The organism is Microbacterium sp. SORGH_AS_0454 (genome assembly GCF_031453395.1).
Lineage (GTDB): Bacteria > Actinomycetota > Actinomycetes > Actinomycetales > Microbacteriaceae > Microbacterium.
Window position 1 is genome coordinate 1,880,918 of sequence record NZ_JAVIYS010000001.1, and the last position, 57,671, is coordinate 1,938,588.

The 57,671-nt window shown below is 68.5% G+C and carries 44 protein-coding genes, 1 tRNA gene, 1 other RNA gene and 2 pseudogenes (2 of these 48 running past the window's edge); 34 read left to right on the forward strand and 14 right to left on the reverse strand.

Annotated features, from left to right (window positions below; all coding sequences use genetic code 11):
• Both QE454_RS08745 and QE454_RS08750 read left to right on the forward strand, forming a co-directional pair.
• Positions 1-32: the 3' portion of a carbohydrate ABC transporter permease gene (locus tag QE454_RS08745; RefSeq protein WP_267787752.1), read on the forward strand. The gene continues 880 nt to the left of window position 1, outside the view; 32 of the gene's 912 nt are visible here — the last part of the coding sequence; its start codon lies off the left edge, out of view; its stop codon occupies positions 30-32.
• 30 nt (positions 33-62) lie between these two features.
• Positions 63-3,089: a glycoside hydrolase family 38 C-terminal domain-containing protein gene (locus tag QE454_RS08750; RefSeq protein WP_307456081.1), complete on the forward strand. Its 3,027-nt coding sequence runs from the start codon at positions 63-65 to the stop codon at positions 3,087-3,089.
• Positions 3,090-3,336: 247 nt separating this feature from the next.
• Here QE454_RS08750 and QE454_RS08755 read toward each other — a convergent pair whose 3' ends face one another.
• The 3 genes from QE454_RS08755 to QE454_RS08765 all read right to left on the reverse strand — a co-directional run bounded on the left by QE454_RS08755 (position 3,337) and on the right by QE454_RS08765 (position 7,391).
• Entirely contained in the window at positions 3,337-3,831 is a 495-nt protein-coding gene (locus QE454_RS08755; protein WP_210073552.1) for a hypothetical protein, read from the reverse strand.
• A 4-nt stretch (positions 3,832-3,835) separates the two neighbouring features.
• Positions 3,836-5,842, reverse strand: a complete 2,007-nt coding sequence (locus tag QE454_RS08760; protein ID WP_307456079.1) for a primary-amine oxidase — start codon at positions 5,840-5,842, stop codon at positions 3,836-3,838.
• Between the two features lie 73 nt (positions 5,843-5,915).
• Entirely contained in the window at positions 5,916-7,391 is a 1,476-nt protein-coding gene (locus tag QE454_RS08765) for an APC family permease (RefSeq protein ID WP_307456077.1), read from the reverse strand.
• Positions 7,392-7,607: 216 nt separating this feature from the next.
• Between QE454_RS08765 and QE454_RS08770 the strand changes: the two genes are divergently transcribed.
• From QE454_RS08770 to ffs, 3 genes are all read left to right on the forward strand, one after another.
• On the forward strand, positions 7,608-9,107 hold the full coding sequence (locus QE454_RS08770) for an APC family permease (protein ID WP_307456076.1): 1,500 nt from the start codon (positions 7,608-7,610) through the stop codon (positions 9,105-9,107).
• Entirely contained in the window at positions 9,100-9,798 is a 699-nt protein-coding gene (locus QE454_RS08775; protein WP_307456074.1) for a helix-turn-helix domain-containing protein, read from the forward strand. Before QE454_RS08770 ends, QE454_RS08775 begins: the two co-directional genes overlap by 8 nt.
• Before the next feature lie 20 nt (positions 9,799-9,818).
• Positions 9,819-9,915: signal recognition particle sRNA small type (ffs, locus tag QE454_RS08780), an RNA gene on the forward strand.
• Between the two features lie 68 nt (positions 9,916-9,983).
• Here ffs and QE454_RS08785 read toward each other — a convergent pair.
• Positions 9,984-10,652 (reverse strand): NUDIX domain-containing protein, encoded by a 669-nt coding sequence (locus tag QE454_RS08785; protein WP_307456073.1) that lies wholly within the window; start codon positions 10,650-10,652, stop codon positions 9,984-9,986.
• Positions 10,653-10,695: 43 nt separating this feature from the next.
• Here QE454_RS08785 and QE454_RS08790 point away from each other — a divergent pair, with 43 nt between their 5' ends.
• The 7 genes from QE454_RS08790 (at position 10,696) to recR (ending at position 21,982) form a co-directional block, all read left to right on the forward strand.
• Positions 10,696-11,454: a DeoR/GlpR family DNA-binding transcription regulator gene (locus QE454_RS08790; RefSeq protein ID WP_307461116.1), complete on the forward strand. Its 759-nt coding sequence runs from the start codon at positions 10,696-10,698 to the stop codon at positions 11,452-11,454.
• Positions 11,455-11,512: 58 nt separating this feature from the next.
• Entirely contained in the window at positions 11,513-13,657 is a 2,145-nt protein-coding gene (gene pta, locus QE454_RS08795; protein ID WP_307456071.1) for a phosphate acetyltransferase, read from the forward strand.
• Positions 13,654-14,886, forward strand: a complete 1,233-nt coding sequence (locus tag QE454_RS08800) for an acetate/propionate family kinase (protein WP_267787739.1) — start codon at positions 13,654-13,656, stop codon at positions 14,884-14,886. Before pta ends, QE454_RS08800 begins: the two co-directional genes overlap by 4 nt.
• Positions 14,887-15,011: 125 nt before the next feature.
• The gene (locus QE454_RS08805; RefSeq protein WP_307456069.1) at positions 15,012-15,746 is read left to right on the forward strand and encodes an HAD family phosphatase; all 735 of its coding nucleotides are present in this window, start codon (positions 15,012-15,014) and stop codon (positions 15,744-15,746) included.
• A gap of 122 nt (positions 15,747-15,868) precedes the next feature.
• Complete coding sequence (locus tag QE454_RS08810; RefSeq protein ID WP_307456067.1) at positions 15,869-18,406, forward strand: glycoside hydrolase family 65 protein; 2,538 nt, start codon at positions 15,869-15,871, stop codon at positions 18,404-18,406.
• A gap of 154 nt (positions 18,407-18,560) precedes the next feature.
• Positions 18,561-21,389: a DNA polymerase III subunit gamma and tau gene (locus QE454_RS08815; protein WP_309668592.1), complete on the forward strand. Its 2,829-nt coding sequence runs from the start codon at positions 18,561-18,563 to the stop codon at positions 21,387-21,389.
• Positions 21,389-21,982, forward strand: coding sequence for a recombination mediator RecR (gene recR / locus QE454_RS08820; RefSeq protein WP_056229546.1), 594 nt, complete (start codon positions 21,389-21,391; stop codon positions 21,980-21,982). The genes QE454_RS08815 and recR overlap by 1 nt, the downstream gene beginning before the upstream one ends.
• Positions 21,983-22,088: 106 nt before the next feature.
• On the opposite strand, the gene QE454_RS08825 is transcribed toward recR, so the two are convergent.
• Positions 22,089-23,486, reverse strand: coding sequence for a threonine/serine exporter ThrE family protein (locus tag QE454_RS08825; RefSeq protein ID WP_307456065.1), 1,398 nt, complete (start codon positions 23,484-23,486; stop codon positions 22,089-22,091).
• A 182-nt stretch (positions 23,487-23,668) separates the two neighbouring features.
• Here QE454_RS08825 and QE454_RS08830 point away from each other — a divergent pair, with 182 nt between their 5' ends.
• Entirely contained in the window at positions 23,669-24,955 is a 1,287-nt protein-coding gene (locus QE454_RS08830) for an aspartate kinase (protein WP_210073576.1), read from the forward strand.
• A gap of 102 nt (positions 24,956-25,057) precedes the next feature.
• On the opposite strand, the gene QE454_RS08835 is transcribed toward QE454_RS08830, so the two are convergent.
• A complete protein-coding gene (locus QE454_RS08835) occupies positions 25,058-26,332 on the reverse strand; it encodes a tetratricopeptide repeat protein (protein ID WP_307456063.1) in 1,275 nt (424 codons plus the stop codon).
• On the reverse strand, positions 26,329-27,558 hold the full coding sequence (locus tag QE454_RS08840; protein ID WP_307456062.1) for an AAA family ATPase: 1,230 nt from the start codon (positions 27,556-27,558) through the stop codon (positions 26,329-26,331). Before QE454_RS08840 ends, QE454_RS08835 begins: the two co-directional genes overlap by 4 nt.
• A 232-nt stretch (positions 27,559-27,790) precedes the next feature.
• On the opposite strand from QE454_RS08840, the gene QE454_RS08845 reads away from it, so the two are divergent.
• From QE454_RS08845 to QE454_RS08870, 6 genes are all read left to right on the forward strand, one after another.
• On the forward strand, positions 27,791-28,861 hold the full coding sequence (locus QE454_RS08845; protein ID WP_307456061.1) for an aspartate-semialdehyde dehydrogenase: 1,071 nt from the start codon (positions 27,791-27,793) through the stop codon (positions 28,859-28,861).
• 98 nt (positions 28,862-28,959) lie between these two features.
• On the forward strand, positions 28,960-30,432 hold the full coding sequence (locus tag QE454_RS08850) for a malate:quinone oxidoreductase (RefSeq protein WP_307456060.1): 1,473 nt from the start codon (positions 28,960-28,962) through the stop codon (positions 30,430-30,432).
• Positions 30,433-30,439: 7 nt separating this feature from the next.
• Positions 30,440-31,045, forward strand: a complete 606-nt coding sequence (locus QE454_RS08855; RefSeq protein ID WP_210073593.1) for a thymidine kinase — start codon at positions 30,440-30,442, stop codon at positions 31,043-31,045.
• 50 nt (positions 31,046-31,095) lie between these two features.
• Entirely contained in the window at positions 31,096-32,124 is a 1,029-nt protein-coding gene (galE, locus tag QE454_RS08860) for a UDP-glucose 4-epimerase GalE (RefSeq protein ID WP_307456058.1), read from the forward strand.
• A gap of 62 nt (positions 32,125-32,186) precedes the next feature.
• The gene (locus QE454_RS08865; RefSeq protein WP_307456056.1) at positions 32,187-32,960 is read left to right on the forward strand and encodes a FadR/GntR family transcriptional regulator; all 774 of its coding nucleotides are present in this window, start codon (positions 32,187-32,189) and stop codon (positions 32,958-32,960) included.
• 10 nt (positions 32,961-32,970) lie between these two features.
• A complete protein-coding gene (locus tag QE454_RS08870; protein WP_307456053.1) occupies positions 32,971-33,792 on the forward strand; it encodes a siderophore-interacting protein in 822 nt (273 codons plus the stop codon).
• Between the two features lie 19 nt (positions 33,793-33,811).
• Here the strand turns inward: QE454_RS08870 and QE454_RS08875 are convergent, their stop codons facing one another.
• A complete protein-coding gene (locus QE454_RS08875) occupies positions 33,812-34,591 on the reverse strand; it encodes an HAD-IIB family hydrolase (RefSeq protein ID WP_307456051.1) in 780 nt (259 codons plus the stop codon).
• 1,100 nt (positions 34,592-35,691) lie between these two features.
• Here QE454_RS08875 and QE454_RS17270 point away from each other — a divergent pair.
• The 4 genes from QE454_RS17270 to QE454_RS08890 all read left to right on the forward strand — a co-directional run bounded on the left by QE454_RS17270 (position 35,692) and on the right by QE454_RS08890 (position 40,631).
• A complete protein-coding gene (locus QE454_RS17270) occupies positions 35,692-36,087 on the forward strand; it encodes a peptidoglycan-binding domain-containing protein (RefSeq protein ID WP_179284801.1) in 396 nt (131 codons plus the stop codon).
• A 520-nt stretch (positions 36,088-36,607) separates the two neighbouring features.
• On the forward strand, positions 36,608-37,591 hold the full coding sequence (locus QE454_RS08880; RefSeq protein WP_210073603.1) for a hypothetical protein: 984 nt from the start codon (positions 36,608-36,610) through the stop codon (positions 37,589-37,591).
• 2 nt (positions 37,592-37,593) lie between these two features.
• On the forward strand, positions 37,594-40,053 hold the full coding sequence (locus QE454_RS08885) for a glycoside hydrolase domain-containing protein (RefSeq protein WP_210073605.1): 2,460 nt from the start codon (positions 37,594-37,596) through the stop codon (positions 40,051-40,053).
• A 5-nt stretch (positions 40,054-40,058) separates the two neighbouring features.
• Positions 40,059-40,631, forward strand: coding sequence for a hypothetical protein (locus tag QE454_RS08890; RefSeq protein WP_307456048.1), 573 nt, complete (start codon positions 40,059-40,061; stop codon positions 40,629-40,631).
• A gap of 196 nt (positions 40,632-40,827) precedes the next feature.
• Here the strand turns inward: QE454_RS08890 and QE454_RS08895 are convergent.
• The 5 genes and pseudogenes from QE454_RS08895 to QE454_RS08915 all read right to left on the reverse strand — a co-directional run.
• Positions 40,828-41,113, reverse strand: a pseudogene (locus QE454_RS08895) (transposase); the annotation flags it as partial.
• Between the two features lie 129 nt (positions 41,114-41,242).
• A tRNA-Pro gene (locus QE454_RS08900) sits at positions 41,243-41,319 on the reverse strand.
• Positions 41,320-41,452: 133 nt separating this feature from the next.
• The gene (locus tag QE454_RS08905; RefSeq protein WP_210073609.1) at positions 41,453-42,964 is read right to left on the reverse strand and encodes a hypothetical protein; all 1,512 of its coding nucleotides are present in this window, start codon (positions 42,962-42,964) and stop codon (positions 41,453-41,455) included.
• A gap of 114 nt (positions 42,965-43,078) precedes the next feature.
• Positions 43,079-44,002 (reverse strand): metallophosphoesterase, encoded by a 924-nt coding sequence (locus QE454_RS08910; protein WP_307456046.1) that lies wholly within the window; start codon positions 44,000-44,002, stop codon positions 43,079-43,081.
• Positions 44,002-46,695: a transglycosylase domain-containing protein gene (locus QE454_RS08915; protein ID WP_307456044.1), complete on the reverse strand. Its 2,694-nt coding sequence runs from the start codon at positions 46,693-46,695 to the stop codon at positions 44,002-44,004. Before QE454_RS08915 ends, QE454_RS08910 begins: the two co-directional genes overlap by 1 nt.
• 119 nt (positions 46,696-46,814) lie before the next feature.
• On the opposite strand from QE454_RS08915, the gene QE454_RS08920 reads away from it, so the two are divergent.
• The 3 genes from QE454_RS08920 (at position 46,815) to QE454_RS08930 (ending at position 48,341) form a co-directional block, all read left to right on the forward strand.
• Positions 46,815-47,033 (forward strand): hypothetical protein, encoded by a 219-nt coding sequence (locus QE454_RS08920; protein WP_056229468.1) that lies wholly within the window; start codon positions 46,815-46,817, stop codon positions 47,031-47,033.
• Positions 47,030-47,497 carry a RidA family protein gene (locus tag QE454_RS08925; protein ID WP_307456043.1) on the forward strand — a complete coding sequence of 156 codons (468 nt, stop codon included), beginning with the start codon at positions 47,030-47,032 and terminating at the stop codon, positions 47,495-47,497. Before QE454_RS08920 ends, QE454_RS08925 begins: the two co-directional genes overlap by 4 nt.
• Before the next feature lie 127 nt (positions 47,498-47,624).
• Entirely contained in the window at positions 47,625-48,341 is a 717-nt protein-coding gene (locus QE454_RS08930) for a phosphatase PAP2 family protein (RefSeq protein ID WP_307456041.1), read from the forward strand.
• A 180-nt stretch (positions 48,342-48,521) separates the two neighbouring features.
• On the opposite strand, the pseudogene acs reads toward QE454_RS08930, so the two are convergent.
• A pseudogene (gene acs, locus QE454_RS08935) lies at positions 48,522-50,490 on the reverse strand (acetate--CoA ligase).
• Positions 50,491-50,931: 441 nt separating this feature from the next.
• Here acs and QE454_RS08940 point away from each other — a divergent pair.
• From QE454_RS08940 to QE454_RS08975, 8 genes are all read left to right on the forward strand, one after another.
• The gene (locus QE454_RS08940) at positions 50,932-51,912 is read left to right on the forward strand and encodes a TadA family conjugal transfer-associated ATPase (protein WP_307456039.1); all 981 of its coding nucleotides are present in this window, start codon (positions 50,932-50,934) and stop codon (positions 51,910-51,912) included.
• Positions 51,909-52,817: a type II secretion system F family protein gene (locus QE454_RS08945; protein ID WP_307456037.1), complete on the forward strand. Its 909-nt coding sequence runs from the start codon at positions 51,909-51,911 to the stop codon at positions 52,815-52,817. Before QE454_RS08940 ends, QE454_RS08945 begins: the two co-directional genes overlap by 4 nt.
• 37 nt (positions 52,818-52,854) lie before the next feature.
• Entirely contained in the window at positions 52,855-53,091 is a 237-nt protein-coding gene (locus QE454_RS08950) for a DUF4244 domain-containing protein (protein WP_210073659.1), read from the forward strand.
• A complete protein-coding gene (locus tag QE454_RS08955) occupies positions 53,088-53,417 on the forward strand; it encodes a TadE family type IV pilus minor pilin (protein WP_210073661.1) in 330 nt (109 codons plus the stop codon). Before QE454_RS08950 ends, QE454_RS08955 begins: the two co-directional genes overlap by 4 nt.
• Positions 53,417-53,746 carry an Rv3654c family TadE-like protein gene (locus QE454_RS08960; protein ID WP_210073663.1) on the forward strand — a complete coding sequence of 110 codons (330 nt, stop codon included), beginning with the start codon at positions 53,417-53,419 and terminating at the stop codon, positions 53,744-53,746. The genes QE454_RS08955 and QE454_RS08960 overlap by 1 nt, the downstream gene beginning before the upstream one ends.
• Positions 53,747-53,806: 60 nt before the next feature.
• Positions 53,807-56,626, forward strand: a complete 2,820-nt coding sequence (topA, locus tag QE454_RS08965) for a type I DNA topoisomerase (protein ID WP_307456033.1) — start codon at positions 53,807-53,809, stop codon at positions 56,624-56,626.
• Positions 56,623-57,297, forward strand: a complete 675-nt coding sequence (gene tmk, locus QE454_RS08970) for a dTMP kinase (protein ID WP_210073666.1) — start codon at positions 56,623-56,625, stop codon at positions 57,295-57,297. The genes topA and tmk overlap by 4 nt, the downstream gene beginning before the upstream one ends.
• 68 nt (positions 57,298-57,365) lie before the next feature.
• Positions 57,366-57,671, forward strand: the 5' end (the start) of a protein-coding gene (locus QE454_RS08975) for a DNA polymerase III subunit delta' (RefSeq protein ID WP_307456030.1). The gene runs 873 nt beyond the window's last position; the window shows 306 of its 1,179 coding nt (coding positions 1-306); it begins with the start codon at positions 57,366-57,368; the stop codon falls past the right edge of the window.

Below are 57,671 nucleotides of genomic sequence, written 5' to 3' on the forward strand. Positions count from 1 at the left end.
CGTCGGCCCTCGCCGGCGCGGTCAAGGGCTGACCCGTCCCCCCAGACAAGGAATCCACCTTCATGCACGACCGCACCGCGCTCACCGAGATGCGCATCGAACGCTTCGTCCGCGAGCGTCTCGCCCCCGCCGTCTACCGCGCCCGCCAGCCCCTCGACATCCAGGCATGGGAGGCCCCCGGCGAGCCCGTGACCTTCGCCGAGGCTCGGGATGCCGAGTACCGCCCCTTCGCCGTCGGAACGCCGTGGGGTCGGGCGTGGGGCACCACCTGGTTCGCCGTGTCGGGAGAGATCCCCGCCGCCTGGCGTGACGGCTCGGGCGCCTTGCCCGCCGGGACGGTGGCCGAGTTCGTCGTCGACCTCGGGTTCACCGCCGGGCAGAGCGGCTTCCAGTGCGAGGCGTTGATCTGGAACCGCGACGGGGCGCCCATCAAGGGCGTTTCGCCCTTCAACAACGCCACCGCGGCGGCGATCGGCGCCGACGGCCGGATCGACGTGCTCGTCGAGGCCGCCTCCAACCCCGACGTGGGCAGCCTCTTCACGTTCGAGCCGACGCACCTCGGCGACCCCGCGACGGCGGGAGACGCTCCTCTCTATACGCTGCGCGAGATGTCGATCGGCCTGCGCGACCTCGCGGTGTGGGAGCTGCTGCAGGACTTCCGGCTCCTGCACGGCCTCATCGCCGAGCTCGACGCCACCTCCGCGCGCCGGGCGACCCTCCTCGAGGGAATGGATGCCGCGATCGACGCGGTCGATCCCGATGACGTCGCGGCGACGGCGCAGGCCGGTCGCGACGCGCTCGCTCCTCTGCTCGCCGCCCCCGCGGCATCCAGCGCTCATGTCCTGCACGCGGTCGGTCATGCGCACATCGACTCGGCGTGGCTCTGGCCGGTGCGGGAGACCGCCCGCAAGGTGTCGCGCACCTTCAGCAACGTGCTCTCGCTCATGGACGAAGATCCCGAGTTCGTCTTCGCCAGCTCGTCCGCGCAGCAGTTCGCGTGGATGAAGGAGCACTACCCGGCCCTCTGGGAGCGGCTCAAGGCGCGCGTCGCCGAGGGGCGCTTCGTGCCGGTGGGCGGCATGTGGGTCGAGTCCGACACCAACATGGTGGGCGGCGAGGCCATGGCCCGGCAGTTCGTCGAGGGCAAGTCGTTCTTCCTCGAGGAGTTCGGCATCGACACCGAGGAGGTGTGGCTGCCCGACTCGTTCGGCTACAGCGCAGCGCTGCCTCAGATCATGAAGGCCGCGGGCGCCCGCTGGTTCCTCACGCAGAAGATCTCGTGGAACGAGACCAACCGCATCCCGCACCACACCTTCCGCTGGGAGGGGATCGACGGTTCGCGCATCTTCACGCACTTCCCGCCGGTCGACAAGTACAACTCCGAGGTCACCGCGGCCGACCTCGCGCACGCCGAGCGCAACTTCGCCGACAAGGGCCGCGCGCGCACCTCGCTCCTTCCCTACGGCTTTGGCGACGGCGGCGGCGGACCCACCCGCGAGATGACCGCGACGATCGCTCGCACGCACTCGCTCGAGGGTGCGCCGGTGGTGAAGCACTCCACCCCGCGTGCCTTCTTCGAAACGGCCGAGGCCGAGTACGCCGATCCGGCCGTGTGGGCGGGGGAGCTGTACCTGGAGTTCCACCGCGGCACGTACACCAGCCAGCTGCGCACCAAGCAGGGCAACCGCCGCAGCGAGCACCTGCTGCGCGAGGCCGAGCTGTGGGCTTCGACCGCGACCGTGCGCACCGGTGCCGCCTACCCGGCCGAGGCGTTGCGTCGCCTGTGGCGCCTGGTGCTGCTGCAGCAGTTCCACGACATCCTGCCCGGCACCTCGATCGCGTGGGTGCACCGCGATGCCGAGCGCAACTACGCGGCGATCGCGACGGAGCTCGAGCAGATCATCGCCGACAGCCTCCGCGCTCTCGTCGGCACCGGGGAGCACGCGGTCGTGGCGAACGCCGCGCCTCACCGTCGCGCCGGGACCCCGGCGCTCGCGATCGCCCCCGCGGTCCCGGCCGGCGACGTCGCCCCCCGGCCCGCGGGCGAGGGCTTCGTGCTCGACAACGGCCTCGTGCGCGTGGTCGTCGACGGCCGCGGTCTGATCACCTCGATGATCGAGGTCGCCTCGGGTCGCGAGGCCGTTCCCGCCGGAGAGTCGGCGGGTCTGTTCGAGGTGTTCCGCGACACCCCCACCCAGTGGGACGCGTGGGACATCGACGAGACCTACCGTCGTCATGTCACCCCCCTCGACTCCGCCGAGGCCGTCCGCCTCGACGGCGACGCGGTCCTGGTCGAGCGACGCACGGGCGATTCCACGATCGTCACCCGCATCGCCCTGGCCAACGGGTCGCGCACGGTGCGTCTCTCGCTCGAGGTCGATTGGCACGAGCAGCAGAAGCTCCTCAAGCTCGGTGTGCCCGTGGACGTGCACACCGATCGCGCGGCCAGCGAGATCCAGTTCGGTCACGTCGTTCGACCGACCCACACGAACACCTCCTGGGACGCCGCGCGCTTCGAGACCGCCGCCCACCGCTGGGTCCGGGTGGCCGAGCCGGGGTTCGGCGTGGCCGTCACCAACGACTCCACCTACGGCCACGACATCACGCGCCACGAGCGCGGGGCGGGTGGAACGTTCTCGCTGGTGCGGCTGTCGATCATCCGCTCGGCGAAGTTCCCCGATCCCGGTCAGGACCAGGGAGCGCACCACCTCGAGGTCGGCATCGTCGTGGGCGCCGACGTGGTCGACGCCGTGGCGGAGGGCTACCGCACCAACCTGCCCGAGCGGACGGTGGCGGATGCCGCCGAGTCGACGGTCGCACCCCTGGTCACGCTCGATCGTCCCGGGGTGGTCGTCGAGGCGGTCAAGCTCGCGCAGGACGGCTCGGGAGACGTCGTCGTGCGCCTGTACGAGGCGTTGGGCGAGCGCACGCGCGCGCGCGTGGAGGCCGGGTTCGAGGTCGCGGGTGTCACCGAGACCGATCTGCTCGAGCGCGAGGTCGACGCCGCCGCGGTGACGAGCGTGGCGGGCGGGGTTGTCGCGCTCGACCTGCGCCCGTTCCAGCTGGTCACCCTGCGTCTCGCCCGCTGACCGCGCAGGATCCGCGGGGCGGGAGCGGCGAAGCCCTCCCGCCCCGCGGTGCCGTCGGGTGGGAGGGCGCGCTCAGTCGGCGTCGAGGCCGATCTCGGCAAGCAGCAGCGACGCCACCCGCCACGGCTCGATGCCCGCGGTTTGCCGGGCACCCGGTGGTGGTGCGGCCGCGCTGACGGGGCGCGCGGCCCGGGCCGCGGAACGCTGGTCTCTTCGGCACACGTGACCTCGCAAGCCGCGTCCGGGGTCACACCGACGCCACCGCCATGAGAGCGACGGATGCCGCCATCGCACCGATCTGGGCACGGTCGAGCCGAGCCCGCATTCGACGCATCATCTCGAGAGACAGCACCGCGTAGACCGCCGCCGTGCCGAGCAGCACGGGCGCCAGGGCGAGCCCATGGGCGTGGCCGGCGGGGGCGGCGTGCCCGCCCATGCCGAGCTGCAGCCCGCCCATCACGACCATTCCGAGCGTCGTATGGACGGTCATGAGCACGGGGACGTGCGGCGTCCGGCGTTGACGCGGCCGGCGCCACACGGTGAGTGCGATCGCGCCGGCGAGCAGGAGCCCCGTCCACCAGACCGGAGCGACCACCCCGAACACCGCGGCATCCAGCATCGCCAGGAGCATGAGGGCGGATGCCAGGACCTCGGGCGGCCGCACCCGCGCGCGATCGGCTGCCAGACAGCAGGCACCGACCGCGGCGGGGGCGACCGCCGCCACGTGGAGGATCTCGCTCATCGCCTCAGCAGTGGCATTCGGCGGCCGGGGCGTCGCCCGCGTCGTGGCCGTGCTCGTGCTCGGATGCGTGCGCGGCGGGCGAGCAGTGCGTCGAGGCCGGTGCGGGCACGTTCAGCACGGGGTTCCGCTCGAAGAAGTTGTACGGCTTGAGCGTGAACTTGGCGTAGTCCATCGGCATGACGGGCCAGTCCTCGTTGCGGGGGAAGTGCGTGAGCCCGAAGGTGTGCCACAGCACCACGTCTTCGCCCACGAGCGGCTCGTCGCCGGCGATGAATGCCGGGATGCCGGCACCGCCGGGGTGCTGGTTGACGAAGTCGCCCGCGGCGTAGCGCTCGTCGGGGTCGTACTTCGTGACGTACAGGCTCTTCGTGGCGAACGCCGCACGGGCGGCGATCGACGACGTGTCGTCGGCGAGCAGCATCGGCGTCTCGGTCGGGAAGAGCACGTACGAGGTCGCCTGACCGCGTTCGGTGGTCTTCTCGGTCGAGGCGATCTGCCAGACACGGTTCACCGAGCCGTCGGCGAGACGGCCCGAGACCTTCTCGCTCGTGAGGGGAGTGACACTCTTGGTGAAGGCGTTACCGGCCGGGTTCTCGGCCGAGATCGGCACGCGCACGGCGTCGATCTCGTTCACGACGTTCGCGACGCCGTCGACCGTCATGTCCAGGCGCGCCGAGAAGAGGTGCTGGTGGTACGGGGCTCCCAGACCCGGTGCCACCTCCGAGGCGTACGGGTAGCCCTCGCCCGGGTAGGCCGAGGTGAACAGGATGCCGGTGAGCTTGGCCTCGCACTCGATGGTGCCGTCGAGGTAGAGGTACCAGTAGAAGCCGTAGTCGTAGTTGCCGACGGTGGTGAAGAACGAGATCACGAGACGTCGGGAACGGCGCACCTCGCTGGCGCCGGTGAAGATGTCGGTGTGCTTCCAGAGGGTGCCGAAGTCCTCCTCGTGCATGCACACGGCGTTGCGGACGGTCCGCGGCATCCCGTTCTCGTCCGAGAGCACGGCGTCGACGTAGGTGATGTCGCCGACGCAGTCGCAGCCGAGTGCGAGCTCGTTGGTGTAGCGGCCGAAGAGGTACTCACCGGTGTCGAAGTAGTTCTGCCAGAAGCGGTTCGGGGCGGGGTCGGCGTAGGGCACGATCATCTCGCTGATCGAGCCGCGGTACATCACGGGTCGTCCCGCGAACGACAGCTGGCGCAAGATCAAGCCCTCGCGGGTGTCGAAGCCGATGCGCAGGTCCCACTCACCCCACGAGACGTGCTCGCCGTCGACGGTGAAGCTCGACCCTTCGGGCTGGGTGATGACGATGGGCTTCAGCCCCTCGAGCGGCGGGCCCTGCAGCTCGGGGTCGTCGTAGTTGCCGTGCGTCTCGGGCACGGTGAACCCGGGGGTGTCGATGATCTCGGTGACCCGGCGGTCGGCGACGTCGATGTAGGCGGTGAGGCCGTCGACGGGGTGCGCCCACGGGTGGTCGCCGGGGTGGTCCTGACGGAACGCGAAGGCGCGCAGCACGCGCCGACCCACCTCGTTCTCGTAGCCGTAGTGGCCGGCCGAGAGGGGCACGAGCACGACGTCGGCGGTCGTGAGCCCGCGCGCGGCGAGGGCCGCGACCCACTCGGCGCTCTCGCCCGCGATGACCCCGACCTCCTCGAACTCAGCGTCGAGGATCGGGAGCTGTCCGTCCGAGCCGTCCAGCTCGGTCTGACGGAGCACCTGACCGGTGGACAACGACACGACGAGGTCGAGCGAGTGCGCCGTGCGCAGGTTGAGCAGCTGGACGCGTGCCCGGCGCTCGGGGAAGGGGCCCTCGCCCCGCTCCCATGCCAGCACCTCGCCCTTCGGGGCTTCTTCGAGGCCGACGTAGGCGAAACGGGTGGCTTCGTCGAGCACGTCGAGGCTGGAGGCGATCGCGTGCACGGCGGTGATCTCCTCGGGCGACAGGGAGGCCAGCGGGTGGGCGGGTGTCGCGGGCGCGGTGAAGGCGGTGGACGTCGGGTCGGTGAGGGTCATGATGTCTCTTTCGGGTGGAGCGGTAGGGAAAAGAGGCGGGAGGGATGCCGCGACACCGGGCCGCGGCATCCGCTCATCCCGCGATGGCGTCGGTGAGCTTGGCGTACGCGGCGGGGCGGCGGCGTCGGATCCAGGCGGCTTGGGCGTACCCGAAGGCGGGGACGACCACCACGAGCGCGAGCAGGGACCAAGTGACGGCGCCGAAGGTGGGGGCGCCCTGGGCGTCGACGTCCCCGACCATCACGGGGAAGTAGGCCACGATCACCGCGGCCGAGATCGCAAGCCCCACGAAGCCGAGCGCCGGCGCGATCATCGTGTTCCACGGACGACGGTCCTGGCGGTTGCGCGAGAAGTACACGATCACCGCGACCGAGGTCACGGCCATCAGGACGACGATGGCCACGGTCGCGACGCCGGAGAGCCAGGTGAACACCTGCAGGAGGGGGTCGAGTCCGAGCAGGGCGAACGCGGCGAGCAGGACACCCGCCGTGACGGTCTGCACGATCGACGACACGTGCGGCGAGAGGTGTCGTGCGTGCACGCCGGACACCGCCTCCGGGAGGACCCCGGCGCTCGACATCGCGTGCTGGTAGCGCGTCAGGACGTTGTGGAACGACAGGACGCACGCGAACATCGAGGTCAGCAGCAGGACGTTGACGATGACCTCGCCGACCGTGCCGAGGTACAACGCGACGGTGCGGAGCATCAGCGTCGCGGGGTTCTCCGCGGCGGCGGCGAGCACGCCGTTCGGTCCCCAGGCCATCACCAGTCCCCAGGTCGACACGGTGTAGAAGACCCCGATGCCGATGACGGCGCCGTAGGTCGCCCGCGGGATCGTGCGGTCGGGGTCGCGTGCCTCGTCGCGGAAGATGGCGGTGGCCTCGAAGCCGATGAAGGCGGCGATCGCGAACATCAGCCCCACTCCGGGCGAGCCGCTGGCGATGTTGGCGGGCTCGAAGGGCGCGAGGCTCAGTCCCTCCGGGCCTCCGGTGGCGACCACCGCGCCGACCAGGACGAGGACGATCGCCACCTCCGCGATGAGAAGGACGCCCAGCACCTTGCTGGACAGGTCGATGTGCCGGTAGCCGAGGATCCCGACGAGTGCGACGGTGGCCAGCGCGTACAGCCACCACGGAAGGTCGGGCCCGCCCACCGACACGACGGTGATCTCGAGGAGGTACCCGACGTAGCCGTAAACCGCGACCTGGATGGTCGTGTAGGTCAGGATCGCGGTCCACGCCGCGGCGAGCCCGGAGGGGCGTCCCAGGCCGTATCCGATGTAGGTGAAGAAGGCGCCGGGGCGGGGGACGTGTCGGGTCATGGCCGCGAGGCCCACCGCGAACAAAAGCAGGATGACGGCGCTGACGGCGTACAGAGCCGGGTAGCCGACACCGTTGCCGATCAGGATGCCGAGCGGGCCGGCGCCGCCCACGACGGTGAGCGGCGATGCGGCGGCGACCACCATGAAGATGATCGCCGTGACACCGAGGGAGCCCTGCAACGTCCGCTTCGCCGACGCCGCCACTCCCTTCGATTCGAGTTGGGTCATTTCCAGTCCTCCGGAGTTCGGGTGAGGGTGCGCGGTTCGTGAGTCGAGGTTCCCGTGGCGTCGTTGCCGGACCGTGTAGTCGTCGTGAAGGTGTGCCCACACCGAGTGAGACGCCCGCCGGGGGTGTGTCTCAGTCGAGGTCACGAGCACGAAACACGCGGGTCGCCCGGGTGCAACGCCCGCCGCGTACGGTCGGCAGCACCCGACGGAGACCACGTGAACGCACTCGCTCGCGCCATCGCGCGCCCCGACCCTGTCGCCGGCTTCGGCGACCGGTCGCCCCTGCACGGGCTCGACAGACGCCGGATCGGCATCGTCGACCTCGCCGCTCAGTCGATCGCGGCGGTCGCCCCGGCCGCGGCGGCGACGACGGTCGTCCTGCTGGTGGCGGGTGTCGCTCCCGGGGCGACGGTCACCGCGATCGTGGCCGCGGCGATCCTGAGCCTGGGGGTCGCCCGGACGATCTCGCAGTTCGCCCGTCGCTTCGCCGCCACGGGCGCCCTGTACACCTACACCGCTCGCGGTCTCGGCACACGGGCCGGCCTCGCCGCGGGGGCGGCGATCCTCACGGGGTATGGCGCGGTGGCGATGTTCGCCATGCTCGGCGGCGCGTACTACGCCACCTACCTGGTGTCGGGGCTCTGGCCGTCGATCGACCGAACCATCGTCACCGCACTGTTCCTCGTGGGTCAGGGCCTTCTCGTCGCGTTCGTGCTCGTCCGCGGCATCCGGATCTCCGCCCGTGCCGCTCTCGTCGTCGAGACCCTGTCGGTCGCCCTGATCGTCGTGCTCCTTATCGCGCTTCTGGTGCGCATCGGTCCGATCGACCTCGCCGCCGTCGCGGGGGTGGGGACGGCACACCTCGATCCGACGGCTTTTGCGGCGGGGGCGGTGATCGCCCTGACGGCGTTCGTCGGGTTCGAGTCCGCAGCGACGCTCGGCGTCGAATCGGTGTCTCCGTTGCGCAACGTCCCGCGCGCGATCACCGGCACCGTCGTTCTGTCCGGCCTTCTCTACGTCCTCGCGGCGCTGACCCAGGTGGCCGGGTTCGACGCCCTCGGAGCCGATCTGGCGACCAGCGTCTCGCCGGTCAACGAGCTCACCGAGGCGTACGGTCTGGGCGGATGGGGGGTGGTCGCCGATCTCGGCATCGCGGCGTCGTTCCTCGCCTGCGCGATCGGCACGACCACCGCGCTCGTCCGGGTGCTGTTCGCGCTGAGCCGAGACGGGGTGCTCCCTGACGCCGTCGGACGCGCGCATCGGCGCTTCGGTACCCCGGCGGCGGCCGTCGGGTGCGCGCTGCCGGTCATCACGGCTGTACCGGTGCTCGTGGTCGCCGCGGGGATCGACACCCGCGACGCGATGCACGTCACGATCGGGGTGGGGGCCGCGGGGTACATCGTGGCCTACATCCTCGTCTGCGTCGCCGCCCCCGTGTTCCTCCGCCGCATCGGTGAATCCACGGTCGGCGTCACGGTGGTCGCAGGGGTCTCGGCGCTCGCCCTCGCCGCGGCCCTCGTGTCGTTCTTCATCGACGACGCGGCCGAGGGCGGGCCGGTCGTCGCGATCGTCGCGCTGCTGACCGCCGTGTCCGCCGCCGTCATCTCCGTCCTCCGTCGCCGGCACGGCCCGGGGGCGCTCGGTGTCTACGACGAGCCGGTCGCGGCGCAGGTGCTCGGGGGAGTGGTGTCGCCGCGGCATCCCGGCGATGCGTGAGCAACCGGCGCTCGCCGCACGCCAGCCCGGTGCCGTGCACTCCGCGCTCGCCGTCCTCGAGGCCGTCGCCCAGCTCGGCGCCGGGGTGAGCGCCCAGCGGATCTCCACCGAGCTCGGTCTCCCGCGCGCCACGACCTACCGTCTCGTGAACCTCCTCGTCGAAGACGAGTACCTCGTTCGCACGCCGGATCTCGCGGGGTTCGCGCTGGGCGCGAAGGTCGCGCAGCTGGCGGCCGTCGTCGCTCCGCCGGCGCGTCTGTCGTCGGCCGCGCGGGCGGTGCTCGCCGAGGCGCGCCTGACCGTACGCGGGGGAGTGCACGTCGCGCTGTTCGTCGACGGGCGGGTCGCGGTGGTCGATGCCGATCCCGACTTCCCCCTGTCGGACGAGGCGCGTCTTGCGCGCGAACCCGCCCGGTACGCGCTCGGCCGGCTCATGCTGGTGTCGCAGGGCGACGAGGGCACGCCCGAACTCGACCGCGCGCGCGACGACCTCGCACGATGGGGGGCGACACGCCAGAGCGGAGAACTCGTGGCCGCGTCGGGGTGTCTCGCTGTGCCGATCGTCGATGCGAGCGGCCTGGCGGCGGGCGCCGTGGCGTTCTCGGGGCCGCGACACCGTGTCGACGACCCCGTCGACGTGCTGTCGGCCCTGCGGCCGGCGGCCGACGCCCTCGCCCCGCTGATGGTGTGACGCGCATCGGGTAGGCTGTACTCGGCTCTCCGCGTGGCGGTATCCCGGCCAACTCCCCCAGGACGGAAACGTAGCAAGGGTAACCAGGCTCTACCGGGTGCGCGGAGGGTCTTTTCTTTGCCCGGAAGCCTCGGCTGCGCGACGGGATGCCGGCTGAGCTGCGCGCTTGTCGGACTGCGTTCCCGTCACCGGGATGCGAAGGGCCCGTCGAGCACCGCCCACTGCAGCAGCATGATGGTCTTGGCATCCTGGATCGATCCGTCCCGGATCATCGAGAGGGCGACATCGATGTCGTACTCGAGGATCTCGATCTCTTCGTCCTCCTCGGCGAGGCCGCCGCGGTCGCCCTCGCGCTCGGCCCCGTCGTATGCCGCGGCGAAGAAGTGCAGCCGCTCGGTGACCGAGCCCGGACTCATGAACGCGTCGAAGACGTGCTCCACCTCGGCTACCCGCACGCCGGTCTCCTCCTCGGCCTCGCGGCGGATCGCGGTGACGGGGTCGTCGTCGTCGAGCAGGCCCGCCGCGGTCTCGATGAGCATGCCGTCGGGGTGGTCGTTGACGTAGATCGGGTAGCGGAACTGTCGCGTGAGCAGGACGGTCCGCCGGTCGAGGTCGTAGAGCAGGATCGTCGCGCCGTTGCCGCGGTCGTAGGTCTCGCGGGTGAGGGTGGTCCACTCGCCATCGTCGCCTCGGTACCGGAACGTGGTCGCGCGCAGCACGTGCCATCCGGCGGCGAGGAGCTCGACGCCGGTGACCTGCACACGGGGGTTCCTGTCGAGGTCGAGTCCGGTCCGGTCGAGGCCGGTGCGGCCGCGGTGGTCGGGAACGGTGGAGCCGGGTGGGGGGAGGGCCATGAGTCGGAACGATAGTGCAGAAACGTGCAAGAATGCGAACGTGATGCTCGCCGCCGCCCGCAAAGACGCCCTCCTCGACCGCCTCCGCCGCGATGGCCGACTCGTCGTGAAGGACGTGGCCGTCGAACTCGGTCTGTCCGAAGACAGCATCCGCCGGGACCTGCGAGAACTGGATGCCGCGGGCCTGGCCGTCCGCGTCTACGGCGGCGCCCTCCCGGCATCGCCGGCCGTCGCCGATTACTCCGCGCGTGCCGAGGTCGCCCGGTCGAGCAAAGCACGTGTCGCGGCGGCGGCGGTGGCCGTGATCGAGCCGGGCGCCACCGTGCTGCTCGACGGCGGCACCACGACCCTCGCGATGCTCGACGTGCTACCGCGCTCGTTCTCGGGAACCGTCATCACGCACTCGCCGACGATCGCCGCGGGGCTGCTGCACCACGACGCGGAGGTCATCGTCCTGGGCGGGCGCATCTTCAAGCACTCCGCCGTGGCCTGCGGGGCAGCCGCGATGGAGGCGGCCCAGAACATCAGCGCCGACCTCTTCTTCCTGGGGGTGACGGGCGTGCATCCCGAGGCCGGGGTGTCGACGGGAGATGCCGAGGAGGCGGCGATGAAGAGAGCGCTCGCCGCCCGCGCGGCCGAGACGTTCGTTCTCGCGAGCGAGGAGAAGCTGGGCGCAGCCTCGCGCTTCGGCATCCTGCCGCTGGACGGGGTGACCGGGATCATCGCCGACCTCGATCCCGGGGCCGCGCTCGCGGGAGAGCTGCGCGCGGCGGGAGCGCGCCTGCTTCCGGCGTCGCCGTGATCACTCGACGCCGAAGCAACCCCGCAGCGGTGTCGGAGGCGCGCAATAGGCTGGACGCGTGACGCAGAGCATCTACATCACGTCGGCCGAAGGTCATTCGGGCAAGTCCTCCGTGGCCCTGGGCGTCCTCGACGCGCTCAGTCGTGTGACGCCGCGCGCGGGGGTGTTCCGGCCCATTGCGCGATCCACCGCCGAGCGCGACTACGTGCTCGAGATGCTGCTCGACCACGACAGCGTCGACCTCGACTACGACGACTGCGTCGGCGTCACCTACGACGACGTCCGCGACGACGCCGATGCGGCTCTGGCGCGGATCGTCGAGCGCTACAAGGCGGTCGAGGCGCGGTGCGATGCCGTCGTGATCATCGGCAGCGACTACACCGATGTCGGAAGCCCCGCCGAGCTGGCGTACAACGCCCGGATCGCGGCCAACCTCGGTGCCCCCGTGCTCCTTGTTCTGGGCGGTCGCGCGCAGCAGGGCCACAGCGAGACACTCGGCATGTCGGTCGCCCGTACCCCTCACGAGGTCGGCCAGATCGCCTCGCTCGCGGTGGCCGAACTCCAGCACGAGCGAGCGGCGCTGTTCGCCGTGATCGCGAACCGCGCCGATCCCGACCACCTCGACGAGATCATGGCATCCGTCCGCCAGGTCGTCGATGCGGTGCCGGTCGGTGCGCCGGCCGAGCAGCGCAGCGTCCCCGTGTGGGCCCTCCCCGAAGACCGGTTCCTGATCGCCCCCTCGGTGCGCGGCGTGCTGCGTTCGGTCGAGGGCGAGCTGATCAAGGGCGACCCGGCCCTGCTCACTCGCGAGGTCCTCGACGTCGTCGTGGCGGGCATGTCGATGGTCAACGTCCTCCCGCGTCTCAAGGAGTCGGCGGTCGTGGTCATACCGGCCGACCGGAGCGAGGTGCTCCTCGCCGCCCTCCTCGCCAACGCCTCGGGCACGTTCCCCTCGCTCGCGGGCATCGTGCTCAACGGTGGTTTCGAACTGCCCGACGCGATCGTGCGCCTCATCGACGGGCTGGGCTCGCCGCTGCCGATCATCGCCACCGACCTCGGAACCTACGACACGGCCGTGCGGATCATGAACACGCGTGGCCGTCTCGCCGCCGATTCGCAGCACCGCTACGACACCGCCCTGGCGATGTTCGAGCGCCACGTCGACACCGAGCTGCTCACGCGCGAGCTGGGCGTGGCCCGCCCGAGCGTGGTCACCCCGCTCATGTTCGAATACGGCCTGGTCGACCGTGCCCGCAGCGACCGTCGCCGCATCGTTCTGCCCGAGGGCACCGACGATCGCGTACTGCGGGCCGCTGCCACCGTTCTCTCGCGCGGCATCGCCGACCTCACGATCCTGGGAGAGCCGATCGAGGTGCGCGGGCGCGCGATCGAGCTCGGCATCGACATCCGCGACGCCGAGGTGCTGAGCCCCTTCGACGCCGTCCACGTCGACAAGTTCGCCACCGAGTACGCCCGGCTGCGCGCCCACAAGGGCGTCACCTACGCGCAGGCCGCCGACACCGTCACCGACGTGTCGTACTTCGGCACGCTCATGGTGCACCTGGGCCTCGCCGACGGCATGGTATCGGGCGCCGCGCACACCACGGCCCACACGATCCGTCCGGCCTTCGAGATCATCAAGACCGCCCCGGGTGTCTCGGTCGTCTCGAGCGTGTTCCTCATGGCCCTCGCCGACCGCGTGCTCGTGTACGGCGACTGCGCCGTCATCCCCGACCCCACCAGCGAGCAGCTCGCCGACATCGCCGTGTCGTCGGCCGCGACCGCCGAGCAGTTCGGCATCGCGCCGCGCGTGGCGATGCTGTCCTACTCGACCGGCGAGTCGGGCACCGGCGCCGACGTCGAGAAGGTGCGCACCGCCACCGCCCTCGTGCGCGAGCGGGCGCCCGAGCTGCTGGTCGAGGGCCCCATCCAATACGACGCCGCCGCCGACGCCGCCGTGGCCCGGGCCAAGATGCCCGACTCCGAGGTGGCCGGGCGCGCGACGGTGTTCGTCTTCCCCGATCTCAACACGGGAAACAACACCTACAAGGCCGTGCAGCGCTCGGCCGGAGCCGTCGCCATCGGGCCCGTCCTGCAGGGGCTGAACAAGCCCATCAACGACCTGTCGCGCGGCGCTCTCGTCGACGACATCGTCAACACCATCGCCATCACCGCGATCCAGGCCCAGGGGGTCACCCAGTGAGTGTCGTCCTCGTCGTCAACAGCGGGTCGTCGTCGTTCAAGTACCAGCTGCTCGACATGGCCCGTGAACAGGTCCTCGCCTCGGGACTCGTCGAGCGCATCGGCGAGGGCACCGGCGTCGCGAAGCACACGGTGAAGGCGGCGTCTTTCGGCGCAGCGGGCGAGCCCGTGCCGACGGTGACCGATGCCACCTCGACCATCGAGCGCGAGATCGCCGATCACACGGCGGGCTTCGCCGTCATGCTCGAGGCCTTCGCGCAGCACGGCCCGTCGCTCGACGAACGCCCGCCCGTCGCCGTCGGACACCGGGTCGTGCACGGCGGGGCGCGGTTCTTCGCACCCACCGTCGTGACCCCCCTCGTCGAGATCAACATCGACGAGCTCTCGGTGCTGGCGCCGTTGCACAACCCGGCCAACCTCGCCGGGATCGTCGCGGCCAAGAAGGCCTTCCCCCACGTTCCGCACGTGGCCGTCTTCGACACGGCGTTCCATCAGTCCCTCGCCCCCGAGGCGTACACCTACGCGATCGACCGCGAGGTCGCCGAAGCCCACCGCATCCGTCGCTACGGATTCCACGGAACGAGCCACAAGTTCGTCAGCGAAGCCGCCGCGGCCTTCGTCGGCCGCCCTCTCGGCGAGCTCAAGCAGATCGTCTTCCACCTCGGCAACGGCGCCTCGGTCGCCGCGATCGAGGGGGGCCGCTCGGTCGACACGTCGATGGGACTCACCCCGCTCGAGGGACTTGTCATGGGCACGCGTTCGGGCGACCTCGACCCCGCGGTGCTGCTGCAGCTCGCCCGTCGCGCCGACATGTCGATCGCCGACCTCGACACGCTCCTCAACAAGCGCTCCGGCCTGCTGGGTCTGGCGGGTGTGTCCGACATGCGCGACATCGGAGAGCGCAGAGAGGCCGGCGACCCGTCCGCCCAGCTCGCCTTCGACGTCTACATCCACCGCCTGCGCGCGTATGCGGGCGCGTATCTCGCGCAGCTCGACGGCGTCGACGTCATCTCGTTCACCGCGGGCGTGGGCGAGAACGCCGCCGCCGTGCGAGAGGGCGCCATGGCCACCCTCGGCTTCGCGGGCGTCGAGATCGATCCCGAGCGCAACGCCTCGCGAGAGCGCGGCATCCGGCGCATCTCCACCGACGCCTCGCGCGTCCAGGTGCTGGTCGTCCCCACCGACGAAGAGCTCGAGATCGCCCGTCAGACCCTTTCCGTCACCGGCTGAGTCGCTCGCGGCCCCTCACCTCTTCGAACGGCCCGCCGTGCAACCGGCTCGGTCCGCCCCCGACCGCTACCCTGAGATCGCCGCGCATCGGCGCCCGTGACCCGCACCCCGATCTGGAGCCCGCCGTGACCGACAGCCCCGACCTGCCCGACCTCACCGCTTTCGAGGGAGTGCTGTTCGACCTCGACGGCGTGCTCACTCCCACGGCGGAGGTCCACATGCGCGCCTGGAAGACGATGTTCGACGAGCTGTTCGCGGCGTGGAAGATCGAGCCGGCCTACACCGATCGCGACTACTTCGAGTACGTCGACGGCAAGAAGCGGTACGACGGCGTTGCGAGCCTGCTGCGCAGCCGCGACGTCGAGGTCCCGTGGGGCGACCCCTCCGACGACCCGTCCGAAGACACCGTGTGCGGAGTCGGCAACCGCAAGAACGAGGTGTTCTCGCGGATTCTCCGCAGCGAAGGCATCGCGCCCTACCCGGGTTCGGTCGCCCTCCTCGATGTGCTGCAGGCCGCGGGAACCCCCATCGCCGTGGTGTCGAGCTCGAAGAACGCCGTCGAGGTGCTCGACGCGGCCGGCATCCGCGAACGCTTTCCCGTCGTGATGGACGGCGTGATCGCCGAGCGCGACAACCTCTCGTCCAAGCCCGCCCCCGACGTCTTCGCCGAAGCCGCACGACTGTTGGGCGTCGACCCCGCCCGATCCGTCGCCGTCGAAGACGCTCTGAGCGGCGTGCACTCCGCCGTCGCCGCCGGTTACGGCGTCGTGGTGGGCGTCGACCGAGGCGTCGGGGCCGACGACCTCCGTGCCGCCGGGGCCACCGTGGTCGTCGACGACCTCGCGGCGTTCGTAGACTGAGCCGTCGCCACCCGCGACACGCGTCATCGCCCGCCCCCATCGGCGAGACCGAGCACCACCCGCGCGAACGGCCCGAGGCCGCCTCGCGCCTACCCGAACCTGCCACCGGAAGGCACGCCCCGATGATCGATCGCGATCGTTTTCCCGTCGACGAATGGCGCCTCGTCGAAACCGAGTTCTCCCTCGACGACGTGGGGGTCACCGAGACCCTCTTCGCCGTCGGCAACGGGTACCTCGGCTTGCGCGGCAATTCCATCGAGGGGCGCTTCGCCCTCGAACAGGGCACCTTCATCAACGGCTTCCACGAGACGTTCCCCATCCGGCACGCCGAGCAGGCCTACGGCTTCGCCGAGGTCGGGCAGACGATCATCAACGCTCCGGATGCCAAGGTCATGCGCGTCTACGTCGATGACGAGCCGCTCTCTCTCGACGTCGCCGACGTCCGCGAGTACGAGCGCGTGCTCGACATGCGCCAGGGGATCCTCCGCCGCAACCTGCTGTGGGTGACGCCCTCGGGCAAGCGCGTGCGGATCGAGGACGAGCGTTTCGTCTCGTTCGACGAGAAGCACCTCGCCGTCCTCCGTCTGACCGTGACGGTGCTCGACGCCGACGCTCCCGTCACCGTGAGCAATCAGCTGCTCAATCGTCAGGACGGCGAGGGGATCTACGGCGGCTCGCCCATGGCATCCAAGCAGTCCGGTTTCGACCCGCGAAAGACCGAGAAGCTCAGCGACCGCGTGCTGCAGCCGCGCGAGTACTGGCAGGACGGCAACCGTTCGGCACTCAGCTACGAGGTGAGCGAGTCGAACATGACGCTCGCCGTCATCGCCGACCACCTCGTCGAGACGGAGAACGAGTACACCTCGCGTCAGCTCGTCGAGCCCGACATCGCCAAGAACATCTACCGCGTGCACGCGAAGGCCGGCGTGCCCACCACGATCACCAAGCTGGTGAGCTATCACACCTCGCGGGGCGTCCCCACGGGTGAGCTGCTCGATCGCTGCCGACGCACGATCGACCGTGCGGTCGAAACGGGGGTCGACGGGCTCGTCGAGAAGCAGATCGCCTGGTACGCCGACTTCTGGGACCGCTCCGACGTGCGCATCGGCGGTCACGGCGACCTGCAGCAGGCCACGCGCTGGTGCCTGTTCCAGCTTGCGCAGGCCGCGGCCCGCGCCGACGGACAGGGCGTCCCGGCGAAGGGCGTCACCGGTTCCGGGTACAGCGGTCACTACTTCTGGGACACCGAGGTCTACGTCCTGCCGTTCCTGGCGTACACCTCGCCGCTCTGGGCCCGGAACGCCCTGCGCATGCGGTACCTGATGCTCCCTGCAGCCCGCAAGCGCGCGCACCAGCTCAACGAAGCGGGTGCCCTGTTCCCGTGGCGCACCATCAACGGCGAAGAGGCGTCCGCTTACTACGCTGCCGGCACCGCGCAGTACCACATCAACGCCGACGTCGCCTTCGCCCTGGCGAAGTACGTCCGCGCGACGGGGGACGAGGAGTTCCTCGCCCGCGAGGGTGTGGACATCGCGGTCGACACCGCCCGCCTCTGGTCGACGCTGGGCTTCTGGCGCTCGAGCGACGCCGCCGAAGACGGGGAGCGCGACTCGTTCCACATCCACGGTGTGACCGGACCGGACGAGTACACCACCGTCGTCAACGACAACCTCTTCACGAACGTCATGGCGCGCTTCAACCTGCGCTTCGCCGCCCGCACGGTGCGCGACCTCGCCGAGAACAACCCCGAGGCCTATGCGCAGATGGCCGACCGCATGAACCTCGACCCCTCCGAGCCGGAGCGCTGGGACAAGGCGGCCGAGGCCATGCATATCCCGTTCAGCGAGGCCCTCGGCATCCATCCCCAGGACGCCGTCTTCCTCGAACGCGAGATCTGGGACCTCGAGAACACCCCGCCCGACCAGCGCCCCCTGCTGCTGCACTTCCACCCGCTGGTCATCTACCGCTACCAGGTGCTCAAGCAGGCCGATGTGGTGCTCGCGCTGTTCCTGCAGGGCAATCACTTCACGGATGCCGAGAAGCTCGCCGACTTCGAGTACTACGACCCGCTGACCACGGGCGATTCGACACTGTCGGCGGTCGTGCAGTCGATCTTGGCGGCCGAGGTGGGCTACCAGGACCTCGCCTTGGAGTACTTCCGGCAGGCCGCCTTCGTCGACCTCGGAGACCTGCACCACAACGCCTCGGACGGCGTGCACGTGGCATCGGCCGGCGGGGTGTGGACGGCCCTGGTGAGCGGCTTCGGCGGCATGCGCGACCACTTCGGCCTGCTCACCTTCGACCCTCGCCTTCCGGCCGACTGGCCCGAGCTGTCGTACGTGCTGCACTGGCATGGCACGCGCCTGGACATCACGCTCACCGAGACCGCGCTGACGCTGCGCGCCGGGGGAGAGGGCGACCCCGTCACTTTCGCGGTGCGCGGGGTGACGTACACCGTGGCTCCGGGTGAGACCGTGCGCGTCGCGCTCCACGGGCAGGGCCCGGTGCGGCCGGGTCGGCCGTCGATCCGCCAGCTCGAGGGTTCGGTGCGCGAGGACGGCACGCTCCTGTCGGCCTCGGTGCCGATCGTCACGACGGCGATTCCGATCGTCGGCGACGACGACGGGCCGATCGCGGTCGGGCTCGACGGCGGTTTCTGAATCACCGACGCGGTGGCATCTCCCGGGATGCCGCCGCGTTCGGCGTTTCGGGCGCCGCCGCGCGATGACGGCCCGGGGCTCGGCATCCGGTGTTCTGGCGGGGCCGATCGACCGCGGCGGATGCGATGTCGGAGGTACGCCGTAGGCTGGTGTGGTGACGACAGCCCTGTACCGCCGATACCGCCCCGAGGCGTTCGGCGAGATGATCGGGCAGTCTCAGGTGACCGAGCCGCTCATGACCGCACTGCGCAGCGACCGCGTGGGTCACGCGTATCTGTTCTCGGGTCCGCGCGGCTGCGGAAAGACCACGTCAGCCCGTATTCTCGCGCGTTGCCTGAACTGCGCCGCCGGCCCCACCGACACCCCGTGCGGCACGTGCGACAGCTGTGTCGAACTCGGTCGCGGAGGCGGCGGATCGCTCGACGTGGTCGAGATCGACGCGGCGAGCCACAACGGCGTCGACGACGCCCGTGACCTCCGCGAGCGCGCGATCTTCGCACCCGCGCGCGATCGCTTCAAGATCTTCATCCTCGACGAGGCGCACATGGTGACGCAGCAGGGCTTCAACGCGCTGCTCAAGCTCGTCGAGGAGCCGCCCGCGCACGTGAAGTTCATCTTCGCCACCACCGAGCCCGAGAAGGTGCTCGGCACGATCCGTTCGCGCACGCACCACTATCCCTTCCGGCTCGTTCCGCCCGCGGCCATGCTCGAGTACGTCCAAGAGCTGTGTGAGACCGAGGGCGTCGGCGTCGAGGCCGGCGTGCTGCCGCTCGTCGTCCGCGCCGGTGGCGGATCGCCGCGCGACACGCTCTCCCTGCTCGACCAGCTCATCGCCGGCTCCGACGCGGACGCGGGCGGTCACGTCCTCGTGCGGTACGAGCGCGCGGTCGCGCTCCTCGGTTACACGCACTCCGAGCTCCTCGACGAAGTCGTCGACGCCTTCGCCGCCAACGACGGTGGGGGAGCCTTCGCCGCCGTCGACCGGGTCGTGCAGACCGGTCAAGACCCGCGTCGTTTCGTCGACGACCTGCTCGAGCGCTTGCGCGACCTGATCGTGGTGGCAGCCACAGGTGCGGGCGCCTCGGCGATCCTGCGCGGCATCCCCGACGATGAATTCGATCGCATGTCCCGTCAGGCGACGGCGTTCGGCGCGCCGCGTCTCTCGCGCACGGCCGACCTGGTGGTCGCCGCCCTCGACGAGATGACCGGGGCCACGTCCCCGCGCCTGCAGCTCGAGCTGTTGGTCGCGCGCGTGCTCACCCACGCCGGCGTCGCCCAGGGCAGGTCGCCCGCCATGGCGCACGATCTCGAGGCGACGCGCGGCGGCTCGCATGCCTCCGCTCCGGCCCCCGCGACGGGAAGACCGGCGTCTCCCGCGGCCGACATCGCTTCTCCCGGCACATCGCCGGCGTCCCCCGCGGTGGCGAGCCCGGGAGGCTCGCGAGTTGCCGCGCCCGGGATCGCCTCTCCGGGCAGCACTTCTCCGGCGGTTGCCTCCCCCTCCGTCGCGCCCCCGACTGCGTCTCCCGCGGTCGCGTCTCCCGGTGTCGCCGCGCCAGCCGCTGCGTCTGCCGGGAAGATCGCGTCGCCCGGTATCGCCGCACCGGGTGCCGCTTCGCCCGCTCCGGTGGCACCCGCCGCGGCCTCACCGGGAAAGCCGCAGGCCGTTCCGGTGCGCCCCGCCGATGCAGAACCGCCCTCTTTCGGACCGAGCGACGACGATGCACCGCCGCCGTTCACCGACGACGACGCTCCTCCGCCTTTCGACGACGACGAGCACTCGCCGTCTGAGACGGCAGCGCCACCCGCGCGCGGCGCAACGGGGGCGCTCTCCCCGTCGGGCCCGAACCCGTCCGACCAAGAAGACGCTCGGGCGTCGGCAGGATCGCCGTCACGCCCCGCCGCGCCTGCTGCGGCGTCTGCGGGTTCCGGTCGTGTCGAGGCGTCGGACGACGCCCACCCGTTCGACACGGCTCCGACTCCGCAGACCGCGTCGTCCGAACTCGACCCCGAGCCCGAATCGGCGCCCACCGAGGCCCCCGCGGCAGCAGCCCCGCGCCACGATGCCGCTGCCTCCTCGGCATCGGAGTCGGCTGCACAGCGACCCGCCGCGGCGTCGACCTCGGGCGCGCCGTCCGACGACACGGAAGACGCCTCGCCGCTCGAACCGACCGCGCCCACGCCGCCCGCCACTCCCGTCGGCCCGATCGAGCTCGGACACGTCCGCGACGCGTGGCCCGAGGTGCTCGGCCAGCTCGAGGTCGCGAGCCGGTCGTCGTGGCTCATCGTGTCGACCGCCGCCGTCGCCGCCTTCGAGGGCGACGTGCTCACGCTGGCATTTCGCACGGGGAGCGATCTCACCGCCTTCAAGACGCGTACCCCGGAGGGCGGCCCGAGCGAAGATCTCCGGCAGGCCATCCAGGCGGTCCTCGGCGTCCGGGTCAAGTACCTCGCGCGCCTCGAGGGAGACGGTCACGGGGGATCCGGTCCCGCCGGCTCCTCGCGAGGCCCCTCGGCTCCCACGAGTGGCCCGGCGTCGGGCGCTCCCACGACCACGACTCGCGCTCCGCAGGGTTCGGCGCCGTACTCATCGTCGGTGACCGAGTGGGCCGTCGCGCCGATCCCGGCATCCGACGGCTCCGCCCCGGCGACGATGCGGGTCCCTGCGGCGCCGTCCACAGCCCTCGCCGTCGACGACGAGCCCGACGAGGCCACCGCGGTCGCCCCCTCCGAGCTGCACGAGGGCGTTGTCCTGCCGCCGCGCGAGGTCACCCCCTCGGTGGCCGCACCGGACGAGGTCGACGACGACGACGTCATCCCACCGGTCGACGAGGTCGAGGCCCCGCTGCCGCCGGTCGTCGTTCCGCGCATGGCCCCGCTCAGCGGGGGCGTCCAGCGCTACGGCGAAGCCGTGGTGCGCCAGATGCTCGGGGCGAACTACGTGCGCGATGAGCCCTACGAGCCCCCGACGAGGTTCACCTGATGTACGACGGCATCGTCCAAGACCTGATCGACGAGTTCGGCCGCCTTCCGGGCATCGGCCCGAAGTCGGCTCAGCGCATCGCATTCCACATCCTGCAGTCGCCGTCGTTCGATGTATCGCGCCTGTCGACGCTGCTCGGAGAGATCCGCGACAAGGTGAAGTTCTGCGAGATATGCGGCAACGTCTCCGAGCAGGACCGCTGCTCGATCTGTCGCGACCCGCGTCGCAATGCGACCTTGATCTGCGTGGTCGAAGACGCCAAAGACGTCGCGGCGATCGAACGCACCCGCGAGTTCCGCGGCCTCTACCACGTGCTGGGCGGCGCCATCAGCCCCATCGCGGGGATCGGTCCCGACGATCTGCGTGTCACCCAACTCATGCAGCGCCTCGCCGACGGCACCGTTCAAGAGGTCATCCTGGCGACGAACCCCAACCTCGAGGGAGAGGCCACGGCGACGTACCTCAGCCGGCTGCTGCACACCCTCGAGATCCGCGTGACGCGTTTGGCATCCGGTCTCCCCGTCGGCGGCGACCTGGAGTACGCCGACGAAGTGACCTTGGGCCGCGCCTTCGAGGGTCGTCGGACGCTCTGACGACCGTCCGCGCGGGGTCAGGGCATCCCGGCACCCCCGCTACCGCCGCACACGCGCTCGCACCCGGGGAATAACCGACGGGGTCGTCCGCGCGGGCCGGCGCCGGTTACCGCCGCACGCGCGCTCGCACCCGGGTGACGCTCGACAGGGTCGCCCGCACGGGCTGGCCCAGGTAGATGCCGAGAGACGCACCGACGGCGAGGGCGATGCCGATGGTCGCCGCCCCGGCGAGCGTGGTGACCCCGGTCATGAGCACGGCAGGATCCTGGCCCGACTCCACGATCCCGAGAAGACCGCGGAAGACCGCGGCACCGGGCACGAGGGGGAGGATCGCCGCGGTCGTGATCGCCACCGAGGGCACGTGCAACCGGTAGGCGACCACGATGCCCGCGAAGCTTCCGACGAAGGCTCCCACGCCGCTCGCGGCGGCGACCTCGAAGCCGAGGCCGGAGGCCGCGACGTAGCCCGCCCAGGCCACCAGGCTGAGGGCGGCGCTCACCACGACGATGCGCGCGCCGGCACCGTTGAACACCGCGACAGCGATGGCGATGACCGCGGCTCCCACGAACTGGACGCCGACGGGTCCGAGCGGCAGCGCGTTCGACGGCGGCGACATCCCCATCCCGAGAACGCGCACCGTTTCGAGCCCCGCGAGAATCCCCAGCACCACGCCGAGAGTCTGCGTGGTGAGTTCGAGGATGCGTCCCGTCGCGGTCAGAGCGAAGCCGTCGATGGCATCCTGTGCCGCGCCCACGACGGTGAGACCGGCGAGCATCAGGACGATTCCGGATGCCACGATCACCGACGGTCTGATGGCCGCGGCCGCGTCGAGACCGGTGTAGCGCAGCAGCGGCGACAGCGCCGCGAAGACGGTGAGGACGAAACCGCCGGCGATCTGCGCGAAGAAGTACGGCACACGCGCGCGCGCCAGCACGTACTGCGTGGTGGCGGCGAGGGCCGCGGCGATGAAGGACAGCACGAGGGCGAGCCAGTTCGCCCCGAACATGATCGCCACTCCCGCGGCGAGCGACGCCTGCGAGGCGATGACGATCGCGGGGCGATAGCGGAAGGGCAGGCGACGGATGGCCCGACACCGCGCGATCGCATCGTCGAGCCCCAGGCCGCCGGTGACCTCCTGCACCAGGGCCTGCAGGCGCTGCAGCTTCGCGTGGTCGGGGACCGAGCCGCGCACCACGCGAAGGAGGGTGGTCGGGTGGCTCGCGCCCGGGCGGCTGTGCGCGATCGTGATCGAGTTGTAGGTCACGTCGACGTGCACCGGGTCGAGTCCGTACGCCCCGCACACCCGAACGATCGTGAGGGTCACCTCGTTGGCCGGGGCACCGACGACGAGCATGGTCTCGCCGATGCGGATGGCGAGATCGAGAATGCGCGTCGACAGGGCCTCATCGATGATCGGAAGCAACGTCGTGTCGGGGGAGGAGACCTCGTCGACATGGACGAGCCGGCGCAGAGACGACAGCAGTCGGCGCGGGGTGGGGGACAACCGCGGGCCTCCAGAGAAGGGGGAGAGAGGGAGGGTTCGATCCTATCGACGGGCTCTGCGATTTCTCCCGGCGTCGACCCATGACGGAGGCGGTATGCGCCCGCCTCTAGGATGATCCTCGGGCGCGACACGAGCGCCCCGTCGTGGCATCCCGACGCGCGACCTCTCCGGGAGTTCTCCTCATGGCTCTGATCGTCCAGAAGTACGGCGGTTCGTCCGTCGCCGACGCCGAGAGCATCAAGCGGGTCGCCAAGCGCATCGTCGACACCCGCCGCGCGGGTCATGAGGTCGTCGTCGCCGTCAGCGCGATGGGCGACACCACCGACGAGCTGCTCGATCTGGCGAACCAGGTCGCGCCCATCCCCGCGCCGCGCGAGCTCGACATGCTGCTCTCCAGCGGGGAGCGCATCTCGATGGCGTTGCTGGCGATGGCGATCCACTCGATGGGCTTCGAGGCGCGCTCCTTCACCGGCAGCCAGGCCGGAATGATCACGGATGCCACGCACGGCGCAGCCCGCATCGTCGATGTCACGCCCGTCCGCCTTCGCGAGGCGCTCGACGAGGGAGCGATCGTGATCGTCGCGGGCTTCCAGGGCTTCAACCGCGACACCCGCGATATCACGACCCTCGGTCGCGGCGGATCCGACACCACGGCCGTGGCGCTCGCCGCGGCGCTGAAGGCCGATGTCTGCGAGATCTACAGCGACGTGGACGGCATCTTCACCGCGGATCCCCGCGTTGTGCCCCTCGCGCGCAAGCTCGACCGGGTCGGCAGCGAGGAGATGCTCGAGCTCGCTGCCAATGGCGCGAAGGTCCTCTACATCCGCGCGGTCGAGTACGCGCGCCGTCACGGCGTCCTCATCCACGCCCGTTCCACGTTCAGCTCGGGCGAGGGCACCTGGGTGCTCGACGCTTCGAAGACCTCCGCACTCGTCCCCGAAAGAGAAGTCATGGAAGAGCCCATCGTCGCCGGCGTCGCCACCGACCTCAGCCAGGCCAAGATCACCGTCATCGGTGTGCCCGACGTGCCCGGCAAGGCCGCCGACATCTTCAAGATCGTCGCCAAGTCCGGCGCGAACGTCGACATGATCGTGCAGAACGTCTCGGCCGCTGCCACGAGCCGCACCGATATCTCGTTCACGCTGCCCAAGACCGACGCCACCGCGGCCCTCAAGGCGCTCGCCGCGGAGCAGGCCGAGGTCGGGTTCGAAAGCCTCGTGCACGACGACCAGATCGGCAAGCTCTCCGTCGTCGGCGCGGGCATGCGCACGCACTCGGGCGTTTCGGCGACTCTCTTCGAGGCGCTCAGCCTGGCCGGCGTCAACATCGAGATGATCTCGACCTCCGAGATCCGCATCTCGGTCGTGGTGCGTGGTGTCGACCTCGCCGAGGCCGCCCGTCTCGTGCACACGGCCTATGGGCTCGACGGTGACGCCGAGGCGACCGTCCACGCCGGCACCGGTCGCTGATCACCGTCTCGCCTCGACGCGCGGGACGTCGCCGGGCGCGGAGGTCGACGCGTTCCAGAACGACGCAGGCGCGTCTCGGGATGGCGTGATCGGTGACGCCGACTAGTTCGACGTCTCCCGTCTTTCCTGATCGGCCCGGGGAAAGGGCTCCGGCAACCGGTCACCCGAGAATGACCAGACGATGATGTACAGCACCGCGCCGATGAGGAAGAGCCCGAGAAGGACCACTCCGGCGATCGCCCCCGGCCACAGGAGCACGAGCAGTCCGGCGGGTCTCGTCATCGCGCGCGAGACCAGGCCGCGGGTCATGAGCTGGAACAGGACCACCAGCACACCGCCCGCGTAGGCGCTGCACAGTCCCAGGGTCAATCCGAGAGTGCCGAGGGGATCGCCCGCCGTGGCGTAGACGACGATGCCGATGAGGTCGAGGACGAGAGCCCCCGCGATCGCCCACGAAGTGAACTTCGACAGGGGCCCATCGTCCATCCGAGACGTGACGATGGAGCGGAACAGGTCACCCAGATTGCGCTGCATGCGCCGGAGCCACAATCCCAGGATGGCGATGGCTCCCGAGAACAGGAGGGCCTGGACGATCGCGCCGGCGAGATGACCGAGGCCGGTGTCGATGCGCCATCCCCACAGGCCGCCGGTCGGAACGCAGACCGCGAGCAGGGCCACGCACAGGCCGAGGACGACCGAGACGGGGAAAACCAGCGCCCTGCTGGCGGCGAGCTCGAAGAAGACCTCGTTGTCGTCGTCGCCGGGGGCCTTCGCCACGCGACGAGCCGTCTCGAGGAGGGCGTCGGATCCGCGCTGACCCGGTCCGCCGAAGACGGCGAGGACGCGTTGGGCATCGTCGTTCGTCGGGTCGATGCGCAGCGCGGAGGCGGCACTCTCGCGAGCTTCGCGCGAGCGGCCCACCTTCCACAAGCACGTCGCGCGCGCGAGGTGCAGATCGATGTCATCGGGCTGCGTCTCGAGCGCACGCTCGAGGGCGGGGATGGCCTCGGCGGCGCGACCGAAGGCATGCAGGACGCGCGCGTAGGTGAACACCGCGAACGAGACCTCGGGGGCCAGAGCGTACAGACGGTCGGCGGCGTACAGGGCCTCTGCCTCGTGGGCGGTCTCCATCTGGGTGAGGGCCAGCAGGCGCCACGCCCACGCGTCGTCAGGAAACGATGACACCGCGTCTCGGGCGAGCGGCGTGAGTTCGTCCCAGCGCTCCAGCTCGACCAGGGCCTCTCCGACGATCCGCTGTGCTTCCGCGTTGCCGGGGTCCCGCGCGAGCACCGCTCCCGCCTCCTTGAGTGCCTGTTGGCGCCGTCCGAGACTCAGCAGCGTATCGGCGTTACGGAGTGTCCGTGCGTCGTCGCTCACAGGCGGCGCACGCTTCTGAGGTAGTCGCGCAACTGGGTGAAGGTGCCGTCGTCTTCGCCGAAACGGACGATGTTACGGGCCGCCTCGAGCCAGGGGCCCGTAGACGAGGTGGTCTGAGCGACGCCATGTCGCAGATCGTCCATGCCGATGAGACGCGCCGTGCCGGTTCGTGCGCTCTCGAGCAGCGCGTTCTCGCTCGCGACCTCGCAGACATAGGCGATGTCGGCGCCGCTGTAGCCGTCGGTCAGCCGTGCGAGCTCCGCGAGATCGACACCCTCGACGGGACGGCGGGCCAGGTGGTGGCGGAAGATGGCCCGCCGAGCCTCATCGTCGGGAGGGAGCACCAGCACCGTGCGGTCGAGACGGCCCGGTCGCCTCAAGGCGGGATCGACATCCCACGGCTGATTCGTCGCCGCGAGGACGAAGACGCCCTCGTTGTCGCTGGCGACACCGTCGAGTTCTTCGAGCAGGGCGACGACGACCCCGCGCATCCCGCTGTGGCGGGCCTGCGAACGGCGCTGTCCAATGGCATCCAACTCGTCGAGGAAGATGACCGTCGGGGCGTCGCGGCGCGCGAGCTGGAAGAGGTCTCGGACGTTGTGCTCGCTCTCGCCCATGTACCGGTCGAGGATGTCGCTGATGCCGACGGAGAGGAACGACGCCCCGAGTTCGCCGGCGATCGCACGGGCGATGAACGTCTTGCCGCACCCCGGCGGTCCGTACATGAGCAGTCCGCCCCGCAGGCTCTTGCCGTAGAGCGCACGCAGCTCGGGATTCTTCAGCGGGGCGAGGAACGCCGCATTCAGCCGCTCTTTCACCTGCGACATGCCGCCGACATCGGTGAGGGTCGTCGTGGGTCGCTGCAGGTCGTGCGCGTCGAACGCCGAGGCACTCTCGCCGTCGACGAACGCGGGCCGCGCGATGTGACCCACCTCGGTCTCGGCGGCCGACCAGTCGAAACCGGCCTCCGGACGGGATGGGGCGGGAGGTTCCGCGGGTCGGAGGCTCGCCGGGTCTGGGGCCGCGGGCGCACCCAGCGCTCGAGCGAGCAGTTCGCGGGCCCGCGAGTCGGCGGGGGAGTGCGATAGAACGGTGCTCGCCTCTGAGACGGCCTGGTCTGCGAGTCCGCGTTCCCAGAGCTGCGTCGCGAGATGCAGACGCAACTCGTCGTCGAGTGGTGCGGCCTCGACGGCGCGACGCAGGGCTTCGATCAGCGGGTCGTTCATCGGTCTCCTCGCGACGGGGGTGCCCTGCCATTGTGGGCGAGACCACCGACACGTGCCATATCGTCGTCTCACCTGTGGATGGTTCGCCGTGCGAGAGCAGCGGTCCTGCCATCCTGGCGTTCACGACCGCCGGGGCGGCCGGCGCCGATCGGCGACCCCCCGAGCGCACGCTACTCTGGCACGAATGTCGCGCGCATCCGTCTGCGCGCCCCCGCGTACCCGAGGAACAGCCATGACCCGCATCTCCGATTCCGGAATCTCCCTCGCAGTCGTCGGCGCCACCGGCCAGGTCGGCACCGTCATGCTCGAGATCCTCGCCGAGCGCGCGTTCCCGATTCGGGAACTCCGACTGTTCGCCACCGCGCGCTCCGCCGGCTCGTCGATCGAGTTCGCGGGCCGTTCCGTCGTCGTCGAAGACGTGGCCACCGCCGACCCCGCGGGCGTCGAGGTCGCTCTGTTCTCCGCCGGCGCCACGGGGAGCCGGGCGCACGCGCCGCGCTTCGCCGAGGCGGGCGCCCTCGTCATCGACAACTCCAGCGCCTGGCGCATGGATCCCGAGGTCCCGCTCGTCGTGAGCGAGGTCAACCCCCACGCGATCGACCAGGCCGTCAAGGGCATCGTCGCCAACCCCAACTGCACCACCATGGCCGCCATGCCGGTCCTGAAGGTCCTCGACACCGAGGCCGGCCTCGAACGCCTCATCGTCAGCACCTACCAGGCCGTCTCCGGCTCCGGCCTCGCGGGCGCCCGGGAGCTCCTCGGCCAGGTCGAGGGCGTCCTCGCCCAGGGCGAGGTGGAGCGTCTCGTCCGCGACGGCTCGGCCCTCGATTTCCCCGAACCCGAGAAGTACGTCGCCCCGATCGCCTTCGACGTCATCCCCTTCGCCGGCAACCTCGTCGACGACGGACAGAACGAGACCGACGAAGAGAAGAAGCTCCGCAACGAGAGCCGCAAGATCCTGGAGCTCCCCGACCTGCGCGTCGCCGGTACGTGTGTGCGGGTCCCCGTCTTCACGGGTCACTCGCTCAGCATCAACGCCGAGTTCGCCCGCGACCTCTCGCCCGAACGCGCTCGTGAGCTCCTCGCCGAGGCCCCCGGTGTCAAGCTCGAAGAAGTGCCCACGCCGCTCCAGGCCGCCGGCACCGACCCCAGCTACGTCGGTCGCATCCGCGCCGACCAGTCCGCTCCCGAAGGCCGAGGCCTCGTGCTGTTCATCAGCAACGACAACCTGCGCAAGGGCGCGGCTCTCAACGCGGTGCAGATCGCCGAGCTCGTGGCACACAAGCGCCTCGCGACTGTCTGAGACACGGCATCCGGATGCCGGGTGCGAGGTGTCTCGACATCGAACCGACGGTTCTCTCGATGTCGAGACACCTCTCGGCCCGCACCTAGAATCGACGGGTGACTGAAAACGTCGATGTTCTTCTCATCGGTGGCGGCATCATGTCGGCCACTCTCGGCACGCTGCTGAAGGACCTCCAGCCCGATCTCAAGATCGCGGTGCTCGAGCGTCTCAGCGACGTCGCTCAAGAGAGCTCGAACGCCTGGAACAACGCCGGCACCGGTCACGCGGCGCTGTGCGAGCTCAACTACACGCCTGAGGCCAAGGACGGCACGATCGACCCGGCCAAGGCCGTCACGATCAACGAGCAGTTCCAGCAGAGCCGTCAACTGTGGGCCTCGCTCGTCGCCGAGGGTGTTCTCGATGAGCCGTCGACGTTCATCAATGCCACGCCCCACATGACGTTCGTCCGCGGCGAGAAAGACGTCGCCTTCCTCCGCAAGCGCTACGAGGTCCTCAAGCAGCAGCCGCTGTTCGCGGGTATCGAGTACAGCGAGGACTCGCGCGTCATCAATCAGTGGGCTCCGCTGCTCATGCAGAAGCGTCGCAAGGGCGAGCCCTTCGCCGCCACGCGAGTGCCCGCCGGCACCGACGTCGACTTCGGCTCGCTCACGCGCCAGCTGTTCGCTAACCTGCGCGAGAAGGGCGTCGAGGTGGCTACGAACCACGACGTCAAGAAGCTCAAGAAGCAGAAGGACGGGTCGTGGGAGGTCTCGTACCGCCACGTCATCGGCGGGACCCCCGGCTCCATCAATGCGAAGTTCGTCTTCGTCGGCGCGGGCGGCTGGGCCCTCAAACTCCTGCAGCGCTCGGGAATCCCCGAGATCAAGGGCTACGGTGTCTTCCCGATCGGCGGGCAGTGGTTGAAGACCTCCAACCCCGACATCGTGGCGAAGCACCGCGCGAAGGTGTACTCGCAGGCGTCGGTGGGTGCACCCCCCATGTCTGTGCCGCACCTCGACACGCGCGTGATCGACGGGGAGTCGTCGCTGCTGTTCGGACCGTTCGCGACCTTCAGCCCGAAGTTCCTGAAGAACGGCTCGATGCTCGACATCGTCACGCAGGTGCGTCCGCACAACATCCTGCCGATGCTCAAGGTCGCCGTCGACAACCCGAGCCTCATCAAGTACCTCGTCAGCGAATTGCTCAAGACCCACTCGAAGAAGGTCGACAGCCTTCGCGACTTCATGCCCACCGCGAAGGACGAGGACTGGGAGCTGCTCGACGCCGGCCAGCGCGCCCAGGTCATGAAGCGCGACAAGGACAAGGGTGGCGTGCTCCAGTTCGGCACCGAGGTCGTCACCTCAGCCGACCACTCGATCGCCGGTCTCCTCGGGGCATCCCCGGGAGCCTCGACCGCCGTGTCGATCATGCTGGGGCTCATCAAGACCTGCTTCCCCGAGCGCATGGCCGACTGGGAGCCGCGCCTGCGCAACCTGATCCCCAGCTACGGCGAGACGCTGAACACGAACCCCGCCGCCGCGCGCAAAGAGCTGGATGCCACGGCGCACGCTCTGGCCATCAACCCCTGAGTCGCGCGTGGCGAAGCTGTACTTCCGCTACGGAGCGATGAACTCGGGCAAGTCGACAGCCCTGCTGCAGGCGGCGTACAACTACGAGGAGCGTGGTCAGCGCGTTCTGCTGGCCAAGCCGGAGATCGACACCAAGGGCGCTGATCAGATCGACAGCCGCCTCGGCGTGAAGCGCGAGGTCGACTTCCTCGTCGCCCCTGACGACGACCTGCGCGAGGTCTTCCACGGCGCCGCGGGCCACGCACCCGTGGCGTGTCTGCTGGTCGACGAGGCGCAGTTCTTCACCGCCGCGCAGGTCGACGACCTCCTGCGCATCGCCGTGCTCGACGGCATCCCGGTCCTGGCCTACGGCATCCGCACCGACTTCCGAACCGAGGCCTTCCCCGGATCCGCCCGCCTCATGGAGATCGCCCACAGCCTCGAAGAGCTCAAGACGATCTGCCGGTGCGGTCGGAAGGCGATCTTCAACGCACGGCTGGTGGGCGGCCGGTTCGTCTTCGACGGCGATCAGGTCGCCATCGACGAGGGGCAGATCGAGGGCGAAGTGACGTACGAGTCGATGTGCGCCGCGTGCTACCTGCGCGAGTCGGGCGGGCGGCTCGACGGGCGCTGAACCCCTCTCGCGCGAGCAGCGCGGTGGTGCCCGAGCGATAGCCTGGAGGCATGCGCGTACTCCTGGCCGGCGGAGCCGGTTACATCGGAACCCACACGGCCGTCGCCCTTCTCGAAGCGGGCCACGACGTCGTCCTCCTCGACGATCTGTCGGGCACGCACGCGGTCGCCGCCGAGCGGGTCGAGAAGATCACCGGCAAGCCCGCGCCCCTCATCGTGGGCGACGCGGCCGACGAGGCGGTCGTCGCGTCGGCGTTCGACGAGCACGGGCCGATCGACGCGATCATCCACCTGGCCGCCTTCAAGGCCGTGGGGGAGTCGACGCAGAAGCCGCTCGAGTACTACTCCAACAACCTCGACACGACCTTCGCCCTGCTGCGGGTGGGTATCGCCCGCGGCATCCGGAGCTTCGTCTTCTCGAGCACTGGCACGGTGTACTCCGACCCGGCCGATCTCCCCTTCACCGAGGAGTCGACGACGAGCATCGATCTGTCGAACGCGTACAGCAAGTCCAAGCGCATGAACGAGGTCGTGCTCGCCGATGTCGCGCGCGTGAACCCCGAGCTGAACGTCACAGTGCTGCGTTACTTCAATCCGGTGGGCGCGCACCCGTCCGGCCTGATCGGTGAAGATCCCGCCGGCATCCCGAACAACCTCATGCCGTTCGTCTCGCGCGTGGCCATCGGCACGCTCGACGAGATCGGGGTCTTCGGCGCGGACTACGACACCCCCGACGGCACGGGCTTGCGCGACTACATCCACGTCGTCGACCTCGCCGAGGGTCACGTCGCCGCTCTCGAGCAGGCGCAGCCCGGCCACCAGGTGTTCAACCTCGGTACCGGTCGTCCGGTGAGCGTGCTCGAACTCGTCGCCTCGTTCGAGAAGGCCGTGGGGCGCGAGCTGCCGAAGAAGATCCTCGACCGTCGCCCCGGAGACGTCGCCGCGACGTACTGCGACCCGTCCAAGGCCGGCGAGGTCCTCGGCTGGCGCACGCGTCTCGGCATCGACGACGCCTGCCGCGACTACTGGAACTGGCAGACCACGAACCCGGCCGGGTATCGCTCGACCGCCGACGCCTGATCATCCACGCGTAGGCTGGTGTGGTCGGGCCACACCAGCGTGCTCGACGGAACGGGGACTCCTTGCCGAACATCGCACCCCGTGCCTGGCAGATCGTGCTCGAGCGCATCGAGGGCGATCTCCGCGAGGGGCGCCTGTCGCCCGGCGACAGACTGACTCCCGAGCGCGAACTCGCGGCCCAGCTCGGAGTCGGCCGATCGAGCGTGCGTGAGGCGGTGCGGGTGCTCGAGGTGCTCGGGGTCGTGCGCACGGCGACGGGCTCCGGGCCCACCGCCGGGGCCATGATCGTGACGACACCACGGGGCGGCCTCGCCGCCTTCCTCCGGTTGCAGGTCGCCGCGAACGGTTTCCCCTTGACGGACGTCGTCCGCACGCGCATCGTGCTCGAGGTCGATGTCGTCGAGCGGTTGGCCCGCGACGACGCCGACCTTTCCGAGGTGGTCGGCATCCTGGACGCGATGGATGCCGAAAGCCTCGCCCCCGACGAGTTCCTGGCTCTCGACGCGCGTTTCCACCAGGCCCTGTCCGAGGTGTCCGGCAACGCGGTCGTCTCGGCGATGATGGCGGGTTTGCGCAGCTCCATCGAGGCGTACACCCGGGCGGGGGCCGCCCGCCTCGACGTGTGGCCGGTCGTCGCCGAGCGGTTGCGCTCGGAGCACCGGCACATCCTCGCGGCGGTCTCGCGTGGCGACGCCGAGGGAGCGCGCGAGGCCGTGCGTGCTCACATCACCGATTACTACACCGAGGTGGCGCAGGCGCTGAGCCCGTCCGATGCGGACGAAGCCGCCGTCGGTGACGCGGCGCGTGCCGCCGTACGTTCTTCGCCGTCCGCTTGAGAGGATCCCCATGAGCGATCGACCCGCGCGCCCGCCGCGCCCGCAGCACATTCTGCACGTCGTCGAGACCGAGCGTCTCACCCCGCACCTCGTCCGTGTGCGCGCTCGAGGGGAGGATCTCGCCGTGTTCCGCGACAGCCCCCATACCGACAAGTACGTCAAGATCACGTTCGCCAAGCCGGAGCTCGGCCTCGAGCCGCCCTACGACCTGGCTGCGTTGCGCAACACGCTCGCGCCGGAGGACCTTCCCGTCACCCGCACGTACACGGTGCGCGCGGTCGACGGCGACGAGGTGACCATCGATTTCGTGGTGCACGGCGACGAGGGGCTCGCGGGCCCGTGGGCGGCGCGCGCGCAGCCGGGGGACCGCCTCGTGGTCTCGTCGCCCGGCGGCGGCTACGCGCCCGACTCCACGGCGGACTGGCACCTGTTCATCGGCGACGAGTCCGCGATCCCCGCGATCTCCGCGGCTCTCGAGGCCCTGGCCCCGGATGCCGTCGGCGCGGCGTTCCTCGAAGTGCAGGCCGCCGACGAGCAGCTCTCGCTCGACGCTCCGGCTGGAGTCGAGATCGTCTGGGTTCACCGCGGGTCCGCCGTGGCGGGTGCGACGAACGTCCTGGCGGATGCCGTGACCTCCTGGCATCCGCGCGACGGGCGAGGACATGTCTTCGCGCACGGAGAGCGAGAGGCGATGAAGCGGATCCGCGACCTCGTCTTCACGCGGTGGGGCTTGGGTCGCGAGCAGGTATCTCTGTCGGGCTATTGGGCGTACGGGCGCACCGAAGATCGATTCCAGGCCGAGAAGCGCGAGCCGATCGGGCAGATCCTCTGACGGCTCGCGCCCCGCGGGCTCAGTGCCCGGTTCGTGCGGGAAGCGTCGGAATGAGCTGCTCGAGGAACGCGGCGGTGTCTTCCCACCCGTGCACGGCCTGGCACTCGACGCCCATGGCCAGCACGGGGTAGTCGTTGCCGTCGGGATCGAGGCGGTCGCCGACGAAGAGCATGTCGTCGAGCGGGATGCCGGTGGCTTCGACGAGCTTGTTCATGCCGTAGGCCTTGTCGATACCGCGGTGGGTGATGTCGACGGAGGTCGATCCCCCGGAGCGGACCTCGAGGTCGGGGATGCGGGAGGCGACCGCTTCGCGCAGGCTGTTCTTCTTCTCGCCAGTGGGGTCCCAGGCCATCTTCGCCTCGAGAGGGGCGGACTGCCCGAGGGCCGAGAACGTGATCTGCGAGCCGCGGTCCTCGAGGATGTCACCCCAGGGCTCGGCCTCCCACAGCCCGAGACGCTCGGCCTCTTCGCGCACGGCCGCGAGGGCGCGCTGCTTCTCGTCGTCGGTGAGCGAGTGGGCGTAGACCGTCTCGACGCCGGCGGGCGTGAGCAGGTAGTACTGGGTGCCGCAGGTGGGCATGAGGTGGAAGTGCGAGAGCTGTTCGGGAGAGGCCTCGGGGAGGCGCTCGACGACCTGGCTGCGGAACTGCTGGAGCTGCCCGCCGGAGATGATGGCCACCTCCACCTTCTCGGCCAGGGCGAGCAGCAGGTCACCGATGCGCGGGTCGATCGCCGACTTCGAGGGGGCGAGGGTGTCGTCGAGGTCGAAGGCGACGAGGCGGGGCGAGGCGTCGGACACGGTGCTCCTGTCAGGCGGAAGGACGGACCCTCGACAGTGCCGCGGGCGAGGCCACGGGAGTTCCTCAAGTCCACGGGTGGCGGACCGGGGGTCCGCTGTCCATGGTATCCGGCCCGTCCGGTAGCCCGACAATCCCGCGTGTTGGCGCTCCCTTTCCCGAACCGCTCCGGAATGTCTCGCCAGGGCGCCGGTGCGCTGCCGCCACGTCGCCGCTTCCGCCACCGTCCGCCGACCCACCGGCGGTCGACCCGTCGCCTTTACGACCGGGAACAGCGGGCCGACCACAGCCCACGCCTCATTCCAGATCTCGCCGTGCGCCACACCTCAGTGCTCGCTCACGCGCCGCTGCACAGTGTTCGCAACGCGCCCTCACTCGGGTAACGCTCTCATCCGACGAAGCCGCCACGCTGCTGAAGTGATGTGGTCCGAACCGGCCGCGCGAAGATCGCGTCGGAGATCAGCTGCCAGTCGGCATTCGGCAGGGAGGTGACTTGGCAGACGTGCCCAAGGCCGGTCCAGCGGCAAGTGACTTCGTTCGACGGGAGGCGGGACGGAAGGGCCCAAACCGGCTACGGCGGACCGACTACCTGATCACAGCACCAGGGAGGGAAACTCCTCCTGTGCGCTATAAAGAACGTCGTCTCGGGGAGGTTCGTCGGTCATACGTTCCGATCGCGGATGAAGTCTCGCCGTGGTTTGGCGCCAAATAACCGCGGGAAGTGCGGCTTATCGCAGGCGAACAGGGTGCGTCAGGCGCGTTGAAGTCGGCAGCTTGAGCTTCGCGCCTCGTGTCATGTACAGCGTTGGTCCCAGTGCGAGGGCTGGTGTCGCGATCTTTCATTGCGGCCAGCTTTAGCTTCCCGAGTGCTGAAGCGGCAACCGATAGGCGGCTGCCCGCTTGGAGTCTGTCATCGACTGGTCACCTGCGTCCCCCGAAAGGAGGACAGACGACTGGATAATTCCTCTATACGCTTGAGATTCAAAGCGGGAGGGCATTGCGCCCCCCCGGTATCTATGATAAGTGGGGGGACACATTGAAGATAAGAACACGACTCGCGACGCTGGCGATGCTTGTCGCAGCGATTCTCGGCGGATCTGTCATGAGCGCGAGCGGTGCATACGCCTCTGACTGGGGCCCCTGCGAGAAAGGGCCGTACCACACCCTGACTGGCGGGTCCGTCACCGCGAGCCTTCCTTCCGAAGGCACCGAGTTGTCGAAGGTCTGCCTTTCGCGCCAGGGTGACGCTGGATCGGGTGTCAGTGCTCTTCAACGTGCGATGAAGGCGTGCTATGGGCAGAACATAGCGACTGATGGACAGTTCGGACCGGCGACACGGAACGCCCTGCTGAACGTGCAGCGGAGGCTTGGGGTTACGGCAGACGGTATTTACGGGCCGGAGACAGGAAACCGCATGTACTTCCCCACGAACTACAGTGGTGGTTGCAATTACAAGGGAGCGCAGTACGACAAGTACGGTTGGTGGCCTGGTCCCTGACCGTTTCCTATGGCGCTGAATCGACGACTGGCTTCTCGGTCCCGTCGCGGAATGCGACGGGACCGAGAAGCTTGAATGTCGGAACTTCAGCAGTCGATCACAATCGTGACGCGACGAGTCGCGGCGGTCGGCGTGACTGTAGTGGCTTGTTGAGAGTGCGAGTGTGCGTCAATGAGTGCTCCGGCGGCTGTATGGCGGGTCGACAAGCGCGCAATTGGCGCTGAAGCCGTAAGTCGCCTCCGGTTCATCGCCTGGACCCGTGGTGGCCTCGGCGAGTGGGCGATCTGTGCATGGGGATCGCGTGAGAGTCGTCTTGCGCAGGCATGCCTCTGGTGTACGCGCGCGTAGGGCCCCCGCTCTTTCTTAATCACGAGAGGCGAGACCGCAAGGAACCCTCCAGAGCTCCACGCGACGGTGATTCTCGTGACCCGGCGGGCATCGCTGGATGCCTCCCGACCGCACGTGATTTCCATGTGCGAAGGAACCCCGCCCTCCTCCAAAAGTTGAAAGAAGTTCGGTAATGACCCTTGGACGCGTTCTACTTTCTCGGCGGCAGGTTCTCGTCGCCCTCACCACCGCGGCCTCGATAGCGACGAGCGTCATCGCTGACGACGGTGAACCCCTGAAGAATCCCTCCGTGTCGCCATCGGGCGCAACTGCACTAGAACCTTCAGTGCGCGTAGATGAGTCGGTCACGAATCGTTGCAATTCCGAAGACTGGGCAACACGGTTCGAGACCTCCGTGCCGGTGATACTGAAATTTGAGAACATTCGCCAGGACACCCTCGTCACGGTCGAATGGGATGAACGACTATACGATTTTTCCCCCACCGCGGTGGTCCTGACAGCCTCGAAGTACGTTGAGCTGTCAGGGAAAAGTGCTGGTGCTAATCAGCTGCACTTTACCGTGCCCGCGCAGACGGACCGACTCTTCCTTCAGCCGGCGGCGCTGGAGCTCTACCCCGCCGAGAACGTCGGTAATCCATTGATGAGTTCGGTACTTCTCAACAATGCACTGGCGTACACTGCTTCGACCGTCGCAGTGCACGCATCACCATGGGGAGCTGAGATTCGCGCTGCGTGGTCGACTGCCAGGGGATACAGCTACCCGTCTCTAGTTGACGTTCTGAGTACCGGGCCAGGACCCATCCCAGCCGGCACGAAAGTTGTCATCGAAACTTACCGCTCCGTCGCTACTCTTTCCACGCAGTCTGCAGACGGCGAGTCGGTCGATGTGGAGTCGACGGCAGTGAATGAGTTCCGCGAAGTCGTATCGACCATTGAGCAAGACGTGGCGGCCGGAGAGACGTTCACCCTGCACGTTGCGCCTGAGCAGGAAGTGGATGATACGTCGCGGGCATCTCTCACGCAGGTGGGCGCGATCTATCTACGGCCGATTGGCGACAGGACCGACGATATGCGTGCAACTGGAAGGTACTCTGTTGCCGCTATTACCTCTTCGGGCACAGAACTGACTGATAACCGAGTAGTGGAGAAGGCCTAGACATGCCAGATGCAATGGTGCGCGACACTCAGCAGTGGCTGAACACGACCTACGGTGGTCACGCTCAGTGGCGCCGCGTGAGCGAAGACGGGTTCACCGGCTGGGGGACGATGTTCGCCCTCATTCGAGGGCTGCAGATCGAACTCGGCATTACGTCTCTTTCCGACAACTTCGGAAGCGGCACAGCATCCGCGTTCACTTCCCAGATTGGTAGCGTCTCGTCTACGACGACGAACAGGAACGTGATACGCCTCACGCAGGGCGCGCTGTGGTGCAAAGGCTACCTAGGCGGATACACGTGGTTCTCTTACGACGCAGTCGTGACGTCCTCGGTTCAAAAGGTGACAGCCGACATGGGGCTCATTGCGTCGTCCTCGGTTTCGGTGAAAGTCCTGAAGAGCTTGATGTCCATGGACGCTTACGTTCTCCTTGCAGGCGGAACGGAAGAGAAACGTGCCGTCCAGCGTTGGTTGAACGGTAAATATAGCCACCGAAGTGCTTTCAACATCCTACCCTGCGACGGGTTGTTCTCCCGGAACACGCAGCAGGGAATGATGTATGCCATTCAATACGAACTCAATATGACGGATAGTGTCGCAAATGGCAATTTCGGGCCGTCCACCAAGTCGGGACTTCGGTCCAACGGAAATGTCAGTCAGGGTAGCACTGACACGACCAAGAACTGGGTGCGTCTTTTTCAGGGTTCACTGCGGCTCAACGGCTACTCATCTCCTTTCAGTGGAACTTTCGACCCGTCAACGCGCAGCGCGACGATCTCATTCCAGCAATACGCGGAGCTTCCCACCCACGGATCAGGTGATTACCGCACCTGGGCTTCGCTATTAATTAGCACCGGGGATGAAACGCGCCCCGGAATGGCTAGTGATATGGCCACGCAATTGAATGCTGGACTATGCGTAGAACTGTACAAGGCGGGCTATAGAACTGTCGGGCGCTACCTTACGGTGAAGTCCAAACGTTACCTTCCAGGAGAGCTGCAGGCAATTTTCGACGCCGGGCTCGAGACCTTCCCAATTCTTCAAGAGGACGGTACTTCCCTTGGATATTTCAATAAGGAGATCGGTCAGGGGCACGCTCAGCAAGCGGCGCGACGGCTGCGCCAACTGGGTTTTCCCGCTGGGACGACGGTATTCTTCGCCGTCGACTTCGATGCAACGGACGACACTATAAGTGCGGCCATCATTCCGTACTTTCAGGGAGTGCGGGAGTATCTGTCGCGTACCAGGGTCGCTTTCAAGGTCGGCATTTATGGCACTCGCAACGTCTGTACCAGGGTAATCAACGCCGGATTCGCAGACGAAGCTTTTATCGCATCGATGTCCTGGGGGTGGAGTGGGAATCTCGGGTATGCACTTCCCCCGAAGTGGTCGTACGATCAGATCTATAACTACGCGCTAAGCGGCACATCGGCGCACACGGCAAACGGCAAAGAAATGGAGATTGACAAGAACGTTCAATCGTCTAGAGCAAACCCAGTCGGGAAATTGGAGATACTTCCCACCCCCCTTCCGTACGGCGGGTTTGACCGCTTTTACTGGATGATTACGCATCTCGTGGTGCTGGCGGAGATCACTGGGGCTGGCTTTCCAGTTGACCTGCAGACCAACACTGTTCTCTACTATGTACAAATCAAAGATCCAAAATATCTAGCGGACCAATTCAAGCTCTATCTGCTCGAGCCAACCCAACAACCTCAGATTGCATTTTACAGAAGCTTTCCGCAGTGGGCGACGGACGAGGAGAGTGTCGTGAACGAGACTGACTTCGTTTCATCGTTTCCGGTTCTGGGAGGTACGTCCGCAGGAACATCGCATCTAGCTGTCACCGCGCGGGGCTACATGCGCTACGGTCGGCCGACGATGTCAGAACGGACGAAGGCGACGATCGCCGATCTCGGCGGATGGGCGCTTGACCTGGCGAGCATGTGGACGGAGTTCACACAAGACTCCTCTGTCGCCCACCCCGCGTCGTCCTCTGCGACCAAAGCGTGGTACAAACGTCGTATTGGTGTTCGTGATTTGAACCCAGACACACAAGGCTACTTCAGTTTCGACGATCTCATCGGTGACATAGATGGATATATCGTCGGATCGCTGCTGAGTGATGACGTATCTCGGCGGCTGGATGACGTTCTCAGGGAAATTCGAACAAAAATCGTGGCCGACGTGAATTGGCGGTACACGGCATTCTATTCTCAAAGGTTTGGCAGTACGTGGGCTAACGCGAAAGCGGCGGCTGTCGATGTCTTCACGAGTGGAAATTTCACCATCAGTGGTCCAGTTACATTCACGATGGGTGGTTTCGATTTTCTCATATCCCGTAGTCAGTACGGTAAGCCCGTGTATCAGCCCACGGCGGTCCATGCCAACGCGATCGGAGAGGCTTGGGCCGATCTCGTTTCCGGGCTCGCGCAGTCTGGTGCGAGCGCAGCGCCCCAGTGAAAGTGATGAAGGTCGTTACCCAATTAGTGCGCGCTCTCGTGGTGGCTGCGGGGCTGGTAGCACTGTATTTCTCCCTAACATTTAGCACCGACTTCGGTCTTCACCGCTCAGCCGCAGACGGTTCAGTTGGCATCGATTACATCGGTGCGGGCGTGGGATTGGCTCTCGCTTCGACGATCGCAGCGACCATCTTTGCCGTGTCGCTGCGGTGCAGGGAAATTTCCAAGACAGATGGGGGTTGGCTTCTCGCGTCGGTGGTTGGGGTAATTCTGACATTGGTTCTGGCGGTGGGGAATTGGATCCTTGCCATCCTCCTGTCGAGCTCGACCTGGGGAAACATGTCCGGGGGTGATCTGCTTCTGCGCGAGTACTTCGTCGAATCGGCTACACCCGCCTGGATTTGGTGGTCTCTCTCGATGACTACGGTTGGAGTTTTTTCTTCAATCAGATTGGGTGTGAAAACCCGGTCGCCCCGGAGGCTTGTTGACAATTTTTGGTTCCTCCCCGCCATCGCTTTGTTGATAATTCTTGGCAATACTTTGACTACATCACTGTTATCAATTTCCGCCCCATGGTGACGCTTGGTTAATTCCCGAGATGATTTTGCCGTGGCTCACGAGTCACGCGTCTCATGGACGCTATGCCCGGAGCAGATGCGCCGAGTAGCTGGGTCTGTACAGTCACGAGTGTGACGGTTGGCGACATTTTCTAAGCCGCCGGGGCGCTGCCGGTAGTCCATGTGCCACCGGGCGGTCGGCCCGACCGATCACCGCGCAGGGGGGCGCCGACCCGGGGGCGCGGGTGCAACAGAGACAGAAGAAACTCCCTCTCCCGCAGCTTCGGGATCCGAAAGTGGCCATCTCGTGCTGGGGGTCGCGAGCGTCTTCGAGCGGGTGTCGTTGCGGCGCGTTGTCCGCCCCTGGGTCCGCTCGTGCGGGGAGGCGCCGATCTGCGCCGTTGCTTCCGCGTTGATCAGGTCCTGCAGGCCGGCCTGCAGCATCCGGCGGAACACGTCCGAGTGAGCGACGCAGGGATCAGGGGCGTCAGAGGAGACTGGCACTTGATCATCGTGGGATCGAAGGCAAAACCCGTCAGCACAAACGAAAAACCTCCCGCGTTTCCGCGAGAGGCTTTTCGTTTTCTACGACCCGGGGAGACGAAGTCTCCAAGGGTTCGACTGCTAATCACTTGGTCGGGGTGACAGGATTTGAACCTGCGGCCTCGTCGTCCCGAACGACGCGCGCTACCAAGCTGCGCCACACCCCGTTGCAACTAGAAAAGTCTACCCTGCCCGGAGGGGTGGTGCGAACCACGGCGAGCCGCTTCCGCTCCGTGGACGCGTCCGATGAGGGCGAGCGTGCCTCCCCGCAGGGGGAGAACGCTCACCCTCGACACGGATTTACGCGTGGGCGCTCGCTCTGCGGCGACGTGCGAGGCGCCAGGCGAGAACCCCCAGGGCGATGACGAGGGTTGCGGCTCCGCTTGTCTCCGCCAGCGACGGTGCGGAGAAGCCGGTGAATGCGAGCGCTGCGGGAACCGTCGGAGGCGCTGGCGGCGCAGACGAAAGCGCAACGCTCGTCGGGCTCGCGGTGGGCGACGGGGAGGGATCGACCGGCGGGGGAGAGAAGGCGAGTTGTTCCGTCTGTGCGGGGGTGGCGAACCGTTCCATCCAGAAATAGCGCGAGGGGAAATGCGGCACCGAATCGACGTCCTGAGACGTGCGCTCGATGCGCCACACGGCCGTGTACACCCCCGGCCCGGGAAGCGTCGTCGTGGATGTCCGGTAGGTGCCGGGACCGATTGCGGGGTCGGTACGCAGCTCGAGGTGCGCAACCGGGGTGAGATTCGCGGGGATCTCGGGCGACTCGGCGGCGAAGGCATTCGTTCGATAGACGTCGGCCGAGGCCGACACCACGACGAACGAGCCGTCGCTATGGCGGGGCCAGAGTCCCTCCGCCGCCTCGATCGTGACCTGGTCGACGAACCGTCCTCGCGCGTCGATCTGCGCGGACGTCACGATCTGCGGCGAGAAGCGAACGGGGCGAGGAGAGGCGTCTTCCGCTCGCAGTTCGAATGTCGTGGGATCGGCTGGCCCCGCAGATTCCTGCTGACCGGGCGTGGAGTAGTAGCGGATCGCTGCGGACCGCACGGTGAACGACCCCGATGCGCGGACGACGTAGGGGCGTCCCCCATCGGAGGCGCTGGGGGGAGCGACGACCTGGTAGCTCGTCGGGCCCCGAACACCTGTGCGTTCCGCGCTCCCGGTGTCGGCGAAGACGGCGTTCTCGAGCTTCAAGAATCCCTCGGCGGTCGCGTCCACGTCCACGGTCACCACCCCGCGGGTGGGATCGTCCTCGTCCGTCGACAGGGTCAGTGAACCCCCGACGCGCGGGACGGGGACCTGCTCCGCTTCTGCGAGATAGCGCACGGTCCGCTCCTGGATCGCTCCGCTGTTCTCGGGACTCGCGCGCCGCATGATGTAGTCGATCGCCTCCGTCAGCTTGTCACCGCCGTACCCCCAGGAGTGCAGCGTCGTGTCGCGATCGACGATGGCCTTGACCGCCCAGCCGACGCTCGCAGCCTGCACGGGGTCGTCGGTTTGCCCGTAGGTGCTGACGAGGTAGTTGACGGAGACGAGCTGTTGCGGGCTGAGTCCGTTCACCTGGCTCGTGGTGCCGTGGTCGGTCGTCGTGCCGGTGGCGACGGGGAGCCCGGGGTGGATGCAGTACGTGTGGACGTCGCCCACCCGCATCGAACCGTGCCATCCGGTTCGCGAGAGAGGGGCCCAGGTGCCGAAGCCGGTGCCCCGGTCAGCGGCATGTGCGGCCGGGGCGACGGCGACACCCACGAGGAGGGCGGCCAACGTCAGCAGAGCGGGCAGACGTCGGAGTGAGGGGGGAGGACGATGCATTCGAGGAGTCCCTTCGGTCGAGGAACTCGATCCTGCGTGACGTGCACGCCGGCGAGACGTCGAAAGGGCCGATCCGTGAATGGATCGACCCTTTCGACGATTGTGCAGAAGCCGTCAGCGTGGGAGCAGCGTCAACAGAGACGCCTCTGGCCTGCACGCGAATCGCACCGGCGCGTAGATCGAGTGGCCCAGCCCGGCGCTGACGTTCAACGGCACCGTGCGTCCGTCGTGAGTCCACTCGCTGAGGCCGCGGGCCTGGTCGAGCGGGATGTCGCAGTTCGACACCAGCGCCTCCCGGCGGAACGGCACGCGCACCTGTCCGCCGTGCGTATGGCCCGCCAGCAGCACGTCGGCACCGAAGTCCGTGAAGGTGTCGAGGGTTCGCCGGTAGGGCGCGTGCATGACGCCGAGGGTGAGGTCGGCGGCATCCAGTCGCTCCATCACGGGAGGGATGAGCTCGGGGTGGTCCCACTTTCGGTGGGCGTCGTTGACACCGAAAGCCGTGACGCGCAGTCCTTTCACCTCGACCGAGACGGCCGTGTCGTCGAGGATGTGCCATCCCAGGTCGTCGGTGAAGAACCGGTCGAGGGCGTCGACGTCGAGGTGCTTGTGCGCGGGCTGATGCCCGGACGGCCCGAGGAAGTACCTCAGCGGATTGCGCGGAGCGGGCTCCTGGAAGTCGTTCGACCCGTGCACCACCAGTCCCGGGATTCCGCGCAGGGGCGCGAAGGCCGTTCGGATGCCGGTGAGCCCGTCGCGGTGGCCGAGGTTGTCGCCCGTGTTCACGACGAGGTCGGGCGACAGCTCTGCGAGCCGTGCCATCCACTCCTGCTTGCGATGCTGCCAGGGAGCCATATGCGCATCGGAGACGTGGAGGACGCGGATCGGCTCGGCGCCCGGAGGGAGGACGCGCAGCGCGTGATAGCGGACCGTGAAGAGGTAGCGCTCGATGCCCATACCCCAGACGGCCGCCCCCACAGCGGCCGCCCCCGCGACCCCGAGGGGTGCGAGGGCGGCCGTCACGAGAGGACGCGTCATCAGCACTTCTTCGCGATGATCGACAGAGCGATGGCGGTGCTCTTGTTCGTCGCTGTGCCGGCAGGGGGGTTCGTCGCCGTCACCTGGCCCTCGTTGGGGGCATTACCGTCGGCTTGACAGGCTCCGATCGACACGCTGGTGAAGCCGGCGGCATTCAGTGCTGCCTGCGCGGCAGGTACGGTCTGACCGCCCACGTTCGGGACCGTTGCGCCCTGCCCGTTACCGGGGCTCAGGGTGATCTGCGAGCCCGCGGGCGCGGAACCGCCGCCGGGGTTCTGCGCGGCCACCGTGTCGGGACCCGAGGGGGAGTCGACGGGGTCACCGACCGTTACGCGGAAGCCCGCTTGGGTCAGCGTGGACGTCGCGCTGTCGATGCTCTGGCCCACCACGTTCGGCAGGTCGCGCTGCTGCGTGCGCAGCAGATTCGACGAGGGATCGGGGAAGCGGTCGCCGCCGTAGAAGTCATCGGACGCGCGCTGCACATCGGCCGCCAGGGGATAACGGATGTCCGAGAGAGCGCGACCGCCCCAGAACTTCTTGAAGACGTTGACGCCACCCTCGTAGTTGCCGACCCAGGCAGCGGTCGTCGTGTTGGTCGACGACTCGATCATCCAGGTCTGCCACTCTTCGTGCGTACCGGTCTTGCCGAGAACGGGAGTGCCATCGCCGGGGTTGCCACGGGCACCGGTACCGCCACGGGCCATGACGCCCTGCAGGGCGTATGCGGCCGTTGCGGAGACCTCCGGGGTCAGCGCAGCCGAGCAGGTGCGCTCGGGGATGGCTCGCTCCGCGCCGCTGCTGTCCGTGACCTTGTCGATCACCTTGGGCTGGCAGAGCGTTCCGCCGTTGGCGACCGTGGCGTAGGCCCCCGCCATCGCGATAGGCGAGACGTTGTCGCTGCCGATGACGTTGTTGGCGTACTGCATCGTGATATCCGAACCGTCACCCCGGGTCACGCCGAGCTTCTTGGCTGTTTTTGCGATGTCACAGAGGTCGAGCTGCGCCGCCATCTGGAGGTAACCCGTGTTGAGCGAGTCTCGCGTGAACATCATCGGTGTTCCGACGTAGCCGCCGTCGGAGCCGAAGTTGTTGATGCGGTCGTTGTTCTTGTTCACGTAGTTGCCGGTGCACGAATTCGTCATGTTCGGCACGGGGCCCATCCGGCCGTTCAGTGTCTCATTGAGGGAATGGCCCTTCTCGAGCCAATCGACGAGGGTGAACAGCTTGAAAGTCGATCCCGCATTGAAACCGATGGACCCGCCGTTCGTGCTGTCGCCCGCAAAGATCACGGAGTTGTAAGAGGGATCGGACTCCGCTTGCCCGGGGTCCTGCGTGAACTTCGTGTTCTGCGCGATGGCGAGGATGCGCCCGGTCTTCGACTCGAGGTTGACGACGGTCGAACCGAATTTCATGCCGTCGATGCTCGCGGGCGTGTAGGTGTTCATCGCGTTCTGCGCGGCATCCTGAACGCGCCAGTCAAGCGTCGTCTGGATAGTCAGGCCATCCTGGCGGAGGGCGCGCACGCGGTCGTCGGTGTCGGTGCCGAAAGCCGGATCGTTCAGGATCGTCGACACCACGTACTGGCAGTAATACGGCGCGGCGGACGAGGCGCACCCCTGGCTGGTGGGCGTGATCTTCGGCGAGATCGGCTCGATCGCGGCTGCCACATACTGCTCGTGCGTGATCTTTCCGTCGATCTCCATGCGGCTGAGCACGTAGAGCTGGCGGCCCTTAGTCTCGCTGTAGCCGTCGGCGGCGTTGACGAGTTGCTCCTGGGTGATCTCGCCGTTGTCGCGCAACGTGTAGAGGGCCTGAATCGTGCTCTGGTCGACGTCGTCGATCGAGCCGTCGGGTGCCTTGTTCCACGCGGTCTCGCCGTCGCTGATCGAGCCTTCGGGGCGGTCGATCCGGAAGCGGTTGGGGTTCTGCACCATGCCCGCGAGAACCGCCGCTTGGCCGACGCTCAAGTTGGCGGCGGGGGTGTCGAAGTAGTAGCGCGCCGCGGCGTCGATGCCGTAGGTCGTGCCGCCGAAATTGGCGATGTTGAGATAGCCCAGAAGGATCTGGTCCTTCGTGTACTCCTTCTCGAGCTGGATCGCGTACCGCATCTCCTGCAGCTTGCGCTGGTAGCCGGCCGCGCCGTCTGACTGCACGGCCTCGAGGGCGCACTTCTGCAGCGCTTCGTCGCGCGTCATCGCGGGAGTGGTGTCGGTCGCCTCGACGGCCTTCGCGTCGCGCTCGCAGCGCTGCACGAGCACGTTCTTCACGTACTGCTGGCTGATCGAGGAGCCACCCTGGGTCTCGCCGCCCGAGGCGTTGCTGAGCAGCGCGCGGGTCGTACCGATGAGGTCGACACCGCCGTGCTGGTAGTAGCGGGGGTCTTCCGACGACAGGATCGCGTCGTACATGACGGGCGAGACCTGGTCGAAGGTGACGGGGGAGCGGTTCTGGTCGTAGAACTTCGCCAGCACCCGGTCGCCGGCCATGAGCGTCGTCGGCTGCATGAGCTCGTCGGGCTTGAGGTAGCTGGGCATGTTGTCGAAGACGGTGATCGCGCTGGAGGCAGCGGCACCGGAGACGGCGATGGCCGGCGTCACGGCAGCGGTGACCAGGAGTCCAGCGACTGCGCTCAGGCCGACCAGGCCGACGATGCCGCCGAGGGCACCGCTAGCCGTTCGTTTGTTCTCGGGCATAGGCTTGATGCTAAGCGACGTTGCTGGGCGATGCCTTGAAGGCGTGCGCTCGCGCGCGGACGCGTCCACCCTCGCGCGCAACACAGCTGCGCGCTCCGAGCCACCTCCGGGAGCCCGTCATGACCACGTGGGAGTACCTCACCACACCTCTGCTCATCCACAACACCGCGGCGATCCTCAACAACTGGGGCAAGCAGGGGTGGGAGCTCGTGCAGGTGGTCACCGGTCCCGAGGGCGGACTCGTCGCCTACTTCAAGCGGCCCACCGGCGGTGGCGCGGCCAACGCCGGCCTGGGTGCTGCCGAGACGGCGGCGCGACAGTTCGAGGGCCAGCAGTGAGCGTTTCCGAGCGCCTCGCCGCTCTCGGCGTCGATGTCCCGGCGGTGGTGCCTCCGGTCGCGTCCTACATTCCGGCCAAGCGTCACGGAGACCTCGTCTACACCTCGGGTCAGCTCCCCATGGTCCAGGGTGCCCTGCCCGCGACCGGCAAGGTCGGTGAGTCCGAGGGTCTGATCGCCCCCGCGGATGCGAAGACCCTCGCCCGTCAGTGCGCGCTCAACGCGATCGCCGCAGCCGCGGCCCTCGTCGGCGGCGTCGACAACCTCACCGGCGTGCTCAAGCTCACCGGCTTCGTGGCATCCGTCCCCGAATTCACCGGGCAGCCCGGCGTCATCAACGGCGCGAGCGAGTTCCTCGGCGAGGTCTTCGGTGAGACCGGCGCCCACGCGCGCTCCGCTGTCGGTGTGCCCGTCCTCCCCCTCGACAGCCCCGTCGAGGTCGAGGTGATCTTCACCGTCGCCTGACGACCCCGGATGCCGGCACTCCGGCCTTCGCACGAGAGGGACGCCCTGGTCGCACGGGGCGTCCCTTTCGTCATCGTCGGGTATCTGTCTCGGCTGATTCAGAAGTGAAGGTGGGCAGGATGCCCCCGTGACCTCCTCTTTCGCGCCGAGCGGGCCGTCGGCTGCCGAGAACGCTCTTCTTATTCCCTCGATCCACATCCGGCGCGACATCGTGGTGGCGATCTCGACCATCGTCGTGCTCCTCGCCGTGGGATTCATCCTCCGCTTCGTGCCGATAGACGTGGCGTTCTCGAACGCGGCGCATCATCTCCATGTCAGCGCCCTCACCCAGGTGGCGGAGGCGTTCTACCGCTCGCTGAAACCGCTGCCGGCGGCGGGCATCATGGCCGTCGCCACGGTCGCTGTAGGCCTTCTCTCCCGCCGGTGGCAGGTCGCCCTCGCTTTCTTCGGGGGAGTGGCCGTGACGTGGGGTCTCGCGGAAGCGGCGAAACTCATCGTCGACCGGCCGCGCCCCGGGATGTCCGAGGCCATGACGCAAGCGGTCGGCGCGACGGCCGACCCGTCGTTCCCGAGCGGTCACGTCGCGTTCACGGCATCGTTCGCCGCCGTGTTGATCTGCGCGCTCTGGACGACGCGATGGCGCGCCCTCGGGATCGTCGTCGGGGTGGTGCTGGTCGTGGGGATGTCGGTGTCGGTCGTGGTCATCGGCGTGCACTACGCCGGGGACGCCCTGGCATCCATCGTCTGGGTGGCGGGGGTGTATCCGGCGGTGCGGGCGGGAGGGGCCATGCTCGTCATCCCGTGGGTCGAACGCACGATACGGCGATCGGTCTCGCACGGATGACGCCGCGCAGATGCTGCTCGCCGAACTCGGCACGAATGTGATCCGCCACGCTTATTCCCCCTGGAACAACGGTTTCGACCCCTGTCGCGATACGAGATGGCACGGCCACGGGGAGCGCCGTGATCGAGTTCGTCGAGAAAGATCCCGGATGCCGAAGCCCGCGGCATCCGGGATCCGAGCTCACTTCACTTGGGCGCTGATGACGCTCATGACGGCCGTGTCGGCGAGCGTGGTGGTGTCTCCGACTTCGCGGCCCTCGGCGACGTCGCGCAGGAGTCGGCGCATGATCTTGCCCGAGCGGGTCTTGGGCAGCTCGCCGACGATGTAGACGTCGCGGGGGCGGGCGATGGGCCCGATTTGCTGGCCGACCCAGGTGCGCAGCTCATCGCCGAGACCCTCGACGGGGTGCTCCTTCAGGTAGCGGCTCTTGATGATGACGAACGCGACGACGGCTTGACCGGTGGTCTCGTCGCTCGCGCCGACCACGGCGGCCTCGGCGACGCCCTCGTGTCCGACGAGGGCGGACTCGATCTCGGCCGTCGAGAGCCGGTGGCCGGACACGTTCATGACGTCGTCGACCCGGCCGAGCAGCCACACGTCGCCGTCGTCGTCGAGACGGGCGCCGTCGCCGGCGAAGTAGTAGCCCTTGTCGGCGAACTTCTCCCAATAGGTCTCGCGATACCGGTCGGGGTCGCCCCAGATGCCGCGCAGCATGCTCGGCCACGGTTCGGTGATGACCAGGAGGCCGCCGCTGCCGTTGCCGACCGGCTCGCCCTTTTCGTCGACCACGGCGACCGAGACGCCGGGGATCGGCACTTGGGCGGAGCCGGGCTTGGTCTCGGTCACTCCGGGGAGAGCGGAGATCATCATGGCTCCGGTCTCGGTCTGCCACCACGTGTCGACGATGGGGGTCTTGTCGGCGCCGATGATCTCGCGGTACCAGATCCAGGCCTCGGGGTTGATGGGTTCGCCCACCGAACCGAGCAGACGCAGCGAAGACAGATCGAACTTCTGGGGCACGTCGCGCCCGATCTTCATGAACGATCGGATGGCCGTCGGCGCCGTGTAGAAGATCGTCACGCCGTGCTTCTCGATGAGCTCCCACCAGCGTCCCGGATGCGGCGTGTCGGGGGTGCCTTCGTAGAGCAGCTGCGTCGCGCCGTTGGACAGGGGGCCGTACGTGACGTAGGTGTGTCCCGTGATCCAGCCGATGTCGGCGGTGCACCAGTACACGTCGGTTTCGGGGTGCACGTCGTGGACGACGCGGTTTGGTGAATGCGGCTTGGGTGAGGTACCCGCCCGAGGTGTGAAGAATCCCTTTCGGCTTTCCGGTGGTTCCTGACGTGTAGAGGATGAAGAGGGGGGTCTCGGCGGGGAACGCCTCGGCCTCGTGGTCGGCGGAAGCCTTCGGAACCACGTCGTGCCACCAGAGATCGCGGCCCTCGGACCAGTCGACCTCGTTGCCGCCCCGCTTGACCACGAGCACGTGCTCGACCGTCTCTTGCTCACCGGAGCCGTTGCGGTCGGCGAGGGCCAGGTCGACCGCGGGCTTCAGGGGCGACACCTTTCCCTTGCGCCATCCCCCGTCGGCGGTGATGACGAGCTTGGCGCCCGCGTCGTCGATGCGCGCGCGCAGGCTGTCGGCCGAGAACCCGCCGAAGACGACGGAGTGCACGGCGCCGATTCGCGCGACGGCGAGCATCGAGGCGATGGCCTCGGGGATCATCGGGAGGTACAGCGCGACGCGGTCCCCTCGCTCGACACCGAGCTCGGTGAGGACGTTCGCCAGGCGCTTCACCTCGTCGGTCAGCTCGGCGTAGGTGACGTTGCGCTGGTCGCCGGGCTCTCCCTCCCAGCGCAGAGCGATGCGATCGCCGTTGCCCGCTTCGACGTGCCGGTCGAGGCAGTTGTACGCGACGTTGAGCTCACCGTCGGCGAACCACTCCGCGAACGGGGGGTTCGACCAGTCGAGCACCTGAGTGAAGGGGCTGTGCCAGTGGAGCTCACGGGCTTGCTCGGCCCAGAAACCCTCGCGGTCCGTTGCGGCGCGCTCGTAGAGATCGCGGTGGGCGACGGCCTGGGCGGCGAAGTCGGCCGACGGCGCGAACCGGCGGGTCTCGTTGAGGAGGTGGTCGATCTGGCTGCTCATCGCGGCGCTCCTTCGCGTTCACGGACCCGCGCACCTGCGCGCGGTGTCCTCACTGTGGTCACGCTATCGACCCCCTCCTGCACCGGTTACCTCCGATAGATGGGATCGGGGTGAATGGGAAACAGGTGATATATCGCCATGAATAGGTCGGTCGAGTTGGCCGGACCCATCTGCACGCGTACTCTAGCTAGCGCCCGAACATCGCTTCCGGCACTCGCGTCGGGGGGAGCCCCCCAATTTTTCCCCGGCGCGTGGCGGCATCCCTCGCCCCCCACTGTAGGGATGCCGCCCCCTCTTTCTTGGCACTGTTGACCCTCGCTGTCGAGGGTCTGTCCCGAAACATCTCGGGTGGTTCCTCCCCAGGAGCCGTTGTTCACGCCGCCTCCACCGATCGCCTCGGACGGCCCGCGGACCGTCGCATCGTGACCCTACGGTCGTCGCGTGACCTTCCTCACCCCACTCCGCAACGGCCTCGACAACGGGGTCGTCGACACCCCCGATCCCGCGGTGGCGTTCCTCCGTCCCTTCCTCGACGACCCGTGTGTCACGGACCTCTTCGTGAACGGCGACCGGGGACTCTTCGTCGACCGGGGTGAGGGGGTCGAGCGGGTGACGTCGTGGCTGGCGAGCGAGGCCGAGGTGCGCCGTCTCGCGGTGCGCCTGATCGCGCTCGGGGGTCGTCATCTCGACGACGCATCGCCCTGCGTCGACGTCCGGCTCGAGAGGGGAGTGCGGGTTCACGCCGTTCTGGCACCCGTGGCTGCGAGCGGGACGAGTATCTCCGTGCGGGTCCCGAAGTTCGACGGCCCTGATCTCGGCGACCTCCAGCGCGCCGGCATGTTCTCAGCGCGTCAGCGGGAGCGGCTGGAGCGCCTCGTCGACCGGCGGGAGAACGTGCTCATCGCCGGGCCGACCGGGGCGGGGAAGACGACCCTCCTCGCGGCGCTGCTCGCTCGGGTCCCCGCGACGGAGCGCATCATCACGATCGAAGAAGTTGCGGAACTGCATCCCGACCATCCGCACCACGTCGCGCTCGAGGCGCGACAACCCAACATCGAGGGCGCCGGTGGCATCTCCCTCTCCCGTCTCGTGCGCGAAGCGCTGCGCATGCGCCCCGACCGGCTGATCCTCGGCGAGTGTCGGGGGGAGGAGATCCGGGACCTGCTCATGGCCCTCAACACCGGCCACGACGGGGGAGCGGGAACCCTCCATGCGAGCAGCCTCGTCGATGTCGCGACGCGTCTCGAAGCCTTGGGGGCCCTCGCGGGAATGGATGCCAGAACCTGCGCGCGCCAGAGTGCCGGAGCCATCGGCGCGGTCATCCACGTGGAACGTGTCGGCGGGCGGCGACGCGTGACCGGCTGGGGTCGTCCCGTGCTTCGGGACGAATGCCTGCGGGTCGAACCGGAGAAGTGGGCGTGAATTTCAGGATCCTCGGCCGAACGCGTCGGAACTCGCGTGGCGACGGGCGGAAAGCTGATCCGATCGAGACGGTTCTGCGTCTCGCCGTTCTGTTGTCGGGCGGAACCGCCCCGACTCTCGCCTGGAGATACCTCGCCGAGGGCGGTGACCCGGCGCTGACCGCTGCGGCTGACGCCGCCGAGCGGGGAGCCGACGTCGGTGCCGTCCTTCGCGCGGCGGGGGACTCCTGGCACGGCCTCGCCGCGATCTGGAGTGTGGCTGTGGCCGCAGGGGCCCCGCTGTCCGACGCCCTCCGCTCGGTCGTCGGCGCGCTTCGCGAGACCGCCGAAGTGTCGGCTGATGTGCGCGTCGCTCTCGCCGAACCGGCTGCGGCAGCCCGCCTCCTCGGCTGGCTGCCCCTCGTCGGCATCCCTCTCGGTGGTCTTCTGGGTTTCGACCCGGTCGGCACCCTGCTCGCAGATCCATTCGGACGAGGCTGTCTGGCCCTGGGGCTCATCCTGATGGCGACGGCGTACGTCTGGATGCGGCGCCTCTCCCGCAGGGCGCAGCCGCCACGGGTGATTCCCGGGCTGGAGTCCGAGCTGTGGGCGGTGGCTCTGTCTGCGGGGGTCTCCGTCGACCGGGCTCGCGGAGTGATCGACGACCTCGGAATCGACCCGACGGGGCGCGCCGAGGTGAGGGACACTCTCGAGCTGGCGACCCGCGCAGGCGTCCCGGCCGCCGAGCTGCTCCGCGGCGATGCCTGGATCGCGCGCTACCGCGCGCGAACCGACGGTCGAGTCGCCGCGGCGCGTCTGGCTACACGACTGCTCGTCCCCCTCGGCGTGTGCACACTCCCCGCCTTCCTGTTGATCGCCGTCGTGCCTGCCGCGCTCGCCGTCCTGCGGTCCACGGCATTGCCGTGATCGCCGTCCATCCGCCCCCGAGAAGAAGGAAAGATCCATGATCCGTTTCGTTCGCACCGCGATCCGCCCTCGACCCGCCGCAGACCTGCCCTCCCTCACGAGCGCTCGCGCCGGCGCCCTGTTTCTCGACGAACGCGGCGCTGCGACCGCCGAGTACGCCATCGCGACGATGGCTGCCGTCGCGTTCGCGGGACTACTCGTCGTCATCATGCGCAGCGATGAGGTACGCGGGATCCTGACGGACCTCGTGCGCCGTGCACTGACGGTTCAGTGAAGATCCCGCAGCTCGGGGAGCGCGGCGCGGCCACCGCTGAATTCGCCGTGGCGCTGCCGGCTGTCCTGCTCGTGCTCGCGCTCGGCGTCGGTGTGCTCGGGTCGGTGGCGACCACCGTCCGCGTGCAGCAGGCGGTGGCCGAGGCCGCCCGACTCCTCGGCCGCGGCGACGAGGACGCCCTGTCACGCCTCGCGGAGGTCGGCGCGACCGCCTCGGTGGACCGCGGCGGAGGAGTGGTGTGCGTCCGCGCCTCCGTTCCGGTGCCGCTGGGGCTTCCCCTCCCGCCCTCATCCGCCCGGGCGTGCGCCCTCGATGGAGGTCGCTGATGCCCGGCACGGTGACCACTGTCGGCGTGGTCGCCGTGATCGCGGGTCTCGTCTGCGCTCTGGCCGTGGTCGGCGGGGCCTCGCTCGCCGTCGAACGTCTGGCGGGCACGGCGGACGCTGCCGCCCTCGCGGCCGCGGACGCCGCGAGCGGGGCGGTGGCGGGAGTGCCCTGCGAGGAGGCCGCCCGCATCGCCGAGGCGGGGGACGCGAGCCTGCGAGAGTGCGATGTCGAGGGCCTGATCGCCACCATCACCGTCGCCGGGGCGTACGGTGGGATTTCATTCGATGCGCGCTCACGGGCCGGACCCCCCGAGGCCGCGAGCCCGTGAGACCTCCCGGAACCCGAACAGGGAGGCGTGTGTATGGTGTGCATCGACGAAAGGACCCCAGTGGCAAACGGAAAGAAGCTCGTCATCGTCGAGTCTCCGACGAAGATGAAGTCGATCCAGGGATACCTCGGCGACGACTACGAGGTGCTCAGCTCGGTCGGTCACATTCGCGACCTCGCGTCGAAGAAAGAGATCCCGGCCGACAAGAAGGCGGCGTACGGCAAGTACTCCATCGACGTCGAGAACGACTTCGACCCCTTCTATGTCGTCAACGACCGCAAGACCAAGACGGTCGCCGAGCTCAAGCGAGCGCTCAAGAGCGCCGACGAAGTCCTGCTCGCCACCGATGGCGACCGCGAGGGCGAAGCCATCGCGTGGCACCTGCTCGAGGTTCTCAAGCCCAAGGTCCCCGTTCGTCGCATGATCTTCCACGAGATCACCAAGGACGCCATCAAGGAAGCGGCCGAGCACACGCGCGAGCTCGACGTCTCTCTCGTCGACGCGCAAGAGACGCGCCGCGTCCTCGACCGTCTCTACGGTTGGGACGTTTCGCCGGTGCTCTGGCGCAAGGTCGGTTCCGGCCGCGAGGGCACGGCGCTCAGCGCCGGCCGCGTCCAGTCCGCGGCGACCCGAATGGTCGTCGAGCGCGAGCGGGAGCGCATGGCGTTCGTCTCCGCTTCGTACTGGGACGTGGAAGCCCTTGCCTCGCAGGCGGGATCCTCCTTCACCACCCGGTTGAACCGTCTCGACGGCGCCCCCATCGCGCGCGGTGGCGACTACGACGACAACGGCCAGCTCAAGAAGGCCGTCGTGGTCCTCGACGAGGCGCAGGCCCGTGCCCTCGCCGACGCGATCACCGCCGCGGGTGCCGCGACCGTCGCCAAGGTCGAGGCCAAGCCCGGCACGCGCAGCCCCCGTGCTCCCTTCACGACCTCGACGCTCCAGCAAGAGGCGGGTCGCAAGCTCTCGATGAGCGCCAAGCACGCCATGGGGGTCGCGCAGCGACTCTACGAAAAGGGTTTCATCACCTATATGCGTACCGATTCGGTCGCCCTGTCGGGGCAGGCCATCTCGGCGGCGCGCGCGCAGGCCGTCTCGCTCTACGGCGACAAGGCGGTCCCCGCGAACCCGCGTGTCTACAAGAGCAAGTCGAAGAACGCGCAGGAGGCCCACGAGGCCATCCGCCCCTCCGGCGAGACCTTCCGCACTCCCGCCTCGCTCGCTTCCTCCCTCGACCGCGACGAGCAGAAGCTCTACGACCTCATCTGGAAGCGCACGGTCGCCAGCCAGATGGCGGATGCCAAGTACGAGACGACGACCGTCACCCTCACCGTGAAGGCGGGTGCCCAGGTCGCCGAGTTCACGGCATCCGGAACCGTCTACACCTTCAAGGGGTTCCTCGAGGCCTACGAAGAGGGCGCTGACGAGAAGCGCAACGACGACGACGCGGACCAGTCGCTGCCGGCCGTCGCCGTGGGCGACACGCTGTCGGTCAGCGACGTCGAGCCCAAGGGTCACAGCACCTCTCCGAAGCCGCGCTACACCGAGGCCAGCCTGGTCAAGGCGCTGGAAGAGAAGGGGATCGGCCGCCCGTCGACCTTCGCCAGCATCATCGGCGTGATCCTCGACCGCGGCTACGTGAGCAAGCGCGGGCAGGCCCTGGTACCCAGCTGGCTCGCCTTCAGCGTCGTGCGTCTGCTCGAGGAGCACTTCGCAGACCTCGTCGACTACGACTTCACCGCTGCCCTCGAGGACGATCTCGATGCCATCGCCCGCGGCGAGCAGCGTCGCACCGAGTGGCTGAAGTCGTTCTACTTCGGCTCCGAGAAGCAGGTGGGGCTCCGCCACATCGTCGACAACCTCGGCGAGATCGATGCTCGAGAGCTCAACTCCACCCGCATCACCGACACCGCGACCCTCCGCTTCGGAAAGTACGGGCCGTACCTCGAGGTCACCGACCCCGCGGCCGGCCCCGAGGCGAAGCCGCGCATCGTGAACATCCCCGAAGACCTCGCCCCCGACGAGCTCACGCCGGCGAAGGCGCAGGAGCTCATCGACGCCCCGGTTGCCGGCGACCGCGTGCTCGGAGAGAACCCCGAAAACGGCAAGCTCGTCGTCGTCAAGGACGGTCGCTTCGGACCCTACGTTCAAGAAGTCGATGCCGAGGAGCCCGAGGAGGTCGATCAGGCCACGGGCGAGGTCGTCGAAGCTCCCAAGAAGCGCGGCGCGAAGAAGGAAGCAGCTCCCAAGCCGCGGACGGCGTCGCTGTTCCGGTCGATGTCGGTCGACACCGTCGATCTCGACACCGCCCTGCAACTGCTGTCGCTTCCGCGCGTCGTGGGCACCGACCCGGAGTCGGGTGCCGAGATCACCGCGCAGAACGGTCGCTTCGGTCCCTATCTCAAGAAGGGCACCGACTCACGGTCGCTCGACGACGAGAAGCAGATCTTCGACATCACACTCGAGCAGGCTCTCGCGAAGTACGCCGAGCCGAAGTACGGCGCCCGCCGGGCATCCAGTGCGCTGAAGGAGTTCGACGCCGACCCCGTGAGCGGTAAACCCCTCAAGCTCAAGGACGGCCGTTTCGGTCCGTACGTCACCGACGGCGAGACGAACGCCACGGTTCCCCGCGGCGAAGACGCGATGGCCCTGACCTTCGAGCGCGCGGTCGAGCTGATCGCCGACAAACGCGCCAAGGGTCCGGCGCCGAAGAAGACGGCGGCGCGCAAGGCTCCGGCCAAGACCACGGCCACGAAGACGGCCGCGGCGAAGACCACGGCCACGAAGACCACCGCGGCCAAGACGGCCACGGCCAAGACCACCACGGCAGCGGCACCCAAGACCACGACCACGCGCAAGGCGCCGGCGAAGAAGTCGTGACCGAGGATCGCACCCGGCCGCTGACCGTCCCCCGGGCGGCTGCGGCCGGGGGGCCCGGCCTGTTCGTGACCTTCGAGGGCGGCGACGGCGCGGGCAAGACCACCCAAGCCTCGATGCTCGAGGAGTGGCTGACCGCCCGTGGCAACACGGTCGTGCGAACCCGTGAGCCCGGTGGAACCGAGGTGGGCGTGCGCATCCGCGACATCGTCCTGCATCATCGCGGCCACATCGCGGCACGCGCCGAAGCTCTGCTGTACGCCGCGGATCGGGCTCATCACGTCGAGACCGTCGTGCAGCCGGCCATCGCCCGCGGCGACGTGGTCATCCAGGACCGCTACCTCGACTCGTCCGTCGCCTATCAGGGCGCGGGCAGAATCCTGGATGCCGACGACATCCGCGCCCTGTCGCTCTGGGCGACGGGCGGGCTGCTGCCGGATCTCACGGTGTTGCTCGACCTCGATCCGGCCGCGGCGCGTCGGCGCCTGGATGCCGACGACAAACCGTTCGACCGACTCGAGGCGGAGAAGAGCGAGTTCCACGCGCGCGTACGCACCGGCTTCCTCGCCCTCGCCGCCGACGAGCCGCGGCGGTTCCTCGTCCTCGATGCCATGCGCCCGGCCGACGAGCTCGCTCATCACGTTCGAGCGGCCATCACCGAGCGTCTCGGCTGACGCGGGGCCGGACGATGCACAGCCGACCGCCAGCGGCCGTGTCCGACCCCGCCGTTAGGCTGGAGCCCATGTCCGTCGCCCTCGATTCGCCCGCTTCCTCCGCAGGGACGACGGCATTCCCGTGGGATGCCGTGTGGGGGCAGGACGAGGCGGTCCAGACGCTGCAGTACGCGGCATCCGACCCCTCCGCCCTTGCCCACGCGTGGCTCATCACCGGCCCTCCCGGCTCGGGCCGCTCAACGCTGGCGTACGCGTTCGCCGCGGCGCTCATCGCCGATCCGGGCGACGAGCAGGCGCAGCGTCAGGTGCTCGCCCGCACCCACCCCGATCTCACCGCACTGCGCACCGAGCAGGTCGTCATCCGCATCGACGAG

Bases quoted from the DNA above. Each gene is read 5' to 3' on its own strand.
- QE454_RS08750 (WP_307456081.1), top strand. From the start codon at position 63: ATGCACGACCGCACCGCGCTCACCGAGATGCGCATCGAACGCTTCGTC.
- QE454_RS08755 (WP_210073552.1), bottom strand. From the start codon at position 3,831: ATGAGCGAGATCCTCCACGTGGCGGCGGTCGCCCCCGCCGCGGTCGGT.
- QE454_RS08760 (WP_307456079.1), bottom strand. From the start codon at position 5,842: ATGACCCTCACCGACCCGACGTCCACCGCCTTCACCGCGCCCGCGACA.
- QE454_RS08765 (WP_307456077.1), bottom strand. From the start codon at position 7,391: ATGACCCAACTCGAATCGAAGGGAGTGGCGGCGTCGGCGAAGCGGACG.
- QE454_RS08775 (WP_307456074.1), top strand. From the start codon at position 9,100: ATGCGTGAGCAACCGGCGCTCGCCGCACGCCAGCCCGGTGCCGTGCAC.
- QE454_RS08785 (WP_307456073.1), bottom strand. From the start codon at position 10,652: ATGGCCCTCCCCCCACCCGGCTCCACCGTTCCCGACCACCGCGGCCGC.
- QE454_RS08790 (WP_307461116.1), top strand. From the start codon at position 10,696: ATGCTCGCCGCCGCCCGCAAAGACGCCCTCCTCGACCGCCTCCGCCGC.
- QE454_RS08810 (WP_307456067.1), top strand. From the start codon at position 15,869: ATGATCGATCGCGATCGTTTTCCCGTCGACGAATGGCGCCTCGTCGAA.
- recR (WP_056229546.1), top strand. From the start codon at position 21,389: ATGTACGACGGCATCGTCCAAGACCTGATCGACGAGTTCGGCCGCCTT.
- QE454_RS08830 (WP_210073576.1), top strand. From the start codon at position 23,669: ATGGCTCTGATCGTCCAGAAGTACGGCGGTTCGTCCGTCGCCGACGCC.
- QE454_RS08840 (WP_307456062.1), bottom strand. From the start codon at position 27,558: ATGAACGACCCGCTGATCGAAGCCCTGCGTCGCGCCGTCGAGGCCGCA.
- QE454_RS08845 (WP_307456061.1), top strand. From the start codon at position 27,791: ATGACCCGCATCTCCGATTCCGGAATCTCCCTCGCAGTCGTCGGCGCC.
- galE (WP_307456058.1), top strand. From the start codon at position 31,096: ATGCGCGTACTCCTGGCCGGCGGAGCCGGTTACATCGGAACCCACACG.
- QE454_RS08870 (WP_307456053.1), top strand. From the start codon at position 32,971: ATGAGCGATCGACCCGCGCGCCCGCCGCGCCCGCAGCACATTCTGCAC.
- QE454_RS17270 (WP_179284801.1), top strand. From the start codon at position 35,692: ATGAGCGCGAGCGGTGCATACGCCTCTGACTGGGGCCCCTGCGAGAAA.
- QE454_RS08880 (WP_210073603.1), top strand. From the start codon at position 36,608: ATGACCCTTGGACGCGTTCTACTTTCTCGGCGGCAGGTTCTCGTCGCC.
- QE454_RS08885 (WP_210073605.1), top strand. From the start codon at position 37,594: ATGCCAGATGCAATGGTGCGCGACACTCAGCAGTGGCTGAACACGACC.
- QE454_RS08890 (WP_307456048.1), top strand. From the start codon at position 40,059: ATGAAGGTCGTTACCCAATTAGTGCGCGCTCTCGTGGTGGCTGCGGGG.
- QE454_RS08905 (WP_210073609.1), bottom strand. From the start codon at position 42,964: ATGCATCGTCCTCCCCCCTCACTCCGACGTCTGCCCGCTCTGCTGACG.
- QE454_RS08910 (WP_307456046.1), bottom strand. From the start codon at position 44,002: ATGACGCGTCCTCTCGTGACGGCCGCCCTCGCACCCCTCGGGGTCGCG.
- QE454_RS08915 (WP_307456044.1), bottom strand. From the start codon at position 46,695: ATGCCCGAGAACAAACGAACGGCTAGCGGTGCCCTCGGCGGCATCGTC.
- QE454_RS08920 (WP_056229468.1), top strand. From the start codon at position 46,815: ATGACCACGTGGGAGTACCTCACCACACCTCTGCTCATCCACAACACC.
- QE454_RS08950 (WP_210073659.1), top strand. From the start codon at position 52,855: ATGATCCGTTTCGTTCGCACCGCGATCCGCCCTCGACCCGCCGCAGAC.
- QE454_RS08960 (WP_210073663.1), top strand. From the start codon at position 53,417: ATGCCCGGCACGGTGACCACTGTCGGCGTGGTCGCCGTGATCGCGGGT.